Here is a 54,348-nt window from a genome sequence, read left to right on the forward strand (position 1 = left end):
AGGGCGGTCTCGTCCGGCCCGCCGGTGACGACCACGCGGTGCCCGGCGTCGGTCAGCAGCGCGACCGCCTCCTCGCACCGGTGGGGGCTCCAGGCACGGGCGGGGGCGGTGGCGCCGGGGTGCAGCACCACGTAGGGGCCGTGGCCGGTCAGGGCGTCGGTGTCGGGGGGCGGCAGCACCCGCGGGCGGCCGTCGTCGCCGGGCGGGAGCGGGAATCCCATCGCGGCGGCGGTGTCCAGGGCCGCCTCGATCTCGTGCCGGCCCGGCCGCCGCCGGTGGCGGACGTCCAGCAGCCGGCCGGGGTGGTCGACGCTGTCGGCGCCGATGTGCCCGATCCCCGCGAGGCGCAGCACGAGCGCGGCCGGCAGGGGGCTCTGGTGGAACGAGGTCAGGACGAGGGCGGAGTCGAAGGCGGCGGCGCGCAGCCGCCCGGCCAGCGCGTGGACGTCGGCGGCGTCGACCGGGGGCGGGTCGAAGCCCTCCCAGGGCGCGTCCCACACCAGCACCTCGTCGACGCCTGGCAGCAGCCGGGCGGCCTCGGCCCCGCGCGGGCCGCACAACATGGCGACGTGCGAGGCGTGCGCGGCGACGGCACGGACGGCGGGCCCGGCGAGCAGCACGTCACCGAAGCTGTCGAGCCGGACGACGAGCGCCTTCACGGGGACCGCCTCCCGTCGTGGGCACGGAGTTCGCGTGCCGGGGTGCCCAGTGCCGTGCGCACCGCCGTGAGGACGTCGGGGGCGCACTGGGCGGCGAAGCGCCGCACCTCGGCGGGCGCGGTGGCCGCGTTCGGGACGAGGACGCCCCGGGCGCCCGCCGCCCGGGCGGCCAGCAGGTCCGCGGCGATGTCGCCGATCACCAGGCACCGGTCCGGGCGGACACCCAGGCGGGCGGCGGCCGTGAGGACGAGACCCGGGCGGGGCTTGCGGCAGGCGCAGCCGTCGTCCGGGGTGTGCGGGCAGAAGACCCAGGTGCCGAGGCCGCCGAGGAGCCGGTCCGCCCGCTCGTTGACGGCGTGGACCTGGCCGGTGGTGAGCAGTCCGCGGCCGATGCCCGACTGGTTGCTGACCACGGCGGTGGCGAGCCCCGCACGGCGGGCCAGAGCCACGGCCTCGGCGGCACCGGGCAGCGGACGGACGCGGTCGGGGTCGCCGTTGTAGGGGACGTCCGCGAGCAGGGTGCCGTCGCGGTCGAACAGGACGGCGCGGAGGGGCGGCCGGTCCGTGCTCACGCGGCGCCTCCCAGGGGTACGGCACCCCGGTGGCGGACGGCTCCGCGCAGCCAGTGCCGTACCGCGAGCGGCGGTATGAGCACGCTGGTGCCCAGCATCCCGGCGATCTCGCGGGCGGTGCGCGGGCCGGGCCGGATCCGGGCCAGGGCGAACTCGGCCGTGCCGAGCGTCCACAGCGCCGCGCAGACGGCGGCGGTGCGGCGGCGGCCGGTGAGCGCGCAGACGGCGGAGGCGAGCGCGGCGCCGGTCACCGCCACATGTCCCGGCAGCCGTCCCCGGGGGGCCTGGGCGCGGGCCCACCAGTCGCGGCCGTGCAGCCGGCTCATCAGGGCGTCGTCGGCGTTGCCGCGCTGCGCGGGCAGCGAGGCCCACCACTGGGACGGGCGGACCGGGTGCCGGGTGAGGCGGGTGCCGCGGCGCAGGGTCCAGCCGGCCCGCTCCATGCGCAGGGCGAGGTCGGCGTCCTCCCGGAAGGCCCGCGGGAAGCGCTCGTCGAAGCCGCCGACCTGGATGAGCGCGGCGGTGCGGTACGCCATGTCGGCGGTGGCCCAGGCCGCGTTCTCCAGGCCCTTGGTGGTGCGCTCCCAGTCGGTGGGCCGGCGGTGCAGGGGCAGGGGGACACGCAGTCGTCCCTGGATGCCGCCGACGTGCTCGCCGGCCGCCCTCAGGTCGTCGGCGAGTCTGCGGGACCAGTCCGGCAGCACCTGGACGTCGTCGTCGAGGAAGACGGTCCAGGGCGTACGGACGGTCCGCCACCCGGCGTTGCGGGCCGCGGCCGGGCCCTTGCCGCCGGTGTGCAGGGCCCTCACCCGGTCGAGGAGCTGGCCGGCGGCCTCCAGTGGCAGGCCGGTGTCGGGGTCGGTGGCGGGCCGGTCGTCGACCACGATCACCTCGTGCGGCGGGTGGCCCTGGGCCGCGGCCAGCGCGCGCAGGCACTCGGCGAGACAGGGACGGCCGATCGTCGGGACGACGACGGTGTAGGCGGGAGCGGCGCTCATGCGAAGGCCTTTCCGCGGCGGACGGCGAACGGACCGAGGACCAGCAGGTCGACGGGGGCGGAGCCGAAGCACTCCAGGGCGTCCCTAGGGTCGTCGACCATGGGCCGGCCGGCGGTGTTGAGGCTGGTGTTGACCACCACGGGCAGGCCGGTACGCCGCTCGAACCCGTCGATCACGCGGGCCATCAGCGGCTCCTGGGCGCGGTCCACGGTCTGGATGCGGGCGGTGCCGTCGACGTGCACCACGGCCGGGACGCGGTCCTTCCAGGCGGCCGCGACGTCGTGCACGAAGAGCATGTGCGGGCTGGGCAGCGGGCCGTCGAACAGTTCCGCCGCGCGCTCGGCGAGCACCATGGGCGCGACCGGCCGGAACTCCTCGCGTCCCTTGACGGCGTTGAGCCGTTCCAGGTTGGCGGCGTGTCCGGGGTGGGCGAGCAGTGAGCGGTGGCCGAGGGCGCGCGGGCCGTACTCGCTGCGGCCCTGGAACCAGGCGACGATGCCGTCGGCGGCCAGCGCCTCGGCGGTCGTCCCGGCGATGTCGGCGGGCTCCTCGTAGGGCACCGCCGCCCGCTCGAGCCAGTCGCGCAGTTCGGTGTCGCTCCAGCCGCGGCCGAGCGCGACGGTCGGCATCGGCTCCAGGGTGTCCTTCTGGCCGGCCACGTGGGCGGCCGCGCCGAGGGCGGTGCCGGCGTCCCCGGCGGCGGGCTGCACCCACACGTGGCGGAAGCCGCTCTCCCGCCAGATCCGGGTGTTGGCGACGCAGTTGAGGGCGACGCCGCCGGCCATGGTGAGGGCGTCCTCGCCGGTGCGCTCGCGCAGCCGGCGGGCGAGGGCGAGCACGGTCTCCTCCAGGCAGAGCTGGGCGCTGGCCGCGAGGTCGGCGTGGTCCTGGCTCCAGGCTCCGCCCGCCTCGCGCGGCGGGACGAGGGAGGTCCAGGGCACCGGGCGGGCCCGGAAGCCGCCCCGGTCGTCGGCCCCGACGTACTCGCGCAGCCGGCCGGCGAAGCGCGGGGTGCCGTAGGAGGCCAGTGCCATCACCTTGAACTCGTCGCTGCTGCGCAGGAATCCGAGGTGGTGGGTGAGGTCCTCGTAGAACAGGCCCAGGGAGTCGGGCAGTTCCTGGGTGCCGAGGACGGTCAGCTCGCGGTTGGTGTACCGGCCGGCCAGGTGGGAGCCGCATTCGCCGCGGCCGTCCAGGACGAGGACGGCGCAGTCCGGGTAGGGCGAGACGGGTCCGGCGGAGGCCGCGTGCGCGACGTGGTGCGGGACGAAGCGGACCTTGGCCGGGTCCAGGCCGGGCAGCGCCTCGGCGAGGAAGCCGGGAGCCCGGCGCGCGTACTCCTGGCGCAGGTGGTCCCAGGGGTCGTGCAGGCCCATCCGCTCGGCCGGGCGGGCCAGCGAGGGGTCGTAGGAGTAGGCCACGGCGTCCAGGTCGGACGGGGTCAGGCCGGCCTGTTCGAGGCACCAGCGGGCGGAGAGTTCGGGCAGTTCCCAGGCGGAGAAGGGGACGGGCCGCTTGCCGTGCTTGCGACGGGAGAACCGTTCCTCCTCCGCCGCCGCCACGACCTTGCCGTCCGTCACGAGGGCGGCGGCGGGGTCGTGGAAGAGTGCGTTGATACCGAGGACGTGCATGCGCTGTCTCCTGGGCGGCGGGCGGGGCGGTCGAGTGGTCAGGTCCGTGCGGCCGGCTCCTCGTCCGGGGGTGGTGTCCGTCCGTCCGGGGACCGGACGGGCTCCCGCGGAGGCAGGGTGCGCTGCTCCGGGGACAGGGCGGTGAAGTAGGCGATCGTCTGCTTCAGGCCCTCCTCCCAGGGCACCCGCGGGGCCCAGCCGAGGAGTTCGCGGGCGAGCGCGGTGTCGGGGCGGCGCCGGCCGGGGTCGTCGACGGGCCGGTCGACGAACGCGATCGGCGAGCGGGAGCCGGTCAGCGCGACCACGCGGCGGGCGAGGTCGGCCATGGTGATCTCGTCGGCGCCGCCGATGTTGACGGGCCGCACCGACCGGCTGGCCGCCACCCGCAGCACCCCGTCGACGGTGTCGTCGACGTAGCACAGCGAGCGGGTCTGGCTGCCGTCGCCGGTCACGGTGAGCGGTTCGCCGGCCAGGGCCTGGCTGATGAAGGTGGGCACGGCGCGTCCGTCGTGGGCGCGCATGCGCGGTCCGTACGTGTTGAACAGCCGGACGATCCCGGCATCGGCGCCGAGGGTGCCGGCGTGCGCGGTGACGAGCGCCTCGGCGAACCGTTTGGACTCGTCGTACACGCTGCGCGGGCCGACCGGGTTGACGTTGCCCCAGTAGCCCTCGTGCTGGGGATGCACGAGCGGGTCACCGTACACCTCGGACGTGGAGGCGAGCAGGAAGCGGGCGCCGTCGCGCTCGGCGATCGTCAGGGCGTTGCGGGTGCCGAGGCTGCCCGCGTCCAGGGTCTCCAGCGGCAGCCGGAGGTAGTCGGCGGGGGACGCCGGGCAGGCGAAGTGCAGGACCAGGTCGTACGGTCCCGGCAGCAGCCGGGGGCAGTCGGGCGAGCTGACGTCGCACCGCACGTAGCGGAACCCGGGCCGGCCCTCGAGGTGGGCGACGTTCTCCCGCCGGCCGCAGACCAGGTTGTCGGCGCAGTCGACTTCGGCCCCCGAATCCAGCAGCCGTTCGCACAGGTGGGAACCGAGGAAGCCGGCGCCGCCGGTCACGACGGCACGGCGCCAGGGCACCGCGAGGGTCTCACCAGTCATGGAGGCTCGTCCTTAGTCCACGTCATCCGCGTCGCCGGGCTCGCCGGGGCGCCCGGAACGCCGCGTGGAAGCGGGCGTTCGGCGCGTGTGTGTGCGGCCCGGCCGGCCTCGTCGCCGGCTCGTCGAGCGGGACTGTGATGGAAGACGGAATGGGCCCGGTCCCCGCTGATCGGGAGGACCGCCCTCGTCGGCCGCCGCTGGCTGGACGGCACTGGCATCGGTGTTCCCGTACCAGTTGGCTTCACACCTTAGATCCATCATGTCCGGAATGACGGGTCCTCGCGACTCAGGATGATCGCCCTCCCCGGGAGACGCCCATGGACGACGAAGGCCCCGACGCCCCGCGGGTGCGCTGTCCGCGCGCATCCTGGACCACTGGTGGGCCTGGGCGCTGTCCGGGGAAGGCCGGACGGCGGCACGGCGCCACCCGATGGGCTGAGCGGCGGGGGCCTGCCGTGTAGCGGGTGCGGAGCGGGGCACTCGGCGCGACGACGAGCGGCGGGCCGCGCACGGCTCCCGCGCGTACCTGAGGAGGCAGGACATGGGTCACGGCGGAAACGTCATTCAGGAACTGACGACCGATCACCGGGAGGTCGAGGAGATCTTCGGCCGCATCGAGGCGATGCCCCCCGGTTCCAAGGAACGCAAGACGCTGGCCGACCAGGCCACCATCGAACTGGTCCGTCACTCGGTGGCGGAGGAGGCCTATCTCTACCCGGCGGTGCGCAAGCACGTCGAGGGCGGGGGCGCCCTCGCCGACAAGGAGATCGAGGACCACGCCCAGGCCGAGCAGATCCTGAAGGACCTGGAGGGCCTGGACGCGGACGACGCGCGGTTCGACACCCTCATGACCCGGCTGATGAGCGAGATCCGCTCGCATGTGGCCGACGAGGAGCAGAACCTCTTCCCGCGGCTTCAGGCGGCCTGTACGCCGGAGGCGCTGGACGAGCTCGGCGAGAAGGTGCGCAAGGCGAAGAAGACCGCGCCGACCCGCCCGCACCCGATGGCCCCGGACAAGCCCCCGGCCAACAAGCTGCTGGCGCCCGGCGCCGGCATGGTGGACCGGCTGCGGGACGCGATGTCGGGGCGCGGCAAGGAGAGCTGAGGAGACTCACGGCAGCCGGGTCGGGTCGGAACCTCCCGGCGCCCGCCGTCCCCCGAGGGGTGCGGCGGGCGCCGGGAGGTCTGCCGTGCCGGTGGACGCCGGTCCGGGCCCCGGGCCCCGCAGCGGCCGCTCAGAGCCACCGGGTGAGCGTGCGGCCGGGCCGCGCGCGGCGGGTGGCGCGGCACAGCAGCCGGAAGGACTGGATCAGGGTGAGCGGCCACAGCAGGGCGAAGCACCACAGCGGCGCGGGCGCGGAGGTGCGCACTCCCGTGACGGCCGCGAAGGCGGACGCCGTGAGCAGCAGCAGGACGGAGAGCGGCAGCCACACGCCCCGCCCGCTCCGGGTGGTCCGTCGGTCCCCCGTCATCCGGTGCGCGGCGCGCATCCGGTGGGCGAGCCGGCGGTCCTGCCGGAGGTTCGCCTCGATCTGCAGCAGCGCGAGCCGCTCGCGCGGCGAGAGCCGTACGTCCTCGGGGGTCTCCCAGTCGTCCACGGAAAACGGCACCTCCTCGCACCGGCCGGCCGCCCACGAGCCCCTCGTCCGGGCTCTCGCTTGGGCCGGGTTCCCCGTGCGGCCGTCCCGAAGCGGCCGCCGCCCGGGCCCGCGGCCACCGGGACGGGACGCCGCGGTGCGCGAGGGCGCGCACGTGACCTTCCGTGCCACAGGGCCGATACTGCCAGTAGCAAGGTCTCCAGCCCTCTCACATCGCCCTATATGACCAGCGGGTACCGGGCCGACGGCCCCCCGCCAGGCTTGCCAGGAGGCACCCATGAGGATGCTGATCAACGTCCCCGAGACCGTCGTGGCGGACGCGCTGCGGGGTATGGCGGCCGCTCATCCGGAGCTGACCGTGGACGTGGAGAACCGGGTGATCGTGCGCCGGGACGCCCCCGTGGCCGGCCAGGTCGCGCTCGTCTCGGGCGGCGGGTCGGGGCACGAGCCGCTGCACGGCGGCTTCGTCGGTCCTGGCATGCTCTCGGCGGCCTGCCCGGGAGAGGTGTTCACCTCGCCGGTGCCGGACCAGATGGCGCGGGCCGCGGCGGCCGTCGACAGCGGGGCCGGCGTGCTGTTCGTCGTGAAGAACTACACCGGTGACGTGCTCAACTTCGACATGGCCGCGGAACTCGCCGAGGACGAGGGCATCCAGGTCGCGAAGGTGCTGGTCAACGATGACGTGGCGGTGACCGACAGCCTGTACACGGCCGGGCGGCGCGGCACCGGCGCCACGCTCTTCGTGGAGAAGATCGCGGGCGCGGCCGCGGCCGAGGGGCAGCCCCTGGAGCGGGTGGAGGCCGTCGCACGCCAGGTGAACGAGAACGCGCGCAGCTTCGGAGTGGCGCTCAGCGCCTGTACGACCCCGTCGAAGGGCAGCCCCACCTTCGATCTGCCGGACGGTGAACTGGAGTTGGGCATCGGCATCCACGGTGAGCCGGGCCGGGAGCGACGGGCGATGATGACCTCCGGCGAGATCGCCGACTTCGCGGTGCACGCCCTCCTGGAGGACATGCCCCCGCACAACCCCGTGCTGGTCCTGGTCAACGGCATGGGCGCCACTCCGCTGCTGGAGCTGTACGGCTTCAACGCCGAGGTGCAGCGGGTGCTCACCGAACGGGGCGTGACCGTGGCCCGCACCCTCGTCGGCAACTACGTCACCTCCCTCGACATGGCCGGCGCCTCGGTCACCCTGTGCCAGGTCGACGAGGAACTGCTGCGGCTGTGGGACGCGCCGGTGAAGACCCCCGGGCTGCGCTGGGGGATGTGACGAGGCGGACGAAGCGCGCAACTCACCTACCACGCAAGGAGATCCAGTGCTCGACGCCGAATTCTTCCGCCGTTGGATGACCGCGACCGCCGCATCCGTCGAACGGGAGGCGGACCGGCTCACCGCCCTCGACTCGGCCATCGGCGACGCCGACCACGGCAGCAACATGCAGCGCGGGTTCAGAGCGGTCGTGTCCGCCCTGGAGAAGGAGACGCCGGACACGCCCGGGGCCGTGCTGACCCTGGCCGGGCGGCTGCTGATCTCGACGGTCGGCGGGGCGTCCGGGCCGCTCTACGGCACCCTGCTGCGCCGGACCGGCAAGGCGCTCGGGGACGCCGCCGAGGTGAGCGAGGAGCAACTGGCCGAGGCGCTCCGGGCGGGCGTGGACGGGGTGATGGCGCTCGGCAAGGCGGAACCCGGTGACAAGACCATGATCGACGCGCTGGTCCCCGCGGTGGACGCGCTCGGCGACGGGTTCGCCGCGGCGCGCTCGGCCGCCGAGGAGGGCGCGGTGGCCACGACCCCGCTGCAGGCCCGCAAGGGCCGGGCCAGTTACCTCGGCCAGCGCAGCATCGGCCACCAGGACCCGGGTGCCACCTCCTCGGCCCTGCTGATCGCCGGGCTCGGGGAAGCGGCCGGCGAGGAGGCCCGCGGTGAGTGACGAGAAGCTGGTGGGGATCGTGCTGGTGTCGCACAGCGCGGAGGTCGCCGCCTCCGTCGCCGAGCTGGCGAAGGGTCTGGCGGGCGGCACCACGGCGGTGCCGGTCGCCCCGGCGGGCGGCACCGAGGGAGGCGGGCTCGGCACCAGCGCCGAGCTGATCTCCGCCGCGGCCGCCTCCGTGGACCGGGGCGCGGGTGTCGCCGTACTCATGGATCTCGGCAGCGCGGTGCTCACCGTCAAGGCGCTGCTCGCCGAGGGCGACGAACTCCCGGAGGGCGCGCGCCTGGTGGACGCCCCGTTCGTCGAGGGCGCGGTCGCCGCGGTGGTCACCGCGGCCACGGGTGCCGACCTGGACGCGGTCGAGGCCGCGGCGGCCGAGGCGTACAGCTACCGCAAGGAGTGAGATCCGGGGCCGGCGGACGGCACGGGACGATCGTCCGGGCCGCCGCCGGCGCGGGCCCGGTGGACGCGGGCCCCGCTCCCGGTCCCGGCGGGGCCGCGCTCAGTGCGGGTGCACGAAGCGGCGGGCCAGCCGCTCGCCGGCCTCCACCGCCGCCCCGTGGTTCTCGATCGGGGTGATGCGCGAGTCCTTGAAGACGATGTAGGTGACGCCGGAGGCGGCTCCGCCGCGGATCGGGTCGGGGTGGATGCCCAGACCGCGGGCGGTGGCGTAGGAGGCCTCGCCGATGATGTCGCGCGGACCGGCGTCGCCGACGACCGCGTACTGCACCCGGTCCCGGTAGATCACGGCCGCCACGGAGCCGCCCCGGATGCCGTAGGCGCGGTGGTCCCAGATGCGGCTCGGGACCGGCAGCACGATGTAGGGCAGGGACGCGGCGTTCAGATGGCGGCCGTCCGACTGCTGGTAGGCGGTCGCGGCCGAGAACAGCGGATCGGTACGGCGGTTGCAGCGGGCGGTGGGCCGTCCGTCGCAGTCGATGTCCAGATCCGCCTTCCAGAACACCGCCCCGCGGGTGCCGCACACGGAGACCTTTTTGGACGAGGCGTCGTCGGTGCGGTATCCGCCCCGGGAGACCCGGTCGCAGGAGCGCACCCGGTCCAGCAGGTCGGCGGCGGTCACGGCGCCCTCGCCGCGCGCGGCCGGTGGTCCTTCCCGTGCGGGGACGGCCTCGGCGGGCGGCGTCGTCGGGGCGAGCAGGGCGGCACCGGCCGCGGCCAGCGTCAGCGTCTGGACACGCACTCTGAGGGACCCTCTCCTGGGGAACATTCCGGACACCATGCCCAAAACGGCATCAATCGGCGAGTGTGACACTCCTTTGAGTCCGGATGGAGCAGCGCCTTGACGCTTTCGTCTGATGAAAAGCCAAAAGGCGTGGCGGGCACGGGCCGGCGCCGCTCCGGACCGCCCGACCGTCGCCGCCGCGGGCCCCTTGCCACGCCCACTCCCGCCGGGCCATATTGGTCCGGACCTTTGCCGTGACGCCGTCCCCGGGGAGGCAGAGCCGTGCGACGCGTTCCCCTTCCGCCCCTGCTGGTTCCCGCCGTCCTCGTGCTGGTCGCGTCCTGCGGCTGGGGCGGTGCGGCCGAGGGCGACGGCGGCCGGGCGCCGGGCGCTCCGGCGGGGGTCACCGCCGCGGCGGGCAGCGCCACGAGCGTGCACGTGATGTGGAACGCGGTGGCGGGCGGCGCCGCGGTCCGCGTCTACGAGGTGTACAGCGGCCACACGAAGGTCAGCGAAGTGCCGGGCTCACAGCGCATGGTGGACGTCACCAGGCTCAGGCCGTCCACCATGTATGCCTTCACCGTGCGGGCCCGGGACACGGACGGCCGCCTCGGGCCGCCGAGCCGGGCGGTGCGGGCGCGGACGCCGGCCGCGGTGGCGGCGGACCGCTCGGCGCCGACCCGTCCGGCCGGTCCCGCCGGACGGGCGATGGGCAGCCGCGCGGTCCAGCTGTCCTGGTCCGCCTCCCGGGACGACCGGGGCGTGGTGTCGTACGAGATCCAGCAGGGCGGCGCGAGGATCCACAGCGTCGGCGGCGGGCAGCGCGCGACCGTGGTCACCGGGCTGCGCCCGGGCACCCGCTACGTCTTCACCGTGCGGGCCCGGGACGCGGCCGACAACCTCTCCCCCGCGAGCGCGCCGGTCCGCGTCACCACGCCGGGCACCGACGACGGCCGGGACACCGCGCCGGCCGCCTTCACCGCGGCGAGCCACCGGTCCGACGGGGCGTACTACATCGACCTGTCCTGGAAACCGCCGGCCGTGGACGGGGTGATCACCGAGTACCGGATCCAGCTCGACGGCGCCACGGCCACCTCACTGGTGTGGGGCGGCGATCCGCCGCGCGGCCGGGCGCGCTACAGCTTCTTCGCCGGGCGCGAGGCGGGCGAAGAGCACCGGGTGCGGCTCGGGGCGCGGCTGCCGGACGGCACCTGGGGCGGCTTCTCGGCCGAACGGACGGTGATCCTGGGCCAGAACGCGGGCGGCTGACGGGCGGAAGGGGGCCGCGGCGCGGAGCGCGCGCCGGGGCACGCCGGACGGGGTACCGGTCACCCGACTGGGCGCGGTCCGGGTGCGGCGGGGTCCGGCGCCGCGTTTGCTGCCGTTGAGGCAGCACGGACGTTTCCCGACCCTCGGCGGCGCATGGGACGTACCGCCAACCGTGCCGCCGGAGGGCCAGCCAATGCGCAACTCCCGACGTCTCCTCCGCCCCGGTCTGACCCTGGCGGCCGCCGCCGCGCTTCCGGCCTCACTCGCCGGACCGTCGGCAGCGGCCTCCGGCATATCGGTGAGCACCATCGGTTCCACGGTCTCGGTCGTCACCAGTGCGTGCACCCAGAGCAACGGCAGCTGGGGCAACGCCTCCCTCATCAGCAGCCGCCAGGGGAACTTCTCCCAGGGGCGGCAGGTCGCCCTCTCGGGCACCACCGTCAGCCAGTCCGCGGCCTGGTCGGGGGTGAGCCCGGGCACGTACACGGTGGTCGTGATGTGCTCCAACGGCACGACCGCCGGCACCCAGTCCGTGATCGTCTCCGCGCCCAGCGCGTCCAACGCGCCCACGACCTCGTCGACGTTCACGCCCGCGCCGCCGCGCGGTGTGCAGGGCGGCGTCGGCGGCGCCTCCCGGGACTACGGCCCGCTCACCCTGGGCATCGGCGCGACCCTGGTGACGGCCGCCGTGGCCGCCACGGTCTGGTTCCTGCGCCGCCGTTCGAAGCCGTACCGGCTCTGAGCCGGCGGTCCGGCGCCCGGACGGTACCGGCCCCGGTCCGGCGGTCCCCCGGCCCCGCCGGGCGGCAGCCCCGGCGGCTCTCAGGCGGGCGTGCCGTCCGCCGGTTCGGTGCCGTCCCTCCCGCCGGATCCGGGGAGTTCGGCGAACTCCTTCAGCGCCCGGGTGAGCCACTGGGTCCAGAAGGTCTCCAGGTCGATGCCGGCCCGCAGGACCAGGTGACGCAGCCGGTCCTCGGGGGTGTCCCGGCCCGGCGGGAAGTCGCGCCCCTCGATCTCCTCGTACTCGGCCAACTGCCTTCGGTGCAGCTCCAGATGGCGGCCCAGCTCGGCCTCGAGGCCCGCCGTGCCGACGACCGCGGCCGCGCGCAGCCGCAGGAACAGCGCGTCACGGTGCGGCCTGGGGTCCTGCGACTCGGCGGTCCAGCGGGCCAGTTCGGCGCGGCCCGCGGGCAGGACCTCGTAGCTCTTCTTCTGCCCGCGCGCCGGCTGCTCGGCCGGCAGCGCGCGGATGAACCCCTCCCCCTCCAGCCTCCCCAGCTCGCGGTAGATCTGCTGGTGCGTCGCGGACCAGAAGTAGCCGATCGACCTGTCGAACCGGCGGGTCAGCTCCAGGCCCGACGACGGCTTCTCCAGCAGGGCGGTGAGGATGGCGTGCGGGAGTGACATGGGCTCATCCTAGGGACGCGCGCCGGGCCCCTACAGTGCCGCCGCCAGCTCGGTGCCCTGCTTGACGGCCCGCTTGGCGTCCAGCTCGGCCGCGACGTCGGCGCCGCCGATCAGGTGGGCGCTGCGGCCGGCGGCGACCAGCTCCTCGTACAGGTCGCGGCGCGGCTCCTGGCCGGTGCACAGCACCACCGTGTCGACCTCCAGGACCGTGCTCTCCTCGCCGACGGTGATGTGCAGTCCGGCGTCGTCGATCCGGTCGTAGCGCACGCCCGGGACCATGGTCACGCCCCGGTGCTTGAGTTCGGTGCGGTGGATCCAGCCGGTGGTCTTGCCCAGTCCGGCGCCGACCTTGGTGGCCTTGCGCTGCAGGAGGTGGACGGTGCGGGGCGGGGCGGGCCGCCGCGGGGCGGTGAGGCCGCCGGGCGCCTGGTAGTCCATGTCGACGCCCCAGTTGCGGAAGTACGTGCGCGGGTCCTCGCTCGCCTTGTCGCCGCCGTCGGTGAGGTACTCGGCGACGTCGAAGCCGATGCCGCCGGCGCCGAGCACGGCCACCCGGTCGCCGACGGGGGCGCCGTCCCGCAGCACGTCGAGGTAGCCGAGGACGCGGGGGTGGTCGGCGCCGGGGATGTCGGGGACGCGCGGGGTGACGCCGGTGGCGACGACGACCTCGTCGTAGCCGTCGAGGTCCGCCGAGGTGACCCAGGCGCCGAGCCGTACGTCGACGCCGTGCTCGTCGAGCTGGTGGCGGAAGTAGCGCAGCGTCTCGTCGAACTCCTGCTTGCCCGGGACCTTGCGGGCCACGTTGAGCTGGCCGCCGATCTCGTTCGCGGCGTCGAACAGGGTGACGGCGTGGCCGCGTTCGGCGGCGCTGACGGCGCAGGCCAGTCCGGCCGGTCCGGCGCCGACGACCGCGACCCGCTTGGCCAGCCGGGTCGGGGAGAGCACCAGCTCGGTCTCGTGGCAGGCGCGCGGGTTGACCAGGCAGGAGGTGATCTGCCCGCTGAAGGTGTGGTCGAGGCAGGCCTGGTTGCAGCCGATGCAGGTGTTGATGGCCTCCGGCTTCCCGGCGGCGGCCTTCGCGACGAAGTCGGGGTCGGCGAGCATCGGGCGGGCCACGGACACCATGTCCGCGCAGCCGTCGGCGAGCAACTCCTCCGCCAGTTCCGGGGTGTTGATGCGGTTGGTGGTGACCAGCGGGACGGACACCTCGCCCATCAGCTTCCTCGTGACCCAGGTGTAGGCGCCGCGCGGCACTGAGGTGGCGATGGTGGGGATGCGCGCCTCGTGCCAGCCGATGCCGGTGTTGATGATCGTCGCCCCGGCGGCCTCGACGGCCCTGGCGAGGGTGACGACCTCCTCCAGGGAGGAGCCGCCCGGGACCAGGTCCAGCATGGACAGCCGGTAGATGATGATGAAGTCCTCGCCGACGGCCTCGCGCACCCGCTTGACGATCTCGACGGGGAAGCGCATCCGGTTCTCGTACGAGCCGCCCCAGCGGTCGGTGCGGTGGTTGGTCTGCGCCGCGATGAACTCGTTGATCAGGTAGCCCTCGGAGCCCATGATCTCGACGCCGTCGTAGCCGGCCCGCCGGGCGAGGCGGGCGGCGCGGGCGTAGTCCTCGATGGTCCGCTCGACCTCGGCGTCGCTGAGCTCGCGCGGCACGAACGGGCTGATGGGCGCCTGCAGCGGGCTCGGGGCCACCAGGTCACGGTGATAGGCGTACCGGCCGAAGTGCAGGATCTGCATGGCGATCCGGCCGCCCTCGCGGTGCACGGCCTCGGTGACGGTCCGGTGCTGCTCGGCCTCCGCCTCGGTGGTGAGCCTCGCGCCGCCCTCGTAGGGCCGGCCCTCGTCGTTGGGCGCGATGCCGCCGGTGACGATGAGGCCCACTCCTCCGCGCGCGCGGGCCGCGTAGAACGCCGCCATCCGCTCGAAGCCGCGCTCGGCCTCCTCGAGGCCGACGTGCATGGAGCCCATGAGCACGCGGTTGGGCAGGGTGGTGAAGCCCAGGTCGAGCGGGGACATCAGATGCGGGTAACGGCTCATGGGGCCCTCCGTGCGGGGTGCGGTCGCCTCTTGTTGTAGAGGAAGCACACCCCGTTGTGCAACTAGTTGCATAAACGAGGAGAGGTGAGCCCGGCCACTTCGCGCGGACACGACGGCGCCCCGGCCGGCTCCTCGCCGGCCGGGGCGCCCCGGTGTGCCGCGTCGTCCGGTGCTGCCGGACCCCGTCAGCGGCTCTCCAGCCGCAGGTGCAGGTCCCGCTCCTGGTCGCCGGAGGCCGTGCAGGTCTCCTCGACGGTGAACATCGAGTCCAGCGTCGTGCGGAACCGGTCCACGGCCCAGTAACTGCCCTGGACGTCCGCGAGGATGGACGCGTCGAGGTGGACGGGTGGACAGCCGGGCCCACGCGCGTCCGCGACGTCGTACGTGCCGAGCCACACCATCGGACGGACCTCGTGGAGCTGCCTCGGAATCTCCTCGGGCGCCCGGTCCGACGCGAAACAGCTGTTGAGCGCGTCGAATACGAGGCGGGCGTCCTCCTTGGAGCCGCTGATCTCCACCGAGACGGTCTCCTGGTGCGACCGGTCCGTGTCCTCCATGATCGCTCCTTTCCTGGCCACGCTGCGGTGGAACGGGGTACCCCGCCGAACCGCGTCCATCCTCAGCAAAGCACCACGGACCGGCGAGCACACCTCAGCGGCCGCGGAACCCGTGCGGCTCAGCCGCGGGTGAACTTGTACGTCTTGCTGTCCGTGAGGACGCAGAAGCCGGGCGACACGACGATGACGCGCAGGACGCCGGTTCTGCGGTCGTAGTCGATGCCCTCCGCCTCGAAGCCGCCCGAGCAGGAGCTGCGCAGCGGCAACTGGCGCAGTGCGGTGACATGACCGGTGACGTCGGCCGTTCCGTTCGGCGCCGCGGACAGGTCGATCCGCAGCAGCGGCTTGGTGAGGCCGAAGAGGGAGCCGTCCGGGTCGTCGGAGGAGCAGAGCAGGGTGGTGGGGCCGGAGAAGTCGCAGCCCTGGACGTCACGCACGGCGTGGTCGAGGTTGACGGCGGCGACCTGAGGGAGGTTCGCCGAGGGCGAGGTGGCCGGGTTCACGCCCGGGGTCGGGAAGACGAGCAGGCGGTTCATGGTGCCCCACTCGCCCGACAGCATCCACTGGCCGTCGGGCGAGACCGCCGCCCAGGAGTTGTTCAGGGCCTCGCCGGCGCTCAGCGTGTGGACGTACTCCGACCAGCCGCCGCCCGGGGCCTGCACGCGGAACATCTTCGAGTTGCCCGAGTCGCGCTGGTAGGGCTCGATGTAGTGGCCGTCGTACGAGGCGTCGGGGTCCCCCACGTGGTTCCAGCCGCGGCTGGAGAGCCCGATCGGGATGGTGCCGATGCCGGTGTACCGGTTGGGGCTGTTCGCCGGCATCTCCACCGAGGCCAGGCCCTGGCTCTCGGTCAGCGGATCGGCCCGGTCGGAGCCGGTCTCGGTCCAGGTGTCGGCGGCGTGGGCCGGGGCGGGTGCGGCGAGGGACACGACGGCGGCGGTGGCCAGGATGACGAGTCCGCTGAGGACAGCGTGACAACGTTGCCTGGCGGCAGGGGACGCGGGCATGGCCGGCTCCTCGGAGGAGGGGGGTGGGTGCACTCGGTCGGCGGACAGTCTGGCCCGACAGAGTGGTCATGTACAGGCCAATGGAGCAATATGAGCGTGAACTCTCACGGCCCCGGGCACCGTCCCGCGCGGCCCCGCGGGCCACGGCCGCCCCGTCGGCGCCGCCGGCCCGGTGCTTTCGGCGTACGTCCGCCGCCCGGCTGAGAGATGGTGGAGATAGGTGGGACGGCGCGGAGAGTCGGGTGTGGGCGCGGTAGAACAAGGGGAGTCGGCACGGGGGACGGCGTGCCGTGCGATCGGGCGAAGGCGGTGCGAGGCATGAGGGCAGCCGGGGCTCCGGCGGCGGACGACGACGAGCCGGTGCGCGGGCCGGTGCGGGCCGGCGGACTGCTCGACGTGCTGCGCGTGGCGTCGGTGGTGCTGGACGACAGCGGCCGCATCGTGCTGTGGAGCCCGCAGGCCGAGGAGCTGTTCGGCTACTCGGCGCAGGAGGCCCTCGGCCAGTACGCCGCCCGGCTGATGGTGGACGAGCGGCACATCCAGCTCGTCGGCAAGCTGTTCGCCGATGTGATGAGCACCGGCCAGAGCTGGGCCGGCGGCTTCCCGATCCGCCGCAGGGACGGCAGCACCCGCCTGGTGGAGTTCCGCAACATGCGGCTGCTGGACGACCGGGGGCACGTGTACGCGCTGGGGCTCGCCGCCGACCAGTCGACCGTGCGACGCCTGGAGCAGGACGTGGCACTGTCCGAGCGGATGGTGCAGCAGTCGCCGATCGGGCTCGCCGTGCTCGACACCGAGCTGCGGTTCGTCACGGTCAACCCCGCCCTGGCGAGGAACAACGGTGTGCCGGCCGAGGAGCACATGGGGCGCAGGCTGCGCGACGTGCTGCCGCTGCTGGACACCGGGGCCCTGGAGGCCGCGACCCGCCGGGTCCTGGAGACCGGGGTCCCGGTCATCGACTCACCGCTGGTCGGCCGGACCCCGGCCGACCCGGACCGGGACCGCACCTGGTCGCAGTCGCTGTACCGCCTCGAGGACGCGACGGGCAACGTGCTCGGGGTCGCCGTCTCGCTGGTCGACATCACCGAGCAGCACCGGGCCTCGCAGGAGGCGGAGACCGCGCGCCGCCGGCTCGCGATCATCGCCGACGCCTCCGTCCGGATCGGCACCACGCTGGAGCTGGAGCGCACCGCCTGCGAGCTGGCCGACGTCTCGGTGCCGGCGCTGGCCGACATCGCCGCCGTGGATCTGCTGGACGCGGTGGTGGAGGGCCGGCCCAGCACGCTGGGTCCGTCGGAGGGGGCGGTTATCCGGGCCCTCGCGGTGCGCCCGGCGGAGAGCTCGGACGGGGTGTGCGCCGCCGACCCGCCCGGCCAGGTCGCCCGGTACGGCCCGGACCGGCTGGTCACCGAGTGCGTGCGCACGGGCGAGGTGGTGCTGGTGGCGCGGGTGAAGGACGGGGACCTGCCGCGGATCGCCCGCTCGGAGGAGGCGGCCGCCCTGCTGGGCCGGGCTGGCCTGCACTCCTATCTGGCGGTGCCGCTGATCGCGCGCGGCGAGGTGCTCGGCGCCCTCGATCTCAAGCGGACCCGCAATCCGGCGCCCTTCGACGAGGACGACGTGCTGCTGGCCCGGGAGCTGGCGGCCCGCGCCGCCGTGCACATCGACAACGCCCGCTGGTACCAGGACGCCCGCAACACCGCGCTCACCCTGCAGCGCAGCCTGCTGCCGAGCTGGCCGCCGGTGACGACCGGCCTCGAGGTGGCCTCCCGGTACCAGCCGGCGGGCGCCACCAGCGAGGTCGGCGGCGACTGGTTCGACGTCATCCCGCTGGACGGCGGCAGGACGGCGCTGGTGGTGGGCGATGTGATGGGCAGCGGCATCGGCGCGGCCGCGACCATGGGCCGGCTGCGTACCGCGACCACCACACTGGCGGCGCTCGGCCTCGACCCGGCGCGGCTGCTGGAGCACCTGGACAAGACCACGTCGGCCCTGGACCACTCCATCGCGACCTGCGTGTACGCCGTCCACGATCCGCATCTGCGCCAGTGCCGGATCGCCAACGCCGGGCACCTGCCACCGGCCCGGGTCCGGCCGGGCCGGGAGCCGGAGCTGCTCGACCTGCCCACCGGGGTGCCGCTGGGGGTGGGCGGGGTGGAGTTCTCGACCGTCACCGTCGACTTCGAGCCGGGTGACGTGCTGGTGTTCTACACCGACGGCCTGGTCGAGACCCGCTGCCATTCGCTGGACGAGCGCCTGGACTTCCTGCTGTCCCTGCTGGACGACCCGGCCCGCCCGCTGGAGGAGGCCTGCGACCTGCTCCTGCGCACGCTGCACCATCCGGACAACCACGACGACGTGGCGCTGCTCATCGCCCGGGCGCAGGAGCTGCCGTAGGCCGCGTCACCGTTCCCGCACGCCGATCACCACATGCGCGTACAGCTCCTCGGACACCGCCGTACGGGCCGTCAGGCCGGCGTCGGTGAAGGCCCGCACCGCCGACGGCGCCTGGCGTTCGCTGGTCTCGGTCAGCAGGACGCCGCCGGGCGCCAGCCAGTCCGGGGCTCCGGCGGCGACCCGGCGCAGGACGTCGAGTCCGTCCACGCCGCCGTCGAGCGCGACCGGCGGCTCGTGGTCGCGGGCCTCCGCGGGCAGGAGCGGCACCTCGGCGCTCGGTACGTAGGGCACGTTGGCCGTGAGGATGCCGACCCGGCCGCGGAGCGCCGGCGGCAGCGCGTCGAACAGGTCACCCACATGGGATCGGCCGTCGTACGGGGCGAGGTTGCGGCGGGCGCAGCGCACGGCGGCCGGGTCGATGTCGGCGGCGTGCACCTCGACGGGGCCGAGCGCGGCGGCCAGGGCCGCGCCGAGCGCACCGGAGCCGCAGCACAGGTCGACCACGACCCCGGCGTCCGGGGCCAGGGCCAGGGCCTGGTCGACCAGGAACTCGGTACGGCGGCGCGGCACGAAGACACCCGGTTCCACGGCGATGCGCAGACCGTGGAACCGTGCCCAGCCGAGGACGTGTTCGAGTGGCAGTCCGGCGGCCCGCCGGTCCACCATGGCGGCCAGTTCGGCGGGGGTGCGGGCGGTGCCGAGGATCAACTCCGCCTCGTCCTCGGCGAAGACGCACCCGGCGGCACGCAACGCGGAGACGACGGCGGAGGCAGAGAACGGGGGCAGGGAGGGCACGGAGGGCACGGAGGACATGCGGGCCGAGAGCCTTTCGGAGAACCTGAGCCGAAGGGCGCTCCCACGCTCACAGCAAGCTGTCACGAGGAGAGAGCACCCGGGCTGACACAGCGGTAATGGCTCCCACCTCCTCAATGGCCGTCCGTCCACGGGCACTCCGCGGCCGGACGGTCACCTTACCCCAGCGCCCCGGGCCCGGCGTGCCGTACACGAAGTCCGGGAAGGACCTGCCGCGGACCGCGCGGACCGGACCGGACCGGGGTCCCGTCCGCCCGGGGTGAGTACTGACGCCCCCTCACACGCCCACCGTCTCCTCCACCTCTTCCTCGGCCGCCTCGGTCCCGTCGGTCTCCCGCTCCGTGGGGCGCTCGGGCCGCCTCGGCGTGGCCGTGGGGGGCGTCGGCGCCGCCCCGGGGGTCCGGGAGCGCTCGAAGGCGGCGGCGACCGCGTCACCGCGACGCCGGCGAGCAGCCAGACCAGCAGGGTCCGGACGGTGCGGCCGAGGCCGTCGTCGCCGAAGTAGAGGAGGCTCCGGACGCCTTCGACGAAGCCGGCGCCGTTCCAGAAGGAGTGCAGGGCGCCGAAGAAGCCGTTCTGCAGCTCGGGCCCGAACAGACCGCCGGAGCTGGTGAAGTTGAGCATCACGAACAGCACCATCATGGTCAGCGTGGTCCACCGCTTGAGGAAGATGTGCAGTCCGACGCCGATGAGCAGGATGCCCGCGGAGTAGAGCCACGCCATCCCCCACACACCGGCGAGATCGTGGTGCGCGAGGCGGAACACCGGCCCGGCGAGCAGGGCGCCGATGCCGGCGACCACCGCGGAGACACCGAGCGCGAGCAGCGCCCGTATCCGCATCGGGAGGGCGGCGCCCGCCGCGCCCAGGGCGGCGACCGAGGCGTAGGAGCCGATGCTGACCGCGATCAGCAGGAAGAACAGGCCCTGCCCGGTGGGGTCGTCGGCGACCGGGGCGGCCACGTCGGTCACCTTCAGCGGCGCGCCGCGCTCCGCGGCGACCGGGGTGAAGACCTTCTCCGCGGCCGTCGCGCCCATGTCGGACGCCGCGGTGGCGACCAGCAGCTCCGGTGTCCTCGCCGCCGGTACGTAGGCGCCGGTGATGTCCCGGGACCGGAGCAGGTGTACGGCGTCGGCGCGGGTGGCGACGGTGCGTACGTCGAGCCGGTCCCCCGCGGCGTCCTTGACGGTCTGGGCGAAAACCTTGGCCCCGGGGCCTGCGCCGACGACGGCGACGGGCAGGTGGTTCGGCTCCGGCGTGACGAAGGCGCCCATGTACGCGAGCCCCATGCCCAGGCACATCAGCAGCGGGGTGATCAGGTGGGTGAGCACATGGCGCAGTGCCGGTGACCTCATCGCGGGCGGCCTCCGATGTTCGATGGTTGGCTTATACAACTTCCATTCAAGTTGTACTATACAACTAGAACGACTGAGGAGGTGTTCCGTGCCGGCAGCAGCGGAGACGGCCGTCGAGACCATCCAGCGCGAGATGACGATCTTCGCCCGCCGGGCCCGGGCCTCGGCGGGGCGCATGCATCCCGAGCTGTCACTGGTGTCGTACACCTTGCTCGGGCATCTGGAGGAGAGCGGCGGCTGCCGGGCCACCGATCTGGCCGCGCACTACGCCCTGGACAAGTCCACGGTCAGCCGCCAGGTGACCGCGCTGGAGCGGGCCGGTCTCGTCGAGCGCCGCACCGACCCTGAGGACCACCGCGTCCAGGTGCTGGACCTGACGCGGGCGGGCCAGGAGATCCTCGCCCAGGTCACGCGCAGCCGCCGGGCCGCCTTCCGGGAGCGGCTCGCCGCATGGCCGGAGGAGGACCTGGTCCGCTTCGCCCGGTACCTGGAGCGGTACAACGCGGGGCCGGCCCCGACGGCCGGCCCCGACGGGGTCTAGCGGACCGGTACCGGCGTCCGGCCGGCCGACGGCCGCTCCGGCGCGCGGGCCCCGAGGAACTCCGTGCGGCGGCGCGGCCGGAAGCCGAGGGACTCGTAGAGCCGGAGGGCGTTCGTGTTGCGGGCACTGGCGTGCAGGAACGGGGTCTCGCCTCGCTCCCGGACGCCGTGCGCCACGGCGCGGATCAGCCGGCCGGCCAGGCCCTCGCCGCGGTGGGCGGGGTCGGTGCAGACCGCGCTGACCTCGGTCCAGCCCGGCGGGCGCAGCCGCTCCCCCGCCATGGCGACGAGGGCGCCCTCGCGGCGGATGCCGATGTAGGTGCCCAGTTCGACGGTGCGCGCCAGGAAGGGTCCGGGCCTGGTGCGCCGCACCAGGTCGAGCATCTCCGGCACGTCGCGCGGGCCGAGACGGACCGCCTCCGGGTCCGGTGCGGCGGCGAGCCCGTCGTCCACGAACTGCACGCCCTCCGCCCGGAAGGTCACCTCCCAGCCGTCCGGGACCTCCCCGACGTAGCCCGACAGGGGTACCTCGGCGCCGGGACCGGCCAGCGCCGCGAGGTCCGCCCAGTCGTCCGCGTCCGGATCGTCGGGGAGCGCCAGCCACGGGGACACGTCGAGCGGGTAGCGCAGCACGCGCCCGCGCCGCTCGGCGAAGTGCGCGTGCGGGCCGGTCAGGGAGGCGAGGGCGGGATTGTCCAGCACGTGTGCGGCCACGGGAGCCTGGGGACGGGCGAAGACCTCGGCGCTCATCCGCCCACCTCGATGACGACCTTCCCCCGGGCGTGCCCGTCCTCCACGGCGCGCAGGGCCGCCCCGGCGCGCTCGAGCGGGAAGGTACGGGTGACGTACGGATCCAGGGCGCCGCGCAGCACGAGCGCCGCCACCTCCTCCAGTACGGCCGCGGTGCGGGCCCGGGCGACCCGGGAGCCGCCCAGCGCGGCGACGGTGCCGGGCGGGGCGCCGGCCGTGATCAGCCTCGTGCGGGCGGTGAGCAGGGTGGCGGCCTCGGCGAGCGTGTCGCCGCCCACCAGGTCGTACACCGCGTCCACACCGCCGGGGGCGGCGGCGCGCACCCGCTCGGCCAGCCCCGGGCCGCTCGGCACGTGCGCGGCGCCCAGCGACTCGACGAAGTCCTTCTTGGCCTCGCTCGCCACGCCCACCACCCGCACGCCGAGGGCGCGGGCGATCTGCAGGGCGGCGGCGCCGACCCCGCCGCCCGCGCCGGTCACCAGCAGCGTCGCACCCTCGGGCAGGCCGAGCTGGCGGACGCCGTCGTAGGCGGTGGCCGCGGCGACCGGCAGGGTCGCGGCGTCGGTGAACGACAGCCCGTCCGGCTTGTGCGCGGTCACCCCGGCGCTCATCAGGGCGTACTCGGCGTACCCGCCGTCGACGGTGTTGCCGAACACGGGATCGCCGGCGGCGAACCCGGTCACTCCCGGCCCTGCCGCCTCGACGACGCCGGCGGCCTCGCTGCCGAACACCGCGGGGAACACGCGCTCGGCGGGGTCACCGGGGCGGCGCAGGCCCTCGCGCAGTTTCCAGTCGACGGGGTTCACCCCGGCCGCGCGGACCGCGACCAGGAGCCGGCCCGGGCCGGGGCTCGGCGGGTCCACGTCGGTCAGGGCCTCGGTCTCCGGGCCGCCGTACCGCGTGAAGACATACGCCTTGGACATCCTCTTTCCTCGCTTCCGTCGCACCGTCACCGGCGCACCGGCCGGCATTCAGCGGCAAGGAGGAGCGACCGACTGCTATTCCCAGTTCCGCGAAGAGTTCGCACGCCCGCGACGAATTCGTACGGCTGTCACAAACACCGCACTGACCTGGGGCGGAGCACGGGCGGGGACAGCGTACGGTGGAAACCATGAACGTCACCCGAGGCTTCACGGGTCGACCCCGCGTCACCGATCCAGGACTGCCACCGGGGCAGTACGACGCGCGGGACGAGTGGCCCGTCCTGTCCGCCGAGGTCACCCCCGACCTCGCCCCCGCCGACTGGTCCTTCCGCATCGACGGGCTGGTGGAGCGCCCGCACACCTGGGACTGGGAGCAGGCCCGGGCGCTGCCCGCTTCGGCGTACCAGGGTGACATCCACTGCGTGACCGGCTGGTCGAAGTTCGGGGTGCGCTTCGGGGGCGTCTCGCTGGACACGTTCCTCGACGTGGTGCGGCCGGCCACGGCCGCCACCCACGCGGTCGCCTACGCGCACACCGGCTACTCCACGAACCTGCCGCTCGCCGACCTGACCGGCGGCCGGGCCTGGATCGCCTGGGAGTACGACGGCGAGCCGCTCGCGCCCGAGCACGGCGGTCCGGCGCGGCTGCTGGTGCCGCACCTGTACTTCTGGAAGAGCGCCAAGTGGATCGCCGGCATCACGCTCCTCGACCACGACGAGCCCGGTTTCTGGGAGGGGAACGGCTACCACGAGCGGGGCAATCCCTGGGAGGAGCAGCGGTACTCCGGTGACTGAGACAGTGACCCCGGCCCGCGTTCCCGTGACGCGCTTCGCCGTGCCCGGACGCATCGCCGTGAGCGAGCAGGCCGCGTCGGCGTGGCAGACCGCCACACTGACCGGGATCCGCCGCGAGACCCCGCAGGCGGCCACCTTCCGGTTCGCGGTGCCGGACTGGGCGGGGCATCTGCCCGGCCAGCACCTGCTGCTGCGGCTGACCGCGCCGGACGGGTACGTGGCCCAGCGCCACTACTCGATCGCGTCCGCCCCCGACGACTCGGGCCACATCGAGCTGACCCTGGACCATGTGCGGGACGGCGAGGTCTCGGGTTGGTTCCACACCACGGCCCGGCCCGGTGACACCGTCGAGATGCGCGGCCCGCTGAGCGGCTTCTTCGCCTGGCCGGGCGACCGGCCCGCGCTGCTGCTCGGGGCCGGTTCCGGCGTCGTACCGCTGATGTCGATGGTCCGGCACCACCGGGCACTGGGCCTCGGTGTGCCGCTGCGGATGCTGGTGTCGGCGCGCAGCCCGGAGGAGCTGATCTACGCCGGGGAGCTGGGGCCGGAGACGACGGCCGTGTTCACGAGGAGCGCCCCCACGGGGGTGCCGGTGGGTCGTATGGCGGCCGCACATGTGGCGCCGCTCCTGGCGGAGCAGCCTCCGGGTGGCTGGGAGGCCTATGTGTGCGGCTCCAACGGGTTCGCCGAGCACGCCTCGCGTCTGCTGGTCGAGGCGGGACAGCCGGTCGAGCGGATCCGCATCGAGCGCTTCGGCTGAGCCCGCCGGCCGCTCGCGCGGCCGTGGGGCGCGGGCCGCGCGCCGGGCTCCAGGAGGGCTTGAACTCGCGGCGGGCGGCGTGCGCGAGGCGCTCCGTACGGGGTACCAGACGGGTGCGGACGCTTCGTGCGAGGCGACGGAGGAAGGCCGGCCGGTGCCCCGGCCCGGCCTTCCTCCGGCTGCGGCGAGGAGGTGGGCATGCGTACGCGGGTGCGCGGCTGGCGCTGGCGGCACAATCCGCTGCGGCGCCGGTCGGACGTCATGGAGGCCTGGACGGTTCTGGTCGCCGCCGTCCTGCTGTTCGTCGTCACACCGCTGGCCGGGGTGGCCGCCGGTCTGTACGCCCATGACCAGGCGCGGTCGCGCGCCACGGCGCTGCGGGCCGAGCGGCACCAGGTGCGTGCCTCGGTGATCGGCGAGGAGTCCGCGCGGCCGCGCCCGGTACGGGGCGACCGCGCGCACTCCTATCAGGCCAAGGTCCGCTGGACCGAGCCGGGCACCGGGACGCGTACCGCCGTGGCCCGCGTCCCCGCCGGGAGCCGGGCGGGTGACGAGGTGACCGTGTGGTTCGACGCCCGGGGCCGCGCCGTCGCCCCGCCGCCGAACGACGTGGCGGTCTGGCAGCACACGGTCACGGTGGGCCTGTGCGCGGCGGGCGGCTCGGTGGCCGTGGTCCTCCTCGGGTACGCCGTGCAGCGCCGGGCCGCGCTGCGCCACCGGATGGACGAGTGGGAACGGGAGTGGGCGCGCACCGGCCCGAGGTGGACCCGGCCGCGGGCCTGACCGGGCGGGTGGACCCGACCACCCCGGACCGGGTGACCCGACCACCCCGGACCGCCGGCCGGTCCCGCCCGTCCGCGACGGATCGGTGTGGCAACCGCTTTCGACTCGGTGACCAGCGCGGTGATCGCGTGTTTCGATGACCGGGGGAAAGCGTGTCCCGAACGGGCCTGGCGAGTCGTCCGACCACCCCCATACCGTGATCCCCGCAGGCTCTTCGTTCACAAAGGCGGTTGCTGATGGCCCTGTTCGACCTCACCCTCGACGAACTCCGCGAGTACCGCAGCGCCTCCACCGCGCCGGAGGACTTCGACGCCTTCTGGGACAAGACCCTCCAGGAGGCGCGCGAGTACGAGCTGGACGCCCGGTTCGAGCCGGTGGACACCGGGCTGGACACGGTCCAGGTGTACGACGTGACGTTCGCCGGTTTCGGGGGGCACCCGGTCAAGGGCTGGCTGCGGCTGCCCGCCGGCGCCTCGGAACCGCTGCCGCTGGTGGTGGAGTTCATCGGCTACGGCGGCGGGCGTGGACTGGCGCACGAGGACCTGCTGTGGGCGTCGACGGGCCGGGCGCACTTCGTGATGGACACGCGCGGCCAGGGCAGCGCCTGGGGCGGCGGTGGCGGCACGGCGGACCCGGTGGGCGCCGCGCCCGCGTTCCCCGGGTACATGACGCGGGGCATCGACGCGCCCGAGAACTACTACTACCGCCGGGTGTTCACGGACGCCGTGCGTGCCGTGGAGGCGGCCCGTTCGCATCCGCTCACCGACGCGGCGCGGACCGTGGTGATCGGTGAGAGCCAGGGTGGCGGCATCTCCCTCGCCGTCGGCGGTCTGCTGCCCGATCTGGTCGCGGTCGCCCCCGACGTGCCGTTCCTGTGCGACTTCCCGCGCGCGACGATCCTGACGGACCGTCACCCCTACCGGGAGATCGGCCTGTTCCTCAAGACGCACCGCGGCCGCGCGCAGGACGCGCTGCGCACGCTCGCCTATTTCGACGGCGTGCACTTCGCGGCCCGCGGCCGGGCCCCGGCGCTCTTCTCGGCCGCCCTGGAGGACCAGACGTGCCCGCCGTCGACCGTGTTCGCGGCGTTCAACGCCTGGGCGCACCAGGACAAGGGGATCGAGGTGTACGACTTCAACGACCACGAGGGCGGCGGCCCGTTCCAGGAGGAGCGCAAGCTGCGCTGGCTGCGCGCGTACGCCTGACCGCGGAGGCGGGACAGGACCGCGCCCGCGCCGGCCGGGCCGGTCCAGCCCGCCTTCTTCCCTCCAGTCCGACCAGTCGGTACGTTCGGAGGCGCCCCGGGACGTGCTGCCGCCCCCCGGGTTCCCGGCGACGACGGAGGCTGGATGTCCGCGCACGAGGCACAGGTTCAGGGCCACTGCGATCCGCGCTTCACCGCGGTGCGGGAGGCGTTCGAGGAGAATTTCCGGGAGCGTGACGAACTGGGCGCCGCCGTGGCGGTGACCGTCGGCGGCGAGACGGTGGCCGACCTGTGGGGCGGCTGGGCGGACGCGGCCCGCACCCGGCGCTGGGAGCGGGACACACTGGTCAACGTGTGGTCCACCACCAAGGGGCCGGTGGCCCTGTGCGCGCATGTCCTCGCCGACCGGGGCCTGCTCGACTTCGACCGGCCGGTGGCCGCGTACTGGCCGGAATTCGCGGCGGCGGGCAAGGAGGACGTGCGGGTACGGGACCTGCTGTCGCACCGAGCCGGACTGTCCGGCCTGCGGGAACCGCACTCCGTCGAGCAGCTCTACGACTGGGAGCTGACGACCGCGCGGCTGGCGGCCACCGAGCCCTGGTGGGAGCCGGGCACCCGGTCCGGATATCACGCGCTGACCTGGGGCTTCCTGGTGGGGGAAGTGGTGCGGCGGGTGTCGGGACTGCGGCCCGGGGCGTTCCTGGAGCGGGAGGTGACCGGGCCGCTCGGGCTGGACTTCACGATCGGCCTGCCGGAGAAGGAGGCCGGCCGGGCGGCCGAGCTGGTCCACGCACGGACCCGGGACGACGGTCGGCGAGCCGCCGCTTTCGGCCAGTTGCCGCCTGCCGCGATCGCCGCCCTCGCCAATCCGGCCGTGGGCGCGGCGCAGGCGAACACGGCCGCGTGGCGGGCGGCGGAGATCCCGGCGGCCAACGGGCACGGCACCGCGCGCTCGGTCGCCGCCCTGTACGGCGTGTTCGCGGGCCGGGGCTCCTACGGCGACCGGCGGATCCTGTCACCGCGTGCGGTGGAACGGGCGCGTGAGGGGCAGGGCCGATGCCGCGATCTGGTGCTGGGCGCGGGGTTCGAGGGTGAGACGGAGGTCGGGCTCGGGCTGTGGCTGAGCGGCCCGCACGGCTCCTACGGACCGAACCCGCGCGCTTTCGGACACGACGGGTTCGGGGGTTCGTGCGGGCTCGCGGATCCGGAGGCGGGGGTCTCGCTCGGGTACACGATGAACCGGATGGGGCCGCACATCGCGGACGACCCGCGCAAGACGGCCCTGGTGAACGCGGTCTACAGCGCTCTGTGAGGTCCGGTCGCGCGGGTGGGTTTCGGCCGAACCACCGGACCGCTCTTCCCTTGTGGTTTAGACCAATGCTAGATGTGGTCGCGCAATGAGCCCGTTCGGCTACGTCTTGTCACCACAGGAGGCGCGGCATGGCCCGCACCACCCCGCTCGACCCCCCGCAGACCGACGACCGGCCCCTGTACTGGCGGGTCGCGTCCCAGCTCCTCGACGAACTGCACGACGGCACCGTCCCGCCCGGTGACCGGCTGCCCAGCGAACGGCACCTGGCCCGGCACTTCGGTGTCAGCCGGGAGACCGTACGGCAGGCGCTGGAGGTGCTGCGCCGCGGCGGTCTGGTCGCCACGGACCGGCGGGGCAGCCACGCCACGCTGCCCGGCCGCCCGGTCGAGGACCCGGTCTCGCTCACCTTCCCCGTCGGCGCCCGGCCCACGGACCCGTACGCGGTGGACCGGGCGACGGTGACCTGGGAGGCACCGTCGCCGGAGCACGCGCAGGCACTCGGACTGGCCCCGCACCGGCCCACGCTGGTGCACCGCTACCGGTCGGCCGCGCCCGACGGCCACTCGCTGCGCACGGCGGTGACAACGTTCTCCGCGGTGGCGCTGAGCGAGGTCGCCGAACTGGGCCGCTACCGCGACCGGGCGGACGGGGCCACCCCGGCACAGCTGCGCCGGGCCTACGACTGGATGCGCAAGGCCGGGCTCACCCTGCACCACCGGGACTCCATCACCCAGGTCGGCGACGCCTCGTCGGTCCGGGTGACGCGCCGGGTGCACGACCAGTACGCGCGCCCGCTGGAGATCACCGATCTGGTGGTCGACTCCGAACGGGACGCGCTGGTCTACGAGTTCACCCTGCCCGCGGCCGGCTGAGCCCTGGCCACGAGGAGGCGGGCCCGGGGGCTGCCGTCGTCGCGCCGCCCGAACTCGGGCAGCGGCCGCAGCCCGACCGTGAAGCCGGCGCCGGTCAGCCCGTCCATGACGTCGCCGAACCGGAAGGTCCGGTAGTACATGACGAACGGCGGCCGCCACAGGGCGTTGCGCACCCGCATCGCCGTGTCGAAGCCGAGCAGCGTCCAGAACGCGGGGCTGGAGAGGCGGGGCGGGGCGAAGACGGGGAAGGCGAAGCTGCCGCCCGGCCGCAGCACGGAGCGGACCTGGGCGAACAGCCCCGGCAGTTCGCGGGGCAGGAAGTGGCCGAACGCGCCGAAGCTGACCACCAGGTCGAAGACGGGCCCGAACGGCAGGGCCCGGGCGTCGCCGCGCACCCAGGTGACGTCCGGGCCGCCGGACGGCACGCGGCGGCGGGCGACGTCGAGCATGCCGGCGCTGAAGTCGACGCCGGTGACGCCGCGGCCGCACAGTCCCGTCAGCAGCTCCGTCCCGGCTCCGGTGCCGCAGCACAGGTCGAGGCCGTCCTCGAAGGGCCCGAGGGGCTCCAGCGCCTTGGCGACGGACTCCAGCACCGAGCCGGGCGTACGGAAAGGCGTGTGGTCGAACTTCGGGGCCAGCAGGTCGTAGCCGTGCTCGACGGACGACAGTGCCTGTACGGCGAGTTCGCGCAGGCTGGGGCCTTCGGGGCTGAACATCGGCTCAGCCTAGGCGTACTCGCCACCGGACGGCGAGGACACCCGCCGGTCGAGGACGCGCAGCACGCGCTCGCACCAGCGCAGGTTCTCCTCCTCGAAGGAGATGCCCGCCATGAGGGTGAGGTACGGGCCGATCCGGTCGGCCGTACGCAGGTACTCCTCCTCGGACCGCCCGGCGAGGAGACGTGCGCGCACCCGTTCGTAGCGGTCGAGTTTGCCGCGGGCCCAGCCCGCGCGCTCCTCGACGAGCGCCCGGGCCACCCCGGGGTCGCCGCCGTCCATGGCCTGGATCTTGATGAGGAGTTCGTCGCGGATGGCGGTGGGGCGTTTCGGCGGTTCGTCGGCGAAGGCGCGCAGCCGGCTCCGGCCGGCCTCGGTCAGGGTGAACATCCGCTTGGTGGGCCGGCGTTCCTGCGGCACCGTCCGGGCCTCGACCAGTCCGTCCTGCGCGAGGCGCTCCAGCTCGCGGTAGAGCTGCTGGGGGGTGGCGGGCCAGAAGTTCGCGAGCGAGACGTCGAACACCTTCGACAGCTCGTAGCCCGAGGCCTCCCCCTCCAGCAGGGCGGCCAGGACGGCGTACTTGAGCGACATGTGGACACGCTAGCAGCCGGTGATTACCCTCATCCGCACCTATTCAATTAATTGACTATGTGAGGTGATCCGATGCGCGCGTTCCGCGAGGCGGTCGAGGCGGGCGACCTGGACGCCGTCGAGGCGCTGCTGGCCGATGACGTCGTCTTCACCAGCCCCGTCGTCTTCAAGCCGTACCCCGGGAAGGCGATCACCGCGGCGATCCTGCGCGGGGTCTCCCAGGTCTTCGAGGACTTCCGCTACGAGCGGGAACTCGCCGGCGCCGACGGCCGCGACCACGCGCTGGTCTTCCGGGCGCGGGTGGGCGACCGGGAACTGAGCGGCTGCGACTTCATCCACCTCGACGACGACGGTCTGATCGACGAGCTCACGGTGATGGTGCGCCCGCTCTCGGGCGCCCAGGCGCTCGCCGCGGCCATGGGCGCCCGGTTCGACTCGATCGCGCGGGAGGCGGAGGCGCGCTCCGCGTGAGCGGCGCGGCCGGGACCGGGACGCGGCGTCAGTCCTTGAGCCGCTCCAGCGTCGCCCTGGTGTCCGTCTTCAGCCAGTCGGTCACGTCGGCGAGCCCGGGCGGGTCCTTGTCCTGGTCGTAGGAGCTGAGATAGACGCTGTAGCTCATCGTGTACGTCACCCAGCCGTCGCGCACGGCCAGCGTGGCGTACCGGGAGCCGCCGGTGGAGCCGCTGGTGGTGTCCTGGCTGACGAGGTAGGCCTCGTCGCCGATGCCCTTCACCGGGCTGACGTCGTAACCGGTGTGGCTGTCGCCGTAGTTGCTCCAGGTGGCGGTGAACTCGGGGGCCGGGTCGGTGCTGCGGTGCAGGTCCACCTGCATGGTGAGGTAGGCGTCCGAGTAGCTCGACCCGGTCTTCTTCAGCCCCACGCTGCAGGAACTCTCGTCCAGGGCGTCGTCCTTGAGCGAGTTGTGCGTGGGCGAGGCGTCGTTCTGCGGGTACTCGTCCGTGAAGGAGGAGTAGTCCGCGCCGGAGCACATGTTCGCGGGCGCCGAGTAGCCCCGCAGATCCACGTCGTCGCCCGTGCCGCCGACCAGGAACACACCGGCCGCCCAGGCCGCGGAGGCGACGACCGCTCCGACGGCCGCCCACAGCACCGCCCGCCCGGCACCACCACCGGCAGGCGGGGCGGGCACGGGCGCGTACAGCGGTGGCTGGGTGTACGGATGACCGGGCTGCGGCGGCGGCTGGAGCAGGCCCGGCTGCCCCACCAGGGTGGGCTGCGCGTGGAACTGCCCCGGCGCGGGGGACTGCGGACTCGGGTAGGGGTAGGCCGTCGGCTGTGCGGGCACCGCGGGCTGCGGGGCCGGCTGTCCGGGCTGCGGCGCGGGCCGGTCGGCCGGCTGCGGGGGCTGCGGGGGCGTGGACATGTCGCGACGATAGTGCCGCGTTGACGGTCAAGTCCCCTGACGTCCGGGATCGTTATGGTGTGGGGACATCTGGCACGGATCGGTGACGTCCGGTCCGGCTTCCGGCGCGCGGCGGCCCCTCGGCTCAGGGCACCGGGCGCACCGGGAGGGCGCGCACGCTGTTGCCGACGAAACCCGCGTGCGGGGCCAGTTCCGCGTCGGGGACGGCGAGTTCGAGCCCGGGGAAGCGGGTGAACAGCCGCTCCAGGGCGACGGTCGCCTCCAGGCGGGCCAGTGGGGCGCCGAGGCAGTAGTGGGCGCCGTGCCCGAGGGAGAGGTGGCGTACGGCGCCGGGACGGGCGGGCCGGGTGACGTCGAAGCGGTCGGCGTCCTGGCCGTGCGCCGCCCGGTCGCGGCCCGCGGCGGAGTAGCCGGCCAGGACGGGGGTGCCGGCGGGTATGAGCGTGCCGCCGACGGTGAGGTCGCGCACCGGGTAGCGGAACGGGAAGTAGCTGACCGGGGCGTCCCAGCGCAGGGTCTCCTCCACGACGTCGGCCCAGCTCGCCCCGCCCGCGCGCACCAGGCCGAGCTGGTCGCGGTGGCCGCACAGGGCGCGTACCGCGTTGGTGATCAGGTTGAGCGTGGTCTCGTGCCCGGCGATGATCATCAGCAGGAGCGTGCCGATCAGCTCCTGCCCGCTGAGCCGGTCGCCGTCCTCGTCCCGGGCCGCGATGAGCGCGCTGGTCAGGTCGTCGCCGGGGGCGGCGGCCCTCGCGGCGGCGATCTCCCCAAGTACGGCCAGGAGTTCACGGTTGGCGGCGACGGCCTCGGCGGGCTCGGTGTCGGTGGCCACGATCCGGCTGCTGAGGTGGTGCAGCCGGTCCCGGAACTCGGGGTCCACGCCGAGGAGTTCGCTGATGACGCCCATGGGCAGCGGGAGCGCGAAGTGCCGGCGCAGATCCGCGACGCCCCCGCCGGCCGCGGCGGCGGCCGCCAGCCCGTCCAGCAGCGACTCGGTCAACTCCTCGACGCGCGGCCTCAGTTCCTCGGTGCGCCTGGGGGTGAAGGCGCGACCGACCAGGGAGCGCAGCCGCCGGTGGTCCTCGCCGTCGGCGGTGGTCATGCCCGGTACGGTCGCGAAGGTGCGCAACGGCCATCCCTCGGCTATCAGCCCCTCGCGCAGCGCCGTGAAGTGACGTGCGTTCTTGGCCACGCCGGGATGCTGCAGGAACTCCCGGAGCGCTTCGTGCCCGAGGACGGCCGCGCCCTCGATGCCACCGGGCAGTTCGACCGGGGTCACGGCGCCGCGGGCCAGGAGTCGCGCGTTGTCGGCGTGCGGGCAGCCGCCTGCGGGGTCCAGACGGTGCGGCGGCATGGCGGGCGTGGTCTCCACCGGCAGCTCCTGACGGTCGTACGGCGAGGGTGACGCCGACGATCGTAGGCTCACCGGAGCCGCCCGGCCTGGGCTTTCACATCATGGGGAATATGCCCCCGCGACGCTGTGTTGGCGTGGTCACGGACATACCGCTCCGCCGGGTGGTACTGTGCCGACAGGTACTCGTGCACGTCCCCTCGCGGACGCCGGTGCCACTTCTCTCTCATCGCGCCGATCGGCCCGCCGGTCTCCGGCTCCGGCGCATCGGCTTCCCGGCACCACCTCGTGAACCGGCCTTCCGCCGTACCCGAGGTGCCGTTCCCGCCGCCCGGAGGCACCCGTGTGTCCGCCTCCCGCTCCCGGCCTCTCCCCCTTCTCTCCGGCTTTCTGTCTTCCGTCCGTGAAAGGACCTTCCAGCCATGACCACCACACTCGAACACCCCCCGGTCGCACAGCGGCCCCCGGCCGCCCGGCCCGTCACCGGTGTCCTGGACATCGACGCGCACGGGAAGGGGCGCCTGAGGGCCGCGCACCTGCTGCCCTCCCCCGAGGACCCGCAGGTCTCCCCCGCGCTGATCCGCCGTCACGGCCTGCGCCGGGGCGACCTCGTGCGGGGCGAGAGCACGGCGCGGGCCGGCCTGACCGGCATCACGCTGGTCGACGGCCGCGCTCCCGGCGAACTCCGCTCCCGCCGGCACTTCCACGAGCTCACCCCGCTGCACCCCCATGAGCGCCTCCGCCTGGAGCACCCGGCGTCCGGCCTTGCCGGGCGCGTCACCGACCTGTTCGCGCCGGTCGGAAAGGGGCAGCGCGGGCTGATCGTGGCCCCGCCGAAGAGCGGCAAGACCGTGCTGCTCCAGCAGCTCGCCGCCGCGGTCGCGGGCAACCACCCCGGCTGCCGGCTGATGGTGCTGCTGCTGGACGAGCGGCCCGAGGAGGTCACCGAGATGCGCCGCTCGGTGCGCGGCGAGGTCTACGCCTCCACCTTCGACCGGGCGGCCGGGGAGCACATCGCCCTGGCGGAACTGGTCGTCGAACGGGCCAAGCGGCTCGTCGAGGCCGGCGAGGACGTCGTCGTGCTGCTGGACTCGCTGACCCGGCTGTGCCGGGCCCACAACAACGCGTCCGCCGCCGGTGGCCGCACCCTGAGCGGCGGTGTCGACGCGGGCGCGCTGCTCGGCCCCAAGCGGTTCTTCGGCGCCGCCCGGCAGGCCGAGGAGGGCGGCTCGCTCACCATCCTCGCCACCGTCCTGGTGGACACCGGCTCGCGCGCCGACGGCTACTTCTTCGAGGAGCTGAAGAGCACCGGCAACATGGAGCTCCGGCTGGACCGGGAACCCGCCGCCCGCCGGGTCTTCCCGGCCGTGGACATCGACGCCACCGGTACCCGCCGAGAGGAACTGCTCCTCACCCCGGCCGAGTTGACGGTCACCCGGGGCCTGCGCCGGGCCCTGCGCTCCCGCGAGGGCGCACCGGGCGCCCTCGAGACGCTGCTCGAGCGCATGCGGGGAACCCCCGACAACGCCACGTTCCTGCGCCGCGTCCAGCCGACCCTGCCCGGCGGCTGAACGTCTCCGGGACACCCGTGAGCGCGGCGGCCGGGCCGCCTGCCGGGGCTCGCGCGGGTGCTGCGTCCGGGTTGCTCCCGTAGGCCGTCCGGCCCGGACAGCGCGCCGGACCCGCCGCGACTTCCTACGTTGATCCTATGATCACCGGATTCTCTCGTCGGGTCGCCTTCACGGCCTGTTACTTGTGTGTGGCGGGCACCCTCGCCCTCGCACCGGCCGCCGCCTCCACCGCACACCGTGCGGGGGATCCCGCGCCGCCCGGGCCACGCGCGTCGGTGCCCGAGCCGTCCCTGCTCCACCGGTCCGGCACGCAGGTCAGGCTCCGCAAGGGCGCCCCCGAGATCCCGGAGGTCTCCGCGCTGTCCTGGCTGGTCGCCGACGCCGGCAGCGGCGAGGTGCTGGCCGCCGACGACGCGCACCGCGAGCTGCCGCCCGCGAGCACCATGAAGACCCTGTTCGCCCTCACCGTGCTGCCCGGCCTGCCCTCGGGCATGCGGCACACCGTCGACTACCGGGAACTGGAGGACGTCGGCGAGGGCAGCAGCCTGGTCGGCGTCGAGGAGGGGCACAGCTACCAGGTGGCCGACCTGTGGCGCGGAGTGTTCCTCAGCTCGGGCAACGACGCCGTGCACGTGCTCGCCTCGCTGGGCGGCGGCTGGCAGGCCACCGCCAGGAAGATGCAGGCCAAGGCACGCTCCCTGGGCGCCCTGGACACCCATGTCGTCTCCCCCGACGGCTACGACGCCGACGGCCAGGTGTCCTCGGCGTACGACCTGGCCGTGTTCGGGCGGGCCGGGCTGCGCAACCCCGACTTCGCCCGGTACTGCTCCACCGCCCGGTCCCAGTTCCCGGGCGACGGCTGGCCGTACCAGATCGAGAACACCAACCGGCTGCTGACCGGTGAGGACGGCGTGGCTCCGTACCCCGGGCTGATCGGGATCAAGAACGGCTACACCAGCAACGCGGGCAACACCCTCGTCGCCGCGGCACGCCGGGACGGCCGCACCCTCGTGGTGACCGTGATGAACCCTCAGGAGGGCGGCGGCCTCGCCGTGTACGAGGAGGCCCGTCAGCTGCTCGACTGGGGCTTCGCCGCGGCGGGGCGGGTGGACCCGGTGGGGTCGCTGGACGCGCTGCGTCCCGGGGGCACCGCGGCCGCGGCCGCCGCACCCGCCGCGGCGACACCCGCCCCGGCGCCGGACGAGGACCCGGACTGGTCGCCCACCGCGGCCGTCGTGGGCTTCACCGGGCTCGGCGCGGCGGCGGTGGCGCTGGCCCTGCGGGCCAAGAACGGCCGGGACGCCCGCGGCTGACCGGCCGGCAGGCCCAGCAGCAGACCGAGCGTGACCCAGGTGTAGGCGTTGGAGCCGAGGAAGCCGCCGATGCCGGAGGCGTCCCGGACCCAGAGCCACACCACGCTGGTGCACAGCACCGCGTACACGGCGCCCGCGAGCCGCGGGTGCCCGGCGCGCACCAGCACCGCCAGGGACGGCAGCAGCCACACCAGGTGGTGCACCCAGGTGACCGGGCTGACCAGGCAGGCCGCCGCGCCGGTGAGCGCGAAGGCCGCCGGCCAGTCGCCGGCCGCCGCCGCCCGGCGGGCCCGCCAGGCCCACCCGCACAGCACCAGCAGCACCGCACCGGCCCACAGGGCGCGGTCCGGCTCGCCGAGGCGGGCCAGGACGCCCTGCAGCGACTGGTTCGAGACGTAGTCGAGCCGTCCGACGCGGCTCGTGTCCCACAGCGCCCGGGTCCAGTAGTGACGGGACGCGCCCGGGTCCGCCCAGGCGGCCAGCCCGGTCGCCGCGAGGGCGACGCAGCTCGCCACGGCGGCCGCCCGCCGGCGCCGGGCGAGCAGCAGCAGGGCGATGAACAGGGCGGGCGTGAGCTTCACCGCCGCGGCCAGCCCGATCCCGGCGCCCGCCCAGCGGCCGCGGCCGGTCCTCAGCAGCCAGGCGTCGCCCAGCACCAGGGCCAGCAGCACCAGGTTCACCTGCCCGAAGCTGACGGTGTCCCGCAGCGGCTCGAACAGCGCGAGCAGGCACAGCGTCAGCGACCAGTGGAACCAGCCGTGCCCTCGCCGGCCGGGCCCGGCGAGAACACGCAGGACCACCGCCAGCGCGGCCAGGTTCACCAGCAGGGAGGCGGCGATCGCGGTGTGCCGGCCCATCGCGGCCAGGGGCAGCATGAGCAGCGCGGCCAACGGCGGATAGGTGAAGCCGTACGGCGTCCCCGGCACCCGGTAGTCGTAGATCCGGCCGCCGTGCCCGGCCCAGGTGTGCACGGTCCCGTAGTAGACGCGCAGGTCGAAGAAGTCCCGCAGCAGCGGCACGGTGGCCGTGAACACGGTCACCGCGGCGGCCAGGGCAGCCACGAGCAGCAGGCGTCCGCGATCGGTGCGCGGCAGCGAAGGGCCCCTCATGCCGTCTCTCCCGCCGCCGGTGCCCGGGCGGCCGGCCGGGCCCGCCACAGCAGGACCAGGCCCAGCGCGCCGCCGCAGACGGCGAGGGCGAGCTGGCCGGGGGCCGGCGGGCCGCCGCTCGGCAGCACGGCGAGCGCCAGCACACCGGTCAGCGCGGCGACCCGGTGCCGCACCGAGGTGCTGGGCGCGGCCGCCGCTATGAGGAACAGGCCCCACAGCACGTACCAGGGCCGGATGGCCGGGCCCAGCACGGCGACCGCGAGCAGGCTCAGCCCGAGGGCGTACACCGGCAGCGGGCGCAGCCGGAGCCAGATCAGCGTCACGGCGACGGCGGTGGCCACCAGGCCCAGCAGATGCCAGGCGGGCACGGCGAGCGGGGCCAGGCCGCTGCCGAGGTGTTCGAGCAGGGCGCCGGTGGCCCGGCCGAGCAAGCTGGTCAGGGCCCAGTTGTGCGCGGAGACGGGGGTGTCCAGGGCGCCGATCCAGCCGTATCCCGTGCCGGCGACGGCGGTGGCGAGGACCGTGGTCGCCGTGGCGCCGGCCGCCGTCGTGACCGTGGCGCGCAGCGGGCCGCGGCCGGCGTGGAGCTGGAGGATCAGCGCCGCGGGCAGGCCGAGCGCGGCGGGCGCCTTGACCAGGGCGGCCAGGGTGATGAGCACGGTGCCGAGCAGGGGCCACCGGCCGAGGGCCGCGACCAGGCCGAGTCCCAGCAGGCCGAGCATGAGCGCGTCGTTGTGGGCACCCGCGACCAGGTGCAGCAGGACCAGCGGGTTCAGGGCGCCGAGCCACAGCGCGGCGGCCGGGTCGGCGCCGCTGTGCCGGGCCAGGCGGGGCAGCGCCGCGGCCATGAGGGCGACGCCCAGCACGGCGACCAGGCGCATGCCGAGCAGACCGGCGGGCAGCTCGCCGCGGGTCAGGGCGGACAGCGCCGAGGCCAGGGCGAGGAACGCCGGGCCGTAGGGGGCGGCCGTGTGCTGCCATACCGGCGCTACCTCGTCGGCCAGCGGGCCGCCGAGCCGGGCGGGACCGTGGGCGTACACGTCCATGTGGGCGTCGACCATGGCGCCCTGCGCGAGATAGCTGTAGACGTCCCGGCTGAACAGCGGGGGCGCGAGCAGCAGCGGGGCCGCCCAGACGGCGAGCACCAGCAGCAGGGAGCGCTCGCCGGGCGGTCGCGGGCCCCGCACCAGACGGCCGAGCAGCGCCCAGGCCGCGGTGAGCAGCACGACCCCGCAGTAGACCCCGACCAGGCCGAGCGCGGCCCCTGCGGAGGCGGGGGCCAGCATGTCCCGCACCGGCAGGGCGCCGGCCGTCTTCCCGCCCAGCGCGAGGCATGCGGTGCCGGCCAGTCCGAGCACCTGGCAGCGGCGGAGGTCGAGGGGAAGGGGCATGGCCGGCACCGGGTCAGCGTGGCAATCCAGGGTGGCCGCAAGACGACGCTCCCCGCACCGGCGGGCGGCCCGTACATGACCGCCGTGTGCGCGGCGTGGCCGGTCCGGGTCAGAACACCGACAGACCGGTGAGCGTGGTGAACCGGTCCAGCGCCGCCACGCCCGCCACCGAGTTGCCCCGTTCGTCGAGCCCCGGGCTCCACACGCACAGCGTGCAGCGGCCCGGGACCACCGCGATGATGCCGCCGCCGACACCGCTCTTGCCGGGCAGCCCGACCCGGTAGGCGAAGTCGCCGGCCGCGTCGTACGTCCCGCAGGTCAGCATCACCGCGTTGACCTGCTTGGCCTGGCTGCGGCTGAGCAGCCGGGTGCCGTCGGCGCGGATGCCGTGCCGGGCCAGGAAACCGGTGGCGAGGGCGAGGTCGGCGCAGGAGGCGGCGACGGAGCACTGCCGGAAGTACTGGTCGAGCAGCACCGGTACGTCGTTGTCGATGTTGTGGTACGACGCCATGAAGTGCGCCAGGGCCGCGTTGCGGTCGCCGTGCGCGGTCTCGGAGGCGGCGACCTCTTGGTCGAAGTCCAGGCCGGGGTTGCCGCTCTCGGTGCGCAGGAAGGCGAGCAGTTCGCCGGAGGCGTCGCCGGTGCGGGTCTGCAGGCGGTCGGTGACGACCAGCGCGCCCGCGTTGATGAAGGGGTTGCGCGGAATGCCGTTCTCGTACTCGAGCTGCACCAGGGAGTTGAACGGGTTCCCGGAGGGCTCGCGGCCGACGTGCTCCCAGAGTTCGTCGCCCTCGCGGGCCAGGTCCAGGGCGAGGGTGAACACCTTGGTGATGGACTGCGTGGAGAACGGCTGCCGCCACTCCCCCACCCCGTACACCGTGCCGTCCGGTTCGGCGACGGCCATGCCGAAGCTGCGCGGATCACAGGCCGCGAGCGCCGGGATGTAGTCGGCGGGGCGCCCGTGGCCGGGCGTGCGGCCCAGCTCCTGCGCGATGCGCTCCAGGACCGGCAGGAAGGCGGGGGACGACGTCGTCATGATCGCCATTGTGCCTCCGGGCCGGTCCGCGCGCGTCGTACGTGCCCGCGCCTGTCAGGCGGCGGGCGCCCCGCTGCCCGCGACGATCTCGGGGCGCAGCAGTCCGGCCAGCCGGTCGGCGGGCAACAGGCCCTTCTCCAGGACGAGTTCGGCCACGCCCCGGCCGGTGGCGAGGGCTTCCTTGGCGATGTCGGTGGCGGCCGTGTAGCCGATGTACGGGTTGAGGGCGGTGACCAGCCCGATGGAGTTCTCCACGGCGGCGCGCAGCCGCTCGGTGTTGGCGGTGATGCCGGTGACGCACCGCTCGGCCAGCGTCAGGCAGGCGCTGCGCAGGTGGGTGATGCTCTCCGACAGGGAGTGCAGGATGAGCGGCTCGAAGGCGTTGAGCTGGAGCTGTCCCGCCTCGGCGGCCATGGTGATGGCGACGTCGTTGCCGATGACCTCGAAGGCGACCTGGTTGACGACCTCGGGGATGACCGGGTTGACCTTGCCCGGCATGATCGACGAACCGGCCTGCACCGGAGGCAGGTTGATCTCGCCGAGGCCCGCGCGGGGGCCTGAGGACAGCAGGCGCAGGTCGTTGCAGCTCTTGGAGAGCTTGACCGCGATCCGCTTCAGCACACCGGACATCTGCACGAAGGCGCCGCAGTCCTGGGTGGCCTCGACGAGGTTGGCCGCGGTGACCAGGGGCAGTCCGGTGATCGCGGCGAGGTGCCGGCGGGCGGCCTCGGCGTAACCGGCCGGGGCGTTGAGGCCGGTGCCGATGGCGGTGGCGCCGAGGTTGATCTCGTGGATCAGTTCCACGGCCTCGGCGAGCCGGCTGCGGTCCTCGTCGAGCATCACGGCGAACGCCGAGAACTCCTGGCCGAGGGTCATCGGCACGGCGTCCTGGAGCTGGGTGCGGCCCATCTTCAGCACGTCGCGGAACTCGAAGGCCTTCCCCGCGAAGGCGTCCTGGAGGACGGCCATGGCCTTGAGCAGGCCGCGCACCGCGAACACCGTCGCGATCTTGACGGCGGTGGGGTAGACGTCGTTGGTGGACTGGCCGAGGTTGACGTCCTCGTTGGGGTGCAGGTGCGCGTACTCGCCCTTGCCGTGGCCGAGCAGCTCCAGCGCGCGGTTGGCCACGACCTCGTTGGCGTTCATGTTGGTCGACGTGCCGGCGCCGCCCTGGATGACGTCCACGACGAACTGGTCGTGCAGCTTGCCCGCGCGTATCTCCCGGCAGGCGGCGACGATCGCGGCCGCCTTCCGGGGCTCCAGCAGACCGAGTTCCTCGTTGGCGAGGGCGGCGGCCTCCTTGACGGCGGCCAGGGCGTCGATCAGGTGCGGGTAGGCGGAGATCGGGGTGCCGGTGATGGGGAAGTTCTCCGTCGCGCGCAGGGTGTGGATGCCCCAGTACGCGTCGGCGGGTACGTCGCGGTCGCCGAGCAGGTCGTGCTCGCTTCGGGTGGCGGCGGTCATCGGGGGCGGCCTCTTTCGGAGGTACGGGGGTGGGGGGCGGGGGGCGGGTCAGGCGCAGGCCGGCTGCGGGGCCGGGTCCAGTGCCGGTACGGGCCGCACCCGGCCGACCTGCTCCCCTCCGCCGAGCAGCGGCTCGCCCTCGAACGCGGTGAGCAGGGCGGGGTCGACGCCGGCCCGGGCCAGGGCCGCCGCGGCCACCGGTATGCGGGCCCGGTTCGCGCCGTCGGCGATCTTGACGGCGACGGCGCGGCCGTCCGGGAGCGCGGCGACCTGGACGCCCTCGAAGCCGTCCTTGGCGAGCAGGCCCGGTACGGCCCGCATCAGCTCGGCCACGTCCCGGCCGGTGCCGGAGGCCATCTCGGCGTGCTCGCGCATGGCGTCGGCCACCCGGGCCTCCGGGGTGCCGGGCGCGGCGGTGGTGAGGCGGGCGGCGGCGCGGGCGAGGCCGTGCAGCGAGACGGAGAACAGCGGCGCGCCGCAGCCGTCCACGGTCACCCGGGCGACCGGCTGGCCGGTGAGTTCCTCGACCGTGTCCGCGACGGCCCGCTGGAGCGGGTGGGCCGGGTCCAGGTAGTCCGGCAGGGACCAGCCGTTGAGCTTCGCGGTCCACAGCATCGCCGCGTGCTTGCCGGAGCAGTTCTGGGCGAGCCGGGAGGGCTCCCGGCCCTCGCGGACCCAGGTGTCCCGGACGGCCGGGCCGTACGGCATGTCGGGCACGTTGCGCAGGTCGTCCTCGCCGAGGCCGGCGAGTTCGAGGATCCGCCGGGTGCCGTCGAGGTGCCGTTCCTCGCCGGAGTGGCTGGCGGCGGCCAGGGAGAGCAGCGCGCCGTCCAGCGGGAGCCCGGCGCGCAGCATGGCCACGGCCTGGAGGGGCTTGAGGGCCGAGCGGGGGTAGAACGCGGCCTCGGTGTCGCCGAGCCGGAGCTGGACACGGCCGTCGGCGCCGAGGACGACGACCGAGCCGTAGTGGACGCCCTCGACGACCCCGCCGCGCACGAGGTGGGCGACGGGGGTGTGCCGGGGTTCACGGACGGCGGGCGCGGACGCGGTGGCGGGAGAGCTGCTGTACATCACTGCCTGAATCGGTGGTCGGAGCGGGAATGCGGGAGGGGCGGAGGGCGGGGAGAGCGGTGCGGAGGGCCGGCGTACCGGCCATGGGTCACGCGCCGGGTCCGCCGCCGGTGGGCGTGTCCGGGCGTCCGGCGCGGACGATGTCGGTGAGGGTCGTCTCGACGCGGTCGAGGTGGTGGCTCATGGCCTGGACGGCGTCGTGTTCGCTGCCGTCCACCAGCGCCTCGAGGATCGCCCGGTGCTCGCGGTTCGACTGCTCGCGGCGCCCGCCCAGTTCGTTGAGGAAGGCGGACTGGCGGGCCAGCGCGTCGCGGATCTCCTCGATGACCCGGCGGAAGACCGGGTTCTGCGCGGCCTCGGCGACGGCGAGGTGGAAGAGGCTGTCCATCGCGACCCACGCGGTGGTGTCCGTCTCCCGCTCCATGCGGTCGAGCAGCCGGCCGAGCCGGTCCAGGTTCTCCGGGGTGCGGCGGACCGCCGCGTAGCCGGCGACCGGGATCTCGACGTGGCGGCGGACCTCCAGCAGGTGGCCGGCCGTGTAGTCGCCGAAGGTGGGCTCGTCGACGGAGTCCGCGACGACGAAGGTGCCCTTGCCGGTCCGGGAGACCGTCAGGCCCATCGTCTGCAGGGCGCGCAGCGCCTCGCGGAGCACGGGCCGGGAGACCTCGAGGGTGCGGCACAGCTCGGCCTCGGAGGGGAGCTTGTCGCCCACGGCGTACTCGCCGCGTTCGATGGCGCCACGAAGGTGGCCGAGGACCGCCTCCATGGCGCTGACGCGCCGCGGAACGGGACCACCTGTCTGGCTGTCTGACAGGTTCACGGAGCGATCCTGCGGCCTGCGGGAGGCCGCTGTCAAGGCGGGCCCCGCCGGGGGAAACGGACACGGGGCGCGGCGCCCGGGCGGGCTGCCGCACCCCGTGGGTGGCCGGTGACTCCGGTCAGCTGTTGAGCGTGCCGGTGGCGAGGAGGCCGAGGAGCGCCACGCCGATCACGATCCGGTAGATCACGAAGGCGTTGAAGGAGTGCTTCGCGACGAACTTCAGCAGCCAGGCGATGGAGGCGTAGGCGACCACGAAGGACACGATCGTGCCGACGGCCAGCGGGGCGGCGCCCACGCCCGCGCCGAGGGCGTCCTTCAGCTCGTAGATGCCGGCGCCGGTCAGGGCCGGGATGCCGAGGAAGAAGGACAGCCGGGTGGCCGCGACCCGGTCCAGGTCGAGGATGAGCGCGGTGGACATGGTGGCGCCGGAGCGGGAGAAGCCGGGGAAGAGCAGCGCGAGGATCTGCGAGCAGCCGACCAGCATCGCGTCCTTGAAGGAGGTGTCGTCCTCACCGCGCTTGTGCCGGCCCATCTGGTCGGCCGCCCACATCACGCCCGACCCGACGATCAGCGATCCGGCGACCACCCACAGCGACGCGAGCGGGCCTTCGATCAGCGGCTTCGCGGCCAGGCCGACCACGACGATCGGGATGGTCGCGGCGATCACCCACCAGGCGAACTTGTAGTCGTGGTGGTAGCGCTCCTCGGGCTTGGTCAGACCGCGGAACCAGGCGGAGACGATCCGCTTGATGTCCTTGAAGAAGTACACGAGCACCGCCGCGATGGCGCCGACCTGGATGACGGCGGAGAAGCCGACGACGGACTTGTCGTCGACGGGGATGTCCATGAGCCCTTCGGCGATCTTGAGGTGGCCGGTCGACGACACGGGGAGGAATTCGGTCACCCCCTCGACGACTCCGAGGACGACGGCCTGACCGACGGAGATGGCGCTCATGGGATCCAGTTCTGAGAAGAGTTGGTCGACAGTGCTGTAGACGTTCCTACTATGCCCGGTCCGGCGGACCGGTCGCTACGCCCACAGGGCGCCGGCGAGCCACACCCCGGCGAAGGCCGCCGCCAGACCGGCCACCACGCTCGCCGCGGCGTTGGCCGCAGCGTAGAGGGCCGCACCGGCCTCGGTCAGCCTGAGCGTCTCGTAGGAGAACGTCGAGTACGTCGTCAGGGCCCCGCACAGGCCGGTGCCCAGCAGCAACTGAAGGTGCTGACCTGCGGCTCCCGCGGAGGCCGCGCCGGTGAGCAGACCGAGGACCAGGCAGCCGGTGACGTTCACCACGAAGGTGCCCCAGGGGAAGAGCGAGTCGTGCCTGGCCTGGACGGCGCGGTCGGTGAGATAGCGCAGAGGCGCGCCGACCACGGCCCCCAGCACGACCAGCAGCCAGTTCACAACGACCTCTTACCCTTCGGGTCCGTTCCGTCCGGGTCCGCGCCCCGCCCCACGTACCGGATGACCTCGCAGTCCTCCAAGGTCACCAGCCCTTCACCGACCAGTTCGTCGAGCTGCGGCAGGAACGCCCGGATCCGCTCCTCGGTGTCCACGACGACGATCGCGACGGGCAGGTCCTCGCTCAGCGACAGCAGCCGGGAGGTGTGGATGCGCGAGGAGGCGCCGAAGCCCTCGACGCCCCGGAAGACGCTGGCCCCGGCGAGGCCGGCGGTGTGCGCGCGGTGCACGATCTCGGAGTAGAGGGGCCGGTGGTGCCAGGTGTCGTCCTCGCCGATGTACACGGTCAGCCGCAGGGCCCGGCCGGTGAGGGATGTCATCGCTGCCTCCTGGTGAGCAGGGCGCGGGCGGCGGCCGAGGCCGCCCACACCGCCGCGAGGGCCGCGAGCAGGGTGACGGCGAGATACGCGAGAGCGGTGCGCGGGTGCCCGCCGTCGGCCAGCTTCTGGATGTCGACGGCGTAGGTGGAGAAGGTGGTGTAGCCGCCGAGCACACCGGTGCCGAAGAACGGGCGCACCAGCCGGTGGGCGGCCCACACGTCGGTGATCAGCACCATGAACACGCCGATCACGGCGCAGCCGGTGACGTTGGTCCAGAAGGTCGCCCAGGGGAAACCGCCGGGCGGGGCGGGCCGGGCCAGGGTGAGCGCGTAGCGGGCCGTCGCGCCGAGGGCGCCGCCGGCGGCGACCACCGCGACGACGGGGGCCTGGGCGCGCCAGGCGGGCCGCCGCCGCTGCGCGGGGCGGGCGCGGAGGCTCTCGGCTTCCGGGGCTGTCATGCTCGTGGATCTCCTGTTCGGCCGGACCACGACGGGTGATCACGGCCGGGCACCAGGGTACCGCCGGGTCATCCGGTGGCCGGAGCCGCGCAGACGGCGACGCCCGGCTCCCAGAAGCTGCCGAGGACCAGCAGGGAACCGGTCACGCAGACGCTGGTGACCATGCGGAAGCCGGAGCGGTGGCGGCTCAGGTGGTGCACGGTGCGGCCGTGGTCGTCGACCGCCACCACACCGATCGTGCCGCCGGGGCGGAACGGGGCGCGGACGGCGGCCCGGGCGGCGGCGCGGCGGGCGCCCGGCGGGGTGCGGTGCAGCAGGTCGAGCGGAGGGACGCGGGGCCCGGCCAGGGCCACCCAGACCGGGCCGTCCGGGCCCTCGCGCCACATGTTGTCGGGCATGCCCGGCAGGTCCGCGAAGAGTTCGGCCTGTCCGGCGCGTGGCCCGGTGAGGTGGTAGCGGGTGAGCCGGCAGGCGCCGGTCTCGGCGATGATCAGGAAGGTGCCGTCACCGCTCACGGCGAGGCCGTTGGCGAACTGGAGGCCGTCCAGCAGCACTTCGGGGGCGCCGCCGCCGGGCGGGAGGCGGAGCAGCCGGCCGGTGCCGGTGTGCTCCACGATGTCGCCGATCCACTGGTCCAGGGGGTAGCGGCGGCTGGAGGCGGTGAAGCAGACACTGCCGTCGTCCAGCGCGACGGCGTTGCTGCACACCCGCAGCGGCTCCCCCGCCACCGAGTCCGCCAGGACCCGCACGGCGCCGCCCGGGTCGACCCGGAGCAGGCCGCGTTCCGCGTCGCACACCAGCAGGCCGCCGTCGGCGAGCGGTTCCAGACCGAGCGGGCGGCCGCCGGTGTCGGCCAGTGTCTCGACCCGGGCCGTGTGCGGCTCGGCGAGACGACGGATCCGCAGGACGCGGCCGTCCGCCGTCCCGGTCAGGACGTGGCCTTCGGCGTCGGTCACCACATCCTCGGGGCCGCGGCCGCCGAGGCCGACGTAGTGGAGTGGGACGAGTGCTGTGGTCATACGTCTTCACCAGCCCTTCTCGAACATGCGGGCCACCTCGGCGATACGGATCTCGTCACGCCGGTAGTGGGTGCGGCACCGGATCCGCCGGGTGCGCAGGAGGCCCAGGCGGGCCAGCAGGTCGAGGTGGGCGGCGGCGGTCCGGCGGGGCACGCCCAGCTTGGCGGCCACGGCCCGCGCGGTGACGCCCGCCTCGGCCGGGTCGCCGCTCCCGCGCCGGGCCGGGAAGTGCGCCGCCGGGTCCTTGAGCCAGTCAAGGATGGTCTGCCGTACGCGGCCCGAGGGAGTTCCCGTCATCCGTCCCGCCTCCGTCCCCGGCCTCCTCGTGCGCGGTGTTCCCACTCTGACGCAGCCGGACACGTCCCGTACGGGACTCGCCGGCCCCTGACCGGTACCGAACGGCCTTTGCCACGACAGGATTTCACGGATACGCGGCGGGGCCCGGCCGTCATTCACGGCCGGGCCCCGTCAGGCGTGGTTCAGGGGTGGATCAGCGGTGGCCGAACCATGTCATCGAGGACAGCGCCCGGTCGTCGTAGCCGAACAGGGCCTGGTTCTCCCAACCGTTGCCGGAGGAGGCGTCGGCCGGGTCCCAGCCGTTGCCGGTGACGGCCGTCCAGGTCGCCTCCCAGTAGAAGACGCCGAGGCCGCGGCCGCCCGGCACGGCCTCCACGATGCTCGCCACGTCGTTCATCCACTTGCTCTGGCCGGCCACGGTCGCCGGATAGCCGGGGACCAGCTCGCCGGTGGTGTCGATCTGGTCGGTGAGCGGGTCGTCGCTGTCGAGGCGGAAGGGACAGGCGGTCTCGGCGACGAACACGGGCTTGCCGTAGCGGGCGGCCGCGTCGTCCAGAGTGGTCTGGAAGTCGGCGAGCGGGCCGTGCCAGTAGCCGTAGTACGACAGCCCGATCGCATCGAACTTCAGGCCCTGGGCGACGGCGTTGTCGAACCACCACTCGGTGCCCGCCCTGTCACCGCCCTTGGCGAGATGCAGCGCGACGACCGTCGACGGGCTGACCGCCTTGGCGGCGCCGTAGCCGGAGTCGATCAGTCCGGCGAGCTGGGTCCAGTTGTCCGTGGAGCCCTCGTTCCACAGCATGCCGCCGTTGATCTCGTTGCCGACCTGGACCATGTCGGCGGTGGTGCCCTGCGCCTTCAGGGCGTTCAGCACGTCGTACGTGTGGTGGTACACGTCCGCCTTGAGCCGGGCGTAGGAGTGGCCCGCCCAGGCGGCCGGCTTGGCCTGGGCACCGGGGTCGGCCCAGGTGTCCGAGTAGTGGAAGTCGACGAGCAGCTTCATGCCCCGCGCCTTGATCCGCTTGGCCATGGCCGGCACGCGCGCCTTGTTGTTGTAGCCGTCGGCCGGGTTCACCCAGACCTTCAGCCGTGCGTAGTTCATGCCGTACGACTTGAGTACGGAGAGGGCGTCACCGGCGGTGCCGGAACTCGTCCGGTACACCCCGCCCCTGGCCTCGCTCTTGGCGAGGGAGGAGATGTCGGCGCCGTGGACGGAGGTGCCGGTGGTTCCGGGGGTGAAGGTCAGGTCGTCGACGTTGATCCAGTCGCCGGCGTTCGCGTCGCTGTTGACGCTGATGGTGCACTGGCCGCCGGTCACCTTGACGGGGGTGACGATGCGTATCCACCCACTGGAGGAGACCGGCAGGTCGGTGCGCTGCTCGGCGCTCCCGCAGTTCCGGAGCGCCAGGTAGGCCGCGTTCTGCCCGCCGCCGGACCGGACCCACGCACTGAGCACGTGGTTCCCGTCGGCCAGTCCGGACAGGTACTGGTACGTCTCCACCTTGTAGGCGGCGGCCGCGTAGTGGGTGAGGCGGTATCCGCCGCCGTGGCCGCCGGACTCGGTGTACGAGGCGCCGGTGTCGCCGTACTCGGACCAGCCGGCGGGCACGGCCATGCCGGAACCGCCCGTCTCGAAGCCGCCGTTGCTGAGGGTGCTCGCGGCCTGGGCGCTCTGCGCGGGCAGGGCGGTGAGGGCGAGCCCGGCCGCGAGCGGCAGCAGCAGGGCTCTGATGGTGCGTCCGGGATGGAACTTCATCGTCCGTCGTCCCTTCGACGTGAGTGGGTCGGGAAGGCTTCTCCGGCGGGCTCCGGACTCCGGGATCCGGACTCCTGGGCCCGCGAGAGAACCCCTCCGCCCGCGGCACCCACGGCTCGCACGGGCGGAGGGGAGCAGGCTCAGCCGTCGAGCCGTACGACCCGGACGGCTCCCGCAGGGACCGGCAGGCGGCCCGCGGCGCGTTCGCCCGTCAGCAGCTCGGTGCCGGGCACGTCCAGCGGCACCTTGGCGTCGGTGGCCGTGTGGTTCACGGCGAACAGGTAGGTGCCGGACTCGCCGGCGCGGCGGACGACCTCGACGTCCCGGGGCAAATCGGCGCGCGGGGCGATCCGGGCGTCGTCCGCGGCCAGGCCGACGAGCGCGGCGAGGCCGCCGGCGTCCAGGCGGGTGGAGACGTACCAGGCGGTGCCCTCGCCCAGCCGGTGCCGGGTGACGGCCGGGCGCCCCGCGGTGAGGCCGTCGGCGTAGGTCCACACGGTCTCGGCGCCGCGCGGCACCACGAACTCGGTCCAGACGTCACCGGTGATGCCGGAGCCGTCCGACCCGGAGCCGTCCGGCCGGGTGCCGTCGGGCGTGGTGCCGTCGGGCCCGGTCAGGCGCACCCGTTCGCCGTGCAGCAGCGGTGAGAACTCCTCCACCGTCAGTCCGAGGACGTCCCGCAGCGCCCCCGGACAGGCGCCCTCGTGGACGGCGTCGTGCTGGTCGACGATGCCGGAGAAGTACGAGACCACGAGCGTGCCGCCGTGTTCGACGTACTCCCTGAGGTTGCGCCCGGCCGCCTCGGTCATCAGGTACAGGGCCGGTACGACGACAAGGGGATAGGCCGACAAGTCGGCTTCCGGGTGGGCGAAGTCGACGGTGAGGTGGTGGTCGTAGAGGGCCTCGTAGAAGGAGTCGGCGCGCTCGCGCGGATCGTGGTCCTCACTGGGCCGCCAGTCGAGGGACTGCGCCCACCAGGACTGCCAGTCCCACAGCAGGGCGGCGTCGGCCTCGGTGCGGGTGCCCCGGATCGCGGCCAGCGAGTCGACGGCCGCGCCGAGTTCGACCACCTCCCGCCAGACGCGGGTGTCGGTGCCGCCGTGCGGGAGCATCGCCGAGTGGAACTTCTCGGCGCCGCGCCGGGACTGTCGCCACTGGAAGAACATGGCGCCGTCGGAGCCGCGGGCCACGTGGGAGAGGGAGTTGCGGGCCATCTGCCCCGGCGCCTTGGCGGGGTTGCGGGGCTGCCAGTTGACGCCCGAGGTGGAGTGCTCCAGCAGCAGCCAGGGGGCGCCGCCGGCCACGGAGCGGGTGAGGTCCGCGGCCATCGCCAGGTTGACATGGGTGCGGCGGCCGTCGGTGATCAGGTAGTGGTCGTTGGTGACGAGGTCGACCTCGCGGCCCCAGGCCCAGTAGTCCATCGAGTCGCACTGGCTGAGCGCGGTCATGAAGTTGGTGGTCACCGGCACGCCCGGCGACAGGCGGTGCAGAATGTCCCGCTCGGCGCGGAAGTTCTCACGGATGGTGGCGTCGGCGAACCGCCGGTAGTCCAGCGCCTGCCCGGGGTTGCCCGCGGTCGGGGTGGCCCGGGGCGGGTTGATCTGCTCCAGGCCGGTGTAGCGCTGGCCCCAGAAGGCGGTTCCCCAGGCCTCGTTGACCGCCTCCACGTCGCCGTACGTGCCGGCGAGCCAGCGGCGGAAGTGAGCGGCGCAGGTGTCGCAGTAGCAGGCGGAGACGGGGACGCCGTACTCGTTGTGCACGTGCCACAGGGCCAGGGCGGGGTGGTCGCCGTAGCGTTCGGCGAGCCGGGTGGTGATGTTCGCGGCGGCGGCGCGGTAGTCGGGGTCGCTGTGGCAGATCGCGCCGCGTGAGCCGAACTCGTAGCGCACGCCCTCCGCGGTGACCGGCAGCGCCTCGGGGTGGGCCCGGTAGAACCAGGCGGGGGGCACCACGGTGGGGGTGCCGAGGTCGACCCGGATGCCGTTCTCGTGCAGCAGGCCGAGGACCCGGTCCAGCCAGCCGAAGTGGTACTCGCCGGGCGCGGGCTCCAGCAGGGCCCAGGAGAAGATGCCGACGCTGACCATCGTCACGCCGGCCTCGCGCATCAGCCGGACGTCCTCCTGCCAGACGTGCTCCGGCCACTGCTCGGGGTTGTAGTCCCCGCCGAAGGCGAGCCTGGTGAGGCCCCTGGGGCTGATGTCCGGCATGGATCTCTCCCGTTTGAATCGATCATTTGGGAACGTGCACACACAACATCGACGGTGCGATCCCAACATAACCGCACAGCAACAACCATTGACAAGTGTCCGGGATGTTTCTCTACTGTGAACGCTCACAGAAGCGTGGCAGGGCCTTTCGACGTGAAGGGACCCAGGTCATGTGAACGATCACATCTGCATGGCAGGTCCCCGCAGCGGGCGGGGACCCAGGTCAGGGGAGAGATCCATGCCGCACACGAAGCGCCGTCGCCTCGTGACAACCGCACTCGCCGTCTCGCTCGGCGCCACCACCCTCGCCGCCTGCGGCTCGTCCGACGGCGACGCCAAGGCCGAGTCCGGCCCGGTCTCGCTGACCTACTGGACCTGGGCGCCCGGCATGGACAAGGTCGTGGACCTGTGGAACAAGGGGCCGGGCAAGAAGGAGCACATCACCGTCACGGTGAAGAAGCAGGCCTCCGGCGACGCCCTGGTCACCAAGATCCTCACCGCGCACAAAGCCAGGAAGGCGCCGGACCTGGTGCAGGCCGAGTACCAGGCGCTGCCGACGCTGGTCAGCAACGACGCGCTGGCCGACATATCCGAGGACGTCGGCGACATCAAGGGCAAGTTCGCCGGCGTCGTCTGGCAGCAGGCCACACTGGGCACGGACGCCGTCTACGCGGTTCCGCAGGACATCGGCCCGATGATGTTCTACTACCGCGCGGACCTGTTCAAGGAGTACGGGCTGAAGGTCCCCACCACCTGGGAGCAGTTCGCCGAGACCGCCCGCGCGCTGCGCAGGAAGGCGCCGGACAAGTACCTGACCACCTTCTCCGCCAACGACTCGGGCCTCTTCGCGGGTCTCGCGCAGCAGGCCGGCGCCAAGTGGTGGACCACCTCCGGTGACAAGTGGAAGGTCTCGATCGACGACGCGGCCACCCAGAAGGTCGCGAAGTTCTGGGGCGGCCTGGTCAAGGAGGGCGCGATCGACAACCAGCCGATGTACCAGCCGGCCTGGAACAAGGCGCTCGACACCGGCAAGCAGATCGCCTGGGTCAGCGCCGTGTGGGCGCCGGGCACGCTCACCACGGCCGCGCCGGACACCAAGGGCAAGTGGGCCATGGCCCCGCTCCCCCAGTGGTCGCTCGACCAGGAGGCCACCGGAAGCTGGGGCGGCTCCTCCACCGCGGTGACCACCGACTCCGCGCACCGGGCGGCCGCCGCCGAGTTCGCCGCGTGGCTGAACACCGACGGCGCCGCCCTCAACGCGCTGGCCAAGGAGGGCGGCATCTACCCGGCCTCCACCTCGGCGCAGCTCAGCGGCGCCTTCTCCAACCCGCCGGCGTTCTTCTCCAACCAGGCGGACTTCTACACCAAGGCCGCCGGCATCGCGAAGACCACCGCGCCGTCCGCCTGGGGCCCGAACGTGAACGTCGCCTACGCCACCTTCAACGACGCGTTCGGCGCCGCCGCCAAGAACAAGTCGGACTTCGCCGCCGCCCTGAACACGATGCAGGACGCCACGGTCGCCGACTTGAAGAAGCAGGGCTTCGGGGTCTCGCGGTGACCAGCACCACGAGCCGGAGGCCGTACGGGGTCAAGGGGGCCCCGTACGGCTTCCTCCTCCCCGCCACGGTCCTGTTCCTGCTGTTCTTCGCCCTGCCCATCGGCTACGCGGTCTGGCTCAGCTTCCGCAAGGTGCGCGTCTCCGGGCTGGGGCTCGGCGCCGGCGCCCGCAGCGAGGTCTGGGCCGGCTTCGAGAACTACACCGGGGCGCTCCGGGACAGCGAGCTGCTGCACGGGGCGCTGCGGGTGCTCGGTTACGGCTGCATCGTGATCCCGGTGATGCTCGGCCTCGCCCTGCTGTTCGCGCTGATGCTCGACACCGACCGGGTGCGGTTCACCCCGGTCACCCGGCTGGCGATCTTCCTGCCGTACGCCATCCCCGGTGTGGTGGCCGCGCTGATGTGGGGCTTCCTGTACCTGCCGGACGTCAGCCCGTTCTACTTCGTGCTCGACCGGCTGGACCTGCCGCAGCCGGATCTGCTGGACGGCGGTCCGCTGTACCTCGCCCTGTCGAACATCGCGGTCTGGGGCGGCACCGGGTTCAACATGATCGTCATCTACACCTCACTGCGCTCCATCCCGGCCGAGGTGTACGAGGCGGCGAAGCTGGACGGGGCCACCCCGCTGCAGATCGCGCTGCGGATCAAGATCCCGATGGTCGCGCCCTCGCTGGTGCTGACCTTCTTCTTCTCGATCATCGCGACGCTCCAGGTGTTCAACGAGCCGACCACCCTCAAGCCGCTCACCAACTCGGTCGACACGAGCTGGAGTCCGCTGATGAAGGTGTACCAGGACGCCTTCCACCGGGGCGACATCTACGCGGCCGCCGCCGAGGCGACGCTGATCGCGCTGGCCACCCTGGTGCTGTCCTTCGCCTTCCTGCGGGCCGCGAACCGCCGCAACAAGCAAGAGGAAGCACGATGAGTTCTCTCGCCGTCCGCAAGGCGGCACCGACCGCGGGGACCACGCCGGGTACGGCCCAGGGGCCTCCCGCCGCCCCCGGCGCGCGCCGCGGGATCGCGCTGGTGCCGACCCTGACCCTGCTGCTCGGCGCGGTCTACACGCTGCTGCCGGTCGCCTGGGTGGTCATCGCGTCCACCAAGTCCGGGCGGGAGCTGTTCTCCACCTTCACCTTCCTGCCCGGCACCGGCTTCACCGGCAACATCCGGGACCTGAACGCCTACCGCGACGGCATCTACTGGTCCTGGATGGGCAACTCCGCGCTGTACGCCGGGCTCGGCGCGCTGCTGTCGACCGCCGTCTCCGCGTTCAGCGGCTACGCGCTGGCGACGTACCGCTTCCGGGGCCGCGAGGCGATGTTCAACGTCCTGCTCGCGGGCGTGCTGATGCCGCCGGTGATCCTGGCGATCCCGCAGTACCTGCTGCTGGCGAAGGCCGACCTCACGGACTCCTGTCTCTCCGTGCTGCTGCCGCAGATCCTCTCGCCGTACGGGGTCTACCTCTCCCGGATCTACGCGGCCGCGGCCGTGCCCGCCGACGTGGTGGAGGCCGGCCGGATGGACGGGGCGAGCGAGTGGCGGATCTTCACCCGGATCGCACTGCCGATGATGATCCCCGGCATGGTCACCGTGTTCCTCTTCCAGTTCGTGGCCGTGTGGAACAACTTCCTGCTGCCGTACATCGTGCTCAGCGACGACGAGAAGTTCCCGCTCACGCTGGGTCTGTACACGCTGCTGGAGCAGGGCTCCAACACCCCCGCGCTGTACACCCTGGTGATCACGGGCGCGTTCCTCGCGGTGCTGCCGCTGATCGTCCTGTTCCTGGTCATCCAGCGGTTCTGGAGCCTTGATCTGCTGTCCGGGGCCGTAAAGTCATGACCATGAGCAATTCGGGGGCCCGGCGCAAACCGCCGACGATCCACGACGTCGCGCGCGAGGCGGGGGTCTCACGAGGCACCGTCTCGCGCGTGCTCAACGGCGGCCACTACGTCAGCCCCGCCGCGCGGGAGTCGGTCGACGCCGCCATCAAGAAGACCGGCTACGTCGTGAACCGGCACGCCCGTTCGCTGATCACCGGCCGCTCCGACTCCGTCGGCTTCCTGCTGACCGAGCCGCAGGAGCGGTTCTTCGAGGACCCCAACTTCAATGTCCTGCTGCGCGGTTGCACCCAGGCGCTGGCCGCGCACGACATCCCGCTGCTGCTGATGCTGGCGGGCACGGAGGACGAACGGCGCCGGATCACGCGCTACATCACCGCCGGGCACGTCGACGGGGTGCTCCTGGTCTCCAGCCACTCGGGTGACCCGGTCGCCGAGGAGCTGCGGGACGCGGGCGTGCCCCTGGTCGCCTGCGGCAAGCCCATCGGGATGGGCTCGAAGGTGAGTTACGTGGCCGCCGACGACCGGGACGGCGCCCGGGACATGGTCCGGCACCTGCTGGCGCAGGGGCGGCGGCGGATCGGTGTGGTGACCGGTCCGCTGGACACCCCCGGTGGTGTGGAGCGGCTGGCGGGCTACCGTGAGGTGCTCGCCGAGGCGGGCGTCGAGGTGGACGAGCGGCTGATCGTCTCCGGCGACTACAGCCGCTCCAGCGGTGAGGCGGGCGCCGAGCTGCTGCTGGCGCGGGCCGCGGACATGGACGCCGTGTTCGTCGCCTCCGACCTGATGGCGCAGGGCGTGCTGGCGGCGCTGCACCGGGCGGGCAGGCGGGTGCCGGACGACATCGCCGTCGGCGGTTTCGACGACTCCCCCGCGGCGACCGCGGCGACCCCGGCGCTCACCACCATCCGCCAGCCGTGGGACCGGATCAGCAACGAGATGGTGCGGGTGCTGCTCGCCCAGATAGGCGGGGAGGACCCGGCCGCGGTGATCCTCCCGACTGAACTGGTCCGCCGGGAGTCGGCCTGAGCCGGCGGTCCGTGGCGCGGACGCGGCGCCCGGGCCCCGGTCGGCGCAACCGGTCAGGATCGGAGAAGCGGCAGCGGGCCCGCCCGTCCTAGCGTGGAGGTCACCGGCGGGGAGCCGTCGGGGCAGCCACCTTCGA

At 73.7% G+C, this 54,348-nt stretch carries 53 protein-coding genes and 1 pseudogene; 21 read left to right on the plus strand and 33 right to left on the minus strand.

Annotation, left to right across the window (positions count from 1 at the left end; translation table 11 throughout):
• The 5 genes from ABZ478_RS31630 to ABZ478_RS31650 form a co-directional block, all read right to left on the minus strand.
• A partial coding sequence (locus tag ABZ478_RS31630; protein WP_359554684.1) for a glycosyltransferase family 9 protein occupies positions 1–659 on the minus strand: 659 nt, incomplete at its 3' end.
• Positions 656–1,231, minus strand: coding sequence for an HAD-IIIA family hydrolase (locus ABZ478_RS31635; RefSeq protein ID WP_359554687.1), 576 nt, complete (start codon positions 1,229–1,231; stop codon positions 656–658). The genes ABZ478_RS31630 and ABZ478_RS31635, both read right to left, overlap by 4 nt.
• On the minus strand, positions 1,228–2,229 hold the full coding sequence (locus ABZ478_RS31640; RefSeq protein ID WP_359554689.1) for a glycosyltransferase: 1,002 nt from the start codon (positions 2,227–2,229) through the stop codon (positions 1,228–1,230). Before ABZ478_RS31640 ends, ABZ478_RS31635 begins: the two co-directional genes overlap by 4 nt.
• On the minus strand, positions 2,226–3,860 hold the full coding sequence (locus ABZ478_RS31645; protein ID WP_359554692.1) for a carbamoyltransferase C-terminal domain-containing protein: 1,635 nt from the start codon (positions 3,858–3,860) through the stop codon (positions 2,226–2,228). Before ABZ478_RS31645 ends, ABZ478_RS31640 begins: the two co-directional genes overlap by 4 nt.
• A gap of 38 nt (positions 3,861–3,898) precedes the next feature.
• Entirely contained in the window at positions 3,899–4,957 is a 1,059-nt protein-coding gene (locus ABZ478_RS31650; RefSeq protein WP_359554694.1) for an NAD-dependent epimerase/dehydratase family protein, read from the minus strand.
• A gap of 541 nt (positions 4,958–5,498) precedes the next feature.
• Between ABZ478_RS31650 and ABZ478_RS31655 the strand changes: the two genes are divergently transcribed.
• Complete coding sequence (locus ABZ478_RS31655) at positions 5,499–6,062, plus strand: hemerythrin domain-containing protein (protein ID WP_359554696.1); 564 nt, start codon at positions 5,499–5,501, stop codon at positions 6,060–6,062.
• A gap of 130 nt (positions 6,063–6,192) precedes the next feature.
• Here ABZ478_RS31655 and ABZ478_RS31660 read toward each other — a convergent pair whose 3' ends face one another.
• Positions 6,193–6,555: a DUF3040 domain-containing protein gene (locus ABZ478_RS31660; RefSeq protein ID WP_359554699.1), complete on the minus strand. Its 363-nt coding sequence runs from the start codon at positions 6,553–6,555 to the stop codon at positions 6,193–6,195.
• A 277-nt stretch (positions 6,556–6,832) separates the two neighbouring features.
• Between ABZ478_RS31660 and dhaK the strand changes: the two genes are divergently transcribed.
• From dhaK to ABZ478_RS31675, 3 genes are read left to right on the plus strand one after another with little or no spacing between them, the layout of a single operon-like run.
• Entirely contained in the window at positions 6,833–7,825 is a 993-nt protein-coding gene (gene dhaK, locus ABZ478_RS31665) for a dihydroxyacetone kinase subunit DhaK (protein ID WP_359554702.1), read from the plus strand.
• A 46-nt stretch (positions 7,826–7,871) separates the two neighbouring features.
• A complete protein-coding gene (gene dhaL / locus ABZ478_RS31670) occupies positions 7,872–8,486 on the plus strand; it encodes a dihydroxyacetone kinase subunit DhaL (protein ID WP_359554705.1) in 615 nt (204 codons plus the stop codon).
• Positions 8,479–8,889 carry a PTS fructose transporter subunit IIA gene (locus ABZ478_RS31675; protein WP_359554707.1) on the plus strand — a complete coding sequence of 137 codons (411 nt, stop codon included), beginning with the start codon at positions 8,479–8,481 and terminating at the stop codon, positions 8,887–8,889. Before dhaL ends, ABZ478_RS31675 begins: the two co-directional genes overlap by 8 nt.
• A gap of 99 nt (positions 8,890–8,988) precedes the next feature.
• On the opposite strand, the gene ABZ478_RS31680 is transcribed toward ABZ478_RS31675, so the two are convergent.
• Positions 8,989–9,687: a glycoside hydrolase family 75 protein gene (locus ABZ478_RS31680; RefSeq protein ID WP_359554709.1), complete on the minus strand. Its 699-nt coding sequence runs from the start codon at positions 9,685–9,687 to the stop codon at positions 8,989–8,991.
• A 264-nt stretch (positions 9,688–9,951) separates the two neighbouring features.
• On the opposite strand from ABZ478_RS31680, the gene ABZ478_RS31685 reads away from it, so the two are divergent.
• Both ABZ478_RS31685 and ABZ478_RS31690 read left to right on the plus strand, forming a co-directional pair.
• A complete protein-coding gene (locus ABZ478_RS31685) occupies positions 9,952–10,938 on the plus strand; it encodes a fibronectin type III domain-containing protein (protein WP_359554712.1) in 987 nt (328 codons plus the stop codon).
• A 193-nt stretch (positions 10,939–11,131) separates the two neighbouring features.
• Positions 11,132–11,680 carry a hypothetical protein gene (locus ABZ478_RS31690; RefSeq protein ID WP_359554715.1) on the plus strand — a complete coding sequence of 183 codons (549 nt, stop codon included), beginning with the start codon at positions 11,132–11,134 and terminating at the stop codon, positions 11,678–11,680.
• A gap of 80 nt (positions 11,681–11,760) precedes the next feature.
• On the opposite strand, the gene ABZ478_RS31695 is transcribed toward ABZ478_RS31690, so the two are convergent.
• The 4 genes from ABZ478_RS31695 to ABZ478_RS31710 all read right to left on the minus strand — a co-directional run bounded on the left by ABZ478_RS31695 (position 11,761) and on the right by ABZ478_RS31710 (position 15,955).
• Positions 11,761–12,345, minus strand: a complete 585-nt coding sequence (locus ABZ478_RS31695; RefSeq protein ID WP_359554717.1) for a PadR family transcriptional regulator — start codon at positions 12,343–12,345, stop codon at positions 11,761–11,763.
• A 30-nt stretch (positions 12,346–12,375) separates the two neighbouring features.
• Positions 12,376–14,391, minus strand: coding sequence for an NADPH-dependent 2,4-dienoyl-CoA reductase (locus tag ABZ478_RS31700; protein ID WP_359554719.1), 2,016 nt, complete (start codon positions 14,389–14,391; stop codon positions 12,376–12,378).
• A gap of 185 nt (positions 14,392–14,576) precedes the next feature.
• Positions 14,577–14,948 (minus strand): hypothetical protein, encoded by a 372-nt coding sequence (locus tag ABZ478_RS31705; RefSeq protein ID WP_359554722.1) that lies wholly within the window; start codon positions 14,946–14,948, stop codon positions 14,577–14,579.
• A gap of 119 nt (positions 14,949–15,067) precedes the next feature.
• On the minus strand, positions 15,068–15,955 hold the full coding sequence (locus tag ABZ478_RS31710; protein ID WP_359554724.1) for a hypothetical protein: 888 nt from the start codon (positions 15,953–15,955) through the stop codon (positions 15,068–15,070).
• Positions 15,956–16,273: 318 nt separating this feature from the next.
• Here ABZ478_RS31710 and ABZ478_RS31715 point away from each other — a divergent pair, with 318 nt between their 5' ends.
• A complete protein-coding gene (locus tag ABZ478_RS31715; RefSeq protein ID WP_359554727.1) occupies positions 16,274–18,352 on the plus strand; it encodes a SpoIIE family protein phosphatase in 2,079 nt (692 codons plus the stop codon).
• 6 nt (positions 18,353–18,358) lie between these two features.
• Here ABZ478_RS31715 and ABZ478_RS31720 read toward each other — a convergent pair whose 3' ends face one another.
• Positions 18,359–19,165 (minus strand): putative protein N(5)-glutamine methyltransferase, encoded by an 807-nt coding sequence (locus tag ABZ478_RS31720; protein WP_359554729.1) that lies wholly within the window; start codon positions 19,163–19,165, stop codon positions 18,359–18,361.
• 153 nt (positions 19,166–19,318) lie between these two features.
• Complete coding sequence (locus ABZ478_RS31725) at positions 19,319–20,518, minus strand: hypothetical protein (protein ID WP_359554731.1); 1,200 nt, start codon at positions 20,516–20,518, stop codon at positions 19,319–19,321.
• 133 nt (positions 20,519–20,651) lie between these two features.
• Here ABZ478_RS31725 and ABZ478_RS31730 point away from each other — a divergent pair, with 133 nt between their 5' ends.
• The gene (locus ABZ478_RS31730; protein WP_359554914.1) at positions 20,652–21,059 is read left to right on the plus strand and encodes a MarR family winged helix-turn-helix transcriptional regulator; all 408 of its coding nucleotides are present in this window, start codon (positions 20,652–20,654) and stop codon (positions 21,057–21,059) included.
• On the opposite strand, the gene ABZ478_RS31735 is transcribed toward ABZ478_RS31730, so the two are convergent.
• Entirely contained in the window at positions 21,056–21,808 is a 753-nt protein-coding gene (locus ABZ478_RS31735; protein ID WP_359554733.1) for a GNAT family N-acetyltransferase, read from the minus strand. The two genes, ABZ478_RS31730 and ABZ478_RS31735, sit on opposite strands and share 4 nt — an antisense overlap.
• Positions 21,805–22,731 carry an NADP-dependent oxidoreductase gene (locus ABZ478_RS31740; protein WP_359554735.1) on the minus strand — a complete coding sequence of 309 codons (927 nt, stop codon included), beginning with the start codon at positions 22,729–22,731 and terminating at the stop codon, positions 21,805–21,807. Before ABZ478_RS31740 ends, ABZ478_RS31735 begins: the two co-directional genes overlap by 4 nt.
• Positions 22,732–22,919: 188 nt before the next feature.
• On the opposite strand from ABZ478_RS31740, the gene ABZ478_RS31745 reads away from it, so the two are divergent.
• From ABZ478_RS31745 to ABZ478_RS31770, 6 genes are all read left to right on the plus strand, one after another.
• On the plus strand, positions 22,920–23,525 hold the full coding sequence (locus ABZ478_RS31745) for a sulfite oxidase-like oxidoreductase (RefSeq protein WP_359554737.1): 606 nt from the start codon (positions 22,920–22,922) through the stop codon (positions 23,523–23,525).
• Positions 23,518–24,285, plus strand: coding sequence for a ferredoxin reductase (locus tag ABZ478_RS31750; RefSeq protein WP_359554739.1), 768 nt, complete (start codon positions 23,518–23,520; stop codon positions 24,283–24,285). The genes ABZ478_RS31745 and ABZ478_RS31750 overlap by 8 nt, the downstream gene beginning before the upstream one ends.
• Before the next feature lie 198 nt (positions 24,286–24,483).
• Entirely contained in the window at positions 24,484–25,068 is a 585-nt protein-coding gene (locus ABZ478_RS31755; RefSeq protein ID WP_359554741.1) for a hypothetical protein, read from the plus strand.
• Positions 25,069–25,304: 236 nt separating this feature from the next.
• Positions 25,305–26,273, plus strand: a complete 969-nt coding sequence (locus ABZ478_RS31760) for an acetylxylan esterase (RefSeq protein WP_359554743.1) — start codon at positions 25,305–25,307, stop codon at positions 26,271–26,273.
• A gap of 144 nt (positions 26,274–26,417) precedes the next feature.
• On the plus strand, positions 26,418–27,584 hold the full coding sequence (locus ABZ478_RS31765; RefSeq protein WP_359554745.1) for a serine hydrolase domain-containing protein: 1,167 nt from the start codon (positions 26,418–26,420) through the stop codon (positions 27,582–27,584).
• A 128-nt stretch (positions 27,585–27,712) separates the two neighbouring features.
• On the plus strand, positions 27,713–28,456 hold the full coding sequence (locus ABZ478_RS31770) for a GntR family transcriptional regulator (RefSeq protein ID WP_359554747.1): 744 nt from the start codon (positions 27,713–27,715) through the stop codon (positions 28,454–28,456).
• Here ABZ478_RS31770 and ABZ478_RS31775 read toward each other — a convergent pair.
• Together ABZ478_RS31775 and ABZ478_RS31780 are read right to left on the minus strand one after the other, a co-directional pair.
• Entirely contained in the window at positions 28,426–29,172 is a 747-nt protein-coding gene (locus ABZ478_RS31775) for a class I SAM-dependent methyltransferase (protein WP_359554750.1), read from the minus strand. The two genes, ABZ478_RS31770 and ABZ478_RS31775, sit on opposite strands and share 31 nt — an antisense overlap.
• Positions 29,173–29,181: 9 nt before the next feature.
• Complete coding sequence (locus ABZ478_RS31780) at positions 29,182–29,763, minus strand: PadR family transcriptional regulator (RefSeq protein ID WP_359554753.1); 582 nt, start codon at positions 29,761–29,763, stop codon at positions 29,182–29,184.
• A gap of 72 nt (positions 29,764–29,835) precedes the next feature.
• Between ABZ478_RS31780 and ABZ478_RS31785 the strand changes: the two genes are divergently transcribed.
• Positions 29,836–30,234 (plus strand): nuclear transport factor 2 family protein, encoded by a 399-nt coding sequence (locus tag ABZ478_RS31785; protein WP_359554756.1) that lies wholly within the window; start codon positions 29,836–29,838, stop codon positions 30,232–30,234.
• 28 nt (positions 30,235–30,262) lie between these two features.
• On the opposite strand, the gene ABZ478_RS31790 is transcribed toward ABZ478_RS31785, so the two are convergent.
• Together ABZ478_RS31790 and ABZ478_RS31795 are read right to left on the minus strand one after the other, a co-directional pair.
• Positions 30,263–31,144, minus strand: coding sequence for a hypothetical protein (locus ABZ478_RS31790; protein ID WP_359554759.1), 882 nt, complete (start codon positions 31,142–31,144; stop codon positions 30,263–30,265).
• A 124-nt stretch (positions 31,145–31,268) separates the two neighbouring features.
• Positions 31,269–32,498, minus strand: coding sequence for a cytochrome P450 (locus ABZ478_RS31795; RefSeq protein ID WP_359554916.1), 1,230 nt, complete (start codon positions 32,496–32,498; stop codon positions 31,269–31,271).
• A gap of 419 nt (positions 32,499–32,917) precedes the next feature.
• Here ABZ478_RS31795 and rho point away from each other — a divergent pair, with 419 nt between their 5' ends.
• Complete coding sequence (gene rho / locus ABZ478_RS31800; RefSeq protein WP_359554762.1) at positions 32,918–34,066, plus strand: transcription termination factor Rho; 1,149 nt, start codon at positions 32,918–32,920, stop codon at positions 34,064–34,066.
• 137 nt (positions 34,067–34,203) lie between these two features.
• Positions 34,204–35,085, plus strand: a pseudogene (locus tag ABZ478_RS31805) (serine hydrolase); the annotation flags it as partial.
• 50 nt (positions 35,086–35,135) lie between these two features.
• Here the strand turns inward: ABZ478_RS31805 and ABZ478_RS31810 are convergent.
• The 14 genes from ABZ478_RS31810 to ABZ478_RS31875 all read right to left on the minus strand — a co-directional run bounded on the left by ABZ478_RS31810 (position 35,136) and on the right by ABZ478_RS31875 (position 49,789).
• A complete protein-coding gene (locus ABZ478_RS31810; protein ID WP_359554765.1) occupies positions 35,136–36,488 on the minus strand; it encodes a glycosyltransferase family 87 protein in 1,353 nt (450 codons plus the stop codon).
• On the minus strand, positions 36,485–37,879 hold the full coding sequence (mptB, locus tag ABZ478_RS31815) for a polyprenol phosphomannose-dependent alpha 1,6 mannosyltransferase MptB (protein ID WP_359554767.1): 1,395 nt from the start codon (positions 37,877–37,879) through the stop codon (positions 36,485–36,487). Before mptB ends, ABZ478_RS31810 begins: the two co-directional genes overlap by 4 nt.
• A 109-nt stretch (positions 37,880–37,988) precedes the next feature.
• Positions 37,989–38,924 carry a glutaminase gene (locus ABZ478_RS31820; protein WP_359554770.1) on the minus strand — a complete coding sequence of 312 codons (936 nt, stop codon included), beginning with the start codon at positions 38,922–38,924 and terminating at the stop codon, positions 37,989–37,991.
• Positions 38,925–38,969: 45 nt separating this feature from the next.
• Entirely contained in the window at positions 38,970–40,379 is a 1,410-nt protein-coding gene (gene aspA / locus ABZ478_RS31825) for an aspartate ammonia-lyase (RefSeq protein WP_359554773.1), read from the minus strand.
• Positions 40,380–40,427: 48 nt separating this feature from the next.
• Entirely contained in the window at positions 40,428–41,450 is a 1,023-nt protein-coding gene (locus ABZ478_RS31830; protein WP_359554776.1) for an asparaginase, read from the minus strand.
• A gap of 88 nt (positions 41,451–41,538) precedes the next feature.
• Entirely contained in the window at positions 41,539–42,216 is a 678-nt protein-coding gene (locus ABZ478_RS31835; protein ID WP_359554918.1) for a FadR/GntR family transcriptional regulator, read from the minus strand.
• Between the two features lie 172 nt (positions 42,217–42,388).
• Positions 42,389–43,225 carry an undecaprenyl-diphosphate phosphatase gene (locus tag ABZ478_RS31840; RefSeq protein WP_359554779.1) on the minus strand — a complete coding sequence of 279 codons (837 nt, stop codon included), beginning with the start codon at positions 43,223–43,225 and terminating at the stop codon, positions 42,389–42,391.
• Between the two features lie 75 nt (positions 43,226–43,300).
• Entirely contained in the window at positions 43,301–43,675 is a 375-nt protein-coding gene (gene crcB / locus ABZ478_RS31845; RefSeq protein WP_359554782.1) for a fluoride efflux transporter CrcB, read from the minus strand.
• Positions 43,672–44,052, minus strand: coding sequence for a DUF190 domain-containing protein (locus ABZ478_RS31850; protein ID WP_359554784.1), 381 nt, complete (start codon positions 44,050–44,052; stop codon positions 43,672–43,674). Before ABZ478_RS31850 ends, crcB begins: the two co-directional genes overlap by 4 nt.
• Positions 44,049–44,510: a CrcB family protein gene (locus ABZ478_RS31855; protein WP_359554787.1), complete on the minus strand. Its 462-nt coding sequence runs from the start codon at positions 44,508–44,510 to the stop codon at positions 44,049–44,051. Before ABZ478_RS31855 ends, ABZ478_RS31850 begins: the two co-directional genes overlap by 4 nt.
• A gap of 68 nt (positions 44,511–44,578) precedes the next feature.
• Positions 44,579–45,529 (minus strand): SMP-30/gluconolactonase/LRE family protein, encoded by a 951-nt coding sequence (locus tag ABZ478_RS31860; protein WP_359554790.1) that lies wholly within the window; start codon positions 45,527–45,529, stop codon positions 44,579–44,581.
• Between the two features lie 6 nt (positions 45,530–45,535).
• Complete coding sequence (locus tag ABZ478_RS31865; RefSeq protein ID WP_359554793.1) at positions 45,536–45,826, minus strand: ArsR family transcriptional regulator; 291 nt, start codon at positions 45,824–45,826, stop codon at positions 45,536–45,538.
• Positions 45,827–46,019: 193 nt separating this feature from the next.
• Positions 46,020–47,582: an arabinogalactan endo-1,4-beta-galactosidase gene (locus tag ABZ478_RS31870; RefSeq protein ID WP_359554795.1), complete on the minus strand. Its 1,563-nt coding sequence runs from the start codon at positions 47,580–47,582 to the stop codon at positions 46,020–46,022.
• Positions 47,583–47,722: 140 nt separating this feature from the next.
• The gene (locus tag ABZ478_RS31875) at positions 47,723–49,789 is read right to left on the minus strand and encodes a beta-galactosidase (protein WP_359554798.1); all 2,067 of its coding nucleotides are present in this window, start codon (positions 49,787–49,789) and stop codon (positions 47,723–47,725) included.
• Positions 49,790–50,027: 238 nt separating this feature from the next.
• Between ABZ478_RS31875 and ABZ478_RS31880 the strand changes: the two genes are divergently transcribed.
• Genes ABZ478_RS31880 through ABZ478_RS31895 form a run of 4 tightly spaced genes read left to right on the plus strand, consistent with a single transcriptional unit; the run spans position 50,028 to position 54,212 of the window.
• On the plus strand, positions 50,028–51,347 hold the full coding sequence (locus tag ABZ478_RS31880) for an extracellular solute-binding protein (RefSeq protein ID WP_359554800.1): 1,320 nt from the start codon (positions 50,028–50,030) through the stop codon (positions 51,345–51,347).
• Positions 51,344–52,270: a sugar ABC transporter permease gene (locus ABZ478_RS31885; protein WP_359554802.1), complete on the plus strand. Its 927-nt coding sequence runs from the start codon at positions 51,344–51,346 to the stop codon at positions 52,268–52,270. Before ABZ478_RS31880 ends, ABZ478_RS31885 begins: the two co-directional genes overlap by 4 nt.
• Complete coding sequence (locus tag ABZ478_RS31890; protein ID WP_359554804.1) at positions 52,267–53,184, plus strand: carbohydrate ABC transporter permease; 918 nt, start codon at positions 52,267–52,269, stop codon at positions 53,182–53,184. Before ABZ478_RS31885 ends, ABZ478_RS31890 begins: the two co-directional genes overlap by 4 nt.
• Positions 53,181–54,212: a LacI family DNA-binding transcriptional regulator gene (locus ABZ478_RS31895; protein ID WP_359554807.1), complete on the plus strand. Its 1,032-nt coding sequence runs from the start codon at positions 53,181–53,183 to the stop codon at positions 54,210–54,212. Before ABZ478_RS31890 ends, ABZ478_RS31895 begins: the two co-directional genes overlap by 4 nt.
• Positions 54,213–54,348 lie beyond the last annotated feature (136 nt).

The organism is Streptomyces sp. NPDC005706, from assembly GCF_040631045.1.
GTDB lineage: Bacteria > Actinomycetota > Actinomycetes > Streptomycetales > Streptomycetaceae > Streptomyces.

Excerpts from the sequence above, each read along its gene's own strand:
- ABZ478_RS31640 (WP_359554689.1), bottom strand. The coding sequence starts at position 2,229 with ATGAGCGCCGCTCCCGCCTACACCGTCGTCGTCCCGACGATCGGCCGT.
- ABZ478_RS31645 (WP_359554692.1), bottom strand. The coding sequence starts at position 3,860 with ATGCACGTCCTCGGTATCAACGCACTCTTCCACGACCCCGCCGCCGCC.
- ABZ478_RS31650 (WP_359554694.1), bottom strand. The coding sequence starts at position 4,957 with ATGACTGGTGAGACCCTCGCGGTGCCCTGGCGCCGTGCCGTCGTGACC.
- ABZ478_RS31655 (WP_359554696.1), top strand. The coding sequence starts at position 5,499 with ATGGGTCACGGCGGAAACGTCATTCAGGAACTGACGACCGATCACCGG.
- dhaK (WP_359554702.1), top strand. The coding sequence starts at position 6,833 with ATGAGGATGCTGATCAACGTCCCCGAGACCGTCGTGGCGGACGCGCTG.
- ABZ478_RS31690 (WP_359554715.1), top strand. The coding sequence starts at position 11,132 with ATGCGCAACTCCCGACGTCTCCTCCGCCCCGGTCTGACCCTGGCGGCC.
- ABZ478_RS31695 (WP_359554717.1), bottom strand. The coding sequence starts at position 12,345 with ATGTCACTCCCGCACGCCATCCTCACCGCCCTGCTGGAGAAGCCGTCG.
- ABZ478_RS31700 (WP_359554719.1), bottom strand. The coding sequence starts at position 14,391 with ATGAGCCGTTACCCGCATCTGATGTCCCCGCTCGACCTGGGCTTCACC.
- ABZ478_RS31705 (WP_359554722.1), bottom strand. The coding sequence starts at position 14,948 with ATGGAGGACACGGACCGGTCGCACCAGGAGACCGTCTCGGTGGAGATC.
- ABZ478_RS31710 (WP_359554724.1), bottom strand. The coding sequence starts at position 15,955 with ATGCCCGCGTCCCCTGCCGCCAGGCAACGTTGTCACGCTGTCCTCAGC.
- ABZ478_RS31715 (WP_359554727.1), top strand. The coding sequence starts at position 16,274 with ATGAGGGCAGCCGGGGCTCCGGCGGCGGACGACGACGAGCCGGTGCGC.
- ABZ478_RS31720 (WP_359554729.1), bottom strand. The coding sequence starts at position 19,165 with ATGTCCTCCGTGCCCTCCGTGCCCTCCCTGCCCCCGTTCTCTGCCTCC.
- ABZ478_RS31725 (WP_359554731.1), bottom strand. The coding sequence starts at position 20,518 with ATGAGGTCACCGGCACTGCGCCATGTGCTCACCCACCTGATCACCCCG.
- ABZ478_RS31730 (WP_359554914.1), top strand. The coding sequence starts at position 20,652 with ATGACGATCTTCGCCCGCCGGGCCCGGGCCTCGGCGGGGCGCATGCAT.
- ABZ478_RS31735 (WP_359554733.1), bottom strand. The coding sequence starts at position 21,808 with ATGAGCGCCGAGGTCTTCGCCCGTCCCCAGGCTCCCGTGGCCGCACAC.
- ABZ478_RS31740 (WP_359554735.1), bottom strand. The coding sequence starts at position 22,731 with ATGTCCAAGGCGTATGTCTTCACGCGGTACGGCGGCCCGGAGACCGAG.
- ABZ478_RS31745 (WP_359554737.1), top strand. The coding sequence starts at position 22,920 with ATGAACGTCACCCGAGGCTTCACGGGTCGACCCCGCGTCACCGATCCA.
- ABZ478_RS31755 (WP_359554741.1), top strand. The coding sequence starts at position 24,484 with ATGCGTACGCGGGTGCGCGGCTGGCGCTGGCGGCACAATCCGCTGCGG.
- ABZ478_RS31760 (WP_359554743.1), top strand. The coding sequence starts at position 25,305 with ATGGCCCTGTTCGACCTCACCCTCGACGAACTCCGCGAGTACCGCAGC.
- ABZ478_RS31765 (WP_359554745.1), top strand. The coding sequence starts at position 26,418 with ATGTCCGCGCACGAGGCACAGGTTCAGGGCCACTGCGATCCGCGCTTC.
- ABZ478_RS31770 (WP_359554747.1), top strand. The coding sequence starts at position 27,713 with ATGGCCCGCACCACCCCGCTCGACCCCCCGCAGACCGACGACCGGCCC.
- ABZ478_RS31775 (WP_359554750.1), bottom strand. The coding sequence starts at position 29,172 with ATGTTCAGCCCCGAAGGCCCCAGCCTGCGCGAACTCGCCGTACAGGCA.
- ABZ478_RS31780 (WP_359554753.1), bottom strand. The coding sequence starts at position 29,763 with ATGTCGCTCAAGTACGCCGTCCTGGCCGCCCTGCTGGAGGGGGAGGCC.
- ABZ478_RS31785 (WP_359554756.1), top strand. The coding sequence starts at position 29,836 with ATGCGCGCGTTCCGCGAGGCGGTCGAGGCGGGCGACCTGGACGCCGTC.
- ABZ478_RS31790 (WP_359554759.1), bottom strand. The coding sequence starts at position 31,144 with ATGTCCACGCCCCCGCAGCCCCCGCAGCCGGCCGACCGGCCCGCGCCG.
- ABZ478_RS31795 (WP_359554916.1), bottom strand. The coding sequence starts at position 32,498 with ATGCCGCCGCACCGTCTGGACCCCGCAGGCGGCTGCCCGCACGCCGAC.
- rho (WP_359554762.1), top strand. The coding sequence starts at position 32,918 with ATGACCACCACACTCGAACACCCCCCGGTCGCACAGCGGCCCCCGGCC.
- ABZ478_RS31810 (WP_359554765.1), bottom strand. The coding sequence starts at position 36,488 with ATGAGGGGCCCTTCGCTGCCGCGCACCGATCGCGGACGCCTGCTGCTC.
- mptB (WP_359554767.1), bottom strand. The coding sequence starts at position 37,879 with ATGCCCCTTCCCCTCGACCTCCGCCGCTGCCAGGTGCTCGGACTGGCC.
- ABZ478_RS31820 (WP_359554770.1), bottom strand. The coding sequence starts at position 38,924 with ATGGCGATCATGACGACGTCGTCCCCCGCCTTCCTGCCGGTCCTGGAG.
- aspA (WP_359554773.1), bottom strand. The coding sequence starts at position 40,379 with ATGACCGCCGCCACCCGAAGCGAGCACGACCTGCTCGGCGACCGCGAC.
- ABZ478_RS31830 (WP_359554776.1), bottom strand. The coding sequence starts at position 41,450 with ATGTACAGCAGCTCTCCCGCCACCGCGTCCGCGCCCGCCGTCCGTGAA.
- ABZ478_RS31835 (WP_359554918.1), bottom strand. The coding sequence starts at position 42,216 with ATGGAGGCGGTCCTCGGCCACCTTCGTGGCGCCATCGAACGCGGCGAG.
- ABZ478_RS31840 (WP_359554779.1), bottom strand. The coding sequence starts at position 43,225 with ATGAGCGCCATCTCCGTCGGTCAGGCCGTCGTCCTCGGAGTCGTCGAG.
- ABZ478_RS31850 (WP_359554784.1), bottom strand. The coding sequence starts at position 44,052 with ATGACATCCCTCACCGGCCGGGCCCTGCGGCTGACCGTGTACATCGGC.
- ABZ478_RS31855 (WP_359554787.1), bottom strand. The coding sequence starts at position 44,510 with ATGACAGCCCCGGAAGCCGAGAGCCTCCGCGCCCGCCCCGCGCAGCGG.
- ABZ478_RS31860 (WP_359554790.1), bottom strand. The coding sequence starts at position 45,529 with ATGACCACAGCACTCGTCCCACTCCACTACGTCGGCCTCGGCGGCCGC.
- ABZ478_RS31865 (WP_359554793.1), bottom strand. The coding sequence starts at position 45,826 with ATGACGGGAACTCCCTCGGGCCGCGTACGGCAGACCATCCTTGACTGG.
- ABZ478_RS31870 (WP_359554795.1), bottom strand. The coding sequence starts at position 47,582 with ATGAAGTTCCATCCCGGACGCACCATCAGAGCCCTGCTGCTGCCGCTC.
- ABZ478_RS31875 (WP_359554798.1), bottom strand. The coding sequence starts at position 49,789 with ATGCCGGACATCAGCCCCAGGGGCCTCACCAGGCTCGCCTTCGGCGGG.
- ABZ478_RS31880 (WP_359554800.1), top strand. The coding sequence starts at position 50,028 with ATGCCGCACACGAAGCGCCGTCGCCTCGTGACAACCGCACTCGCCGTC.
- ABZ478_RS31890 (WP_359554804.1), top strand. The coding sequence starts at position 52,267 with ATGAGTTCTCTCGCCGTCCGCAAGGCGGCACCGACCGCGGGGACCACG.
- ABZ478_RS31895 (WP_359554807.1), top strand. The coding sequence starts at position 53,181 with ATGACCATGAGCAATTCGGGGGCCCGGCGCAAACCGCCGACGATCCAC.